Genomic DNA, 57,671 nt, shown 5'->3' on the forward strand with positions numbered 1-57,671 from the left:
CGCCGATGGCGGCACGCGCCGCCTGCGGGTCGGCGGCCAGGTCGTGGCCGCCGACGTGGATGTCGCCGGCGTCGGCGGAGACGAGAGTGGAGAGGATCTTGACGACAGTGGTCTTGCCGGCGCCGTTCGGTCCGAGCAGCGCGAACACCGTGCCCGTCGGGATGCTCAGGTCGATCCCGTCGAGGACGAGTTTGTCGCCGTAGGACTTGCGCAGGCCGACCGCGCGGACGGCTGCGGGCGGTTCCTGATCGTTTCCATTTCTGGACGTGGGCATGACAGGTGAAGGCATGAGGTTCTCCCGTTCGGCGGCTGAAGTGGCTGAGGTGGCGCACGAGTTGGCGGGGCCGGTGGTCAGCTCCGGGCGCGGAGTACGTCGATGTTGCCGTTGCGGGTCCGGGCGCGGACCTCGACGGTGTCCGTGGCCTTCTCCGGGGTCTCGGAGGCGGTGAGCGTGTTGCGCACCTGCCCGGAGCCGGAGCTGGCGTCGAGCCAGGCGGCGGTGCCCTCGCGGATGCCGACCTCGATGGCACCGTAGGAGGTCTCCAGCTGGACGGTGCCGCGAGCGACGTCGCCGACGCGCAGGGTGCCGTGGGCGGTGGTGGCGGCGACCGAACCCTCGGCGCGCGCGATGTCGATGTCGCCGTGGGCACCGCTCACCCGAAGGTCGCCGGTCGCGGTGCCGACGGTTGTGGTGCCGTGCGAGTTCTTCAGGACGGCGGGACCGTTGACGGTGCCGACGCGCATGCTGCCGGAGCTGGTGGTGATCTCGGCCGTGCCGTCGATCCGGTCGACGTTGATCGAGCCGTGGGAGGCGGTCAGCCGGAGCGGCCCGGTGGTGTCGAGGCGGACGTCACCGGACGAGGTCTTCACGTGCACCTCGCCGAGCCGCCCCTCGCCGAGCACCTGGACCCAGGCGCCGGTCAGCTCGACGCCCGAGCCCGTGGGCAGTTCGACCGTCACGTCGACGGTGCCGGTGCGCCCGACGAGATAGCGGCTCTTGGGTGTCCTGATGGTCAGGACGCCACTCGCGTACGTGACCTCGGTCTGGTCGGCCGACCGCACGTCCTGGTCCTTCCGCGGGTCGCGGGGCCGCACGTCGACGACCGTGTCGAGGCGGTCGCCCGCGGCGAACTGGATGGAACCGGCGGCCACCTGGGCGTGGACCGAGATCGGTTCGGAAGTGTCGAAAGAAGGCATGGCTGTCCCGTCCTCTTGGGTCCTCTTGGATGTTCGCGGCGTCCCCGCTGGTGGGACGTGGTGCGGTGAAGTCGTTGCGAGGGGCTGGTCAGTGCACCCAGCCCGTGAAGCTCTGGCTGATGGTCCTGGTCTTCCCGGGGGTGCGGGGGGCGGTGGCGCCGCCCGTGTCGACCGCGGCCGAAACGACGCGTACGAGCCACGCGTTGACCGACAGGCCCTCGCTGCCCGCCGCCTCTTCGGCGCGGGTCTTGAGGTGGGCCGGCAGTCGCAGGTTGACGCGGGCGGTGCCGCCCTCGTCCGTGTCGACGGGGGCCGGGGCCGGGGCGGGCGCCGGTGCGTCGAGCGGTTCGGTCCGGTCCTCGCGCTGCGGCAGCACCACCACGAAGTCGGGGTCGAGGCCACGCAGTCGTACGTCGACCGAGCCGGGGGCGAGTTCACGGGTGACCTCGTCCATGGCGGCGGACAGCGCATGGAGCAGAGTCAGGCGGGTGGCCGACTCCAGCGGGGCGGTCAGCCGCTCGGCGAGCTCGCGGGCTTCGTCACCCCCGGCTGCGGCGGCCACCGCCAGTTCCCGGTGGAGTGTTTCGACATACGGCGTGAGGTCCATGACTCCACTATGGCGCCATAGTGGCGCCATAGGCAAGCACCAAGGCGCACAATTTGGCGCGGGGTGGCGTTCGAATATGGCGCATGAGGCCATCGTCGCAGCTCAGAGCCCCTCTGGGTGTGGATGAAGTTGCGGTGCCAAGCTGACGCCGAGTGGTGTCGCGCGGGTCGGGGCCGGCCGTCGCCGCAGGCGGTACGGGAGCGGCGCCGGGCTCACTGTTCGTCACCCGCTTTGCTTTGCCGCACTGCCCTGCGGCTAGTTTGTGTGCAGGACAGGTACGCAGGCCCGTGGCGGCAGATGCGCACGGGGGACGGGAGGTCGGGAAGAGTGTCGCTGCGCGGAGGTGATCCAGCCGAGATCGGCGGCTATCCGCTTGAGGCGCGACTCGGCTCGGGCGGCATGGGCACGGTCTTTCTGGCCCGTACGAGTTCGGGGCGGCCTGTCGCGATCAAGCTGATCCACCAGCAGTTCGCGGGGGACGACGAGTTCCGCATCCGTTTCCGGCAGGAGGTGGCGGCGGCGAGGCGGGTGAGCGGTGCGTTCACCGCAGCCGTGGTCGACGCCGCCCCCGAGGCCGAGCGGCCGTGGATGGCGACGACCTATATCGAGGGGCACACGCTCGCCCAGCACATCGCCACGAAGGGCCCGCTGAACGGAGCGGAGCTGAGGAAGCTCGCCATCGGGCTGGCCGAGGCGCTGCGCGACATCCACCGGGTCGGGGTCGTCCACCGTGACCTGAAGCCCTCGAACGTCGTGCTCTCGCCCGAGGGTCCGCGCGTCATCGACTTCGGCATCTCGCGCGCCGTGGACCAGCAGACGCTGACGATGACGGGGCGGGTCATCGGTACGCCGCCCTTCATGTCGCCGGAGCAGTTGCAGGCGCCGCGCGGTGTGGGGCCGCGGTCCGATGTCTTCTCGTTGGGGACGCTCCTGGTGTACTCGTCGACGGGCCACGGGCCCTTCGACGCGGACAGCCCGTACATGACGGCGTATCAGGTCGTGCACGAGGAGCCGTCGCTGGATGCCGTGCCGCCGGCTCTGCGCGCGGTCGTCGAGTCGTGCCTGGACAAGGAGCCCGAGGGGCGCCCCTCGGCGGACGAACTCCTCGTGCTGCTGCGGGACCTGCCGGTCGACCTCGGCGGGACCGAAACCAACGGGGCCGGCGCGGGCCGCACCCGCGACATGATCACCCAGCATCACTTCGCGACGCGTGACACCCCGGCGCCGACTGCCCCGGCCACCGCCCCGGCCGGTCCCGGCACAGGGAGCACCGGCACCCCCATCGGCCGCCGTCTGCGCCGCCGATGGCGTCCCGTGCTCGCCGCCGCGGTCGCGGTGGCGGCGATCGGCGGGGGAGCCGCCGCGCTGAAGACGGGCGGCTTCGGCGGGAACAGCGCCGACGACAAGGGCAACAGCGTCGCGGCGCCGGGGGCCGCGCTTCCGGTCGGCTTCGAGCCGTGGCGCAGGACCGTGCCGGGCGGTCGCGAGGACGTCCCCGACGAGCTGCGTTGCGTCGCGCGCGGCGACGCGCTGTTCTGCGGGGGCGGCGGTGTCGTCGCGACCCGTATCAAGGCGCTCGACGGCTCGCGGGTGTGGACCGTGAAGAGCCCGGGCGTCCCTGTCCAGGGCATGCACCTGGTGGGCGCCACCGACGACACGGTGCTCGGCTACCGCTTCGCCGCCGAGGACGCCGCACAGGACCCTCCCGCCGAGGTGGTGGCCGTCGACGCGAAGAGCGGCCGGGAGCTGTGGTCCGTACCGTCCGGTGCCCAGTCGACGGCCGTCACGGGCCGGACTCAGGACGCCATGGTGGTCGGCTCCTCCGTCGTGACGGTCGACGCCTCCAACTCCCGCTTCGAGGCCCTGGACGCGCACAGCGGCGAGGTCGCCTGGACGACGTCGTTCCCCGCGGAATCGCAGTGCGCTCCCGTCGCGGCGGGCCCACAGCTCCTCGCGATGTGCGCGAAGAACGCCGAGGTTGATGCCTTGGAGGTGAGCCACCCCACCCTGCACACGGTCGACCGCGCCTCGGGGGCGCTGGGCAGGCCCATCGCGGTCAACGGCCCCGCCGTACCGATGGGCGTCGTCGACGGCAGGCTCGTACTCCTTGAGGAGCACAGGGAGGGAACGGCGCTGACCGGCTACGACGCGGTGGCACGGGTCGACCCGGCCTCGGGGAAGGTCACGTACTCCCGACTGGCCAAGACCTACGCGGGGACGCCCGGCATGACGGACGGCACCGTCTACGTGTGCGGGCAGACCGGTCTCATCACGGCCCTCGACCCCGCGACCGGCCGGGAGAAGTGGTCGCGGCAGACGGGCGTGGAGGGTGCGTCAGGTCCCGTTGCGGGAGCCGACGCGCTGTACTTCAGCTCGGCCACCGGCCGGGTGGTCGCGCTGTCGCCGCAGGATGGCAAACCCCTGTGGACAACCAACCCGCAGGCCGATGGTCTGACGGGCGAGCAGGGCGCGAGCCCGCGCGTGACCGTCGCGGGACGTGCCGTGATCGTGGCCGCGGCCAACAACACTCTCTCCGCCTTCGACGCGCAGAAGCCGCCGAAGGCGGGCTGACCCCGACGGCACCGGCCGCCTTCCTTGCTGTGCGGTTGATGCCGAGGAGCAGACCACACCGCCGCAGGGCCGACTTCCTTCCCGGGTGCGCTCGGGATACGACAGGAGTCGGCCCTCTGCCGTGCGGGCGACATGCGGTGCGCGGTGAACGGGGCCGACCAGGACGGCTCGGACGCCGTGATCACACGCACCACGCGGTGATCATCCCGTCGGACCGCCGATGCCGGGACGATCGCCGCGGTTACGCTTTCACCGGCACCGCCCAACTGAGCATGCCAGGGGGAGATCGTGAGCCGACCACTGCTGTTCCTCGACGTGGACGGGCCCCTCAATCCGTATGCGGCAAAGGCGCAGAGGCGCCCCGAGGGCTACACCACACTCAGGGTGCCCCGCAACAGCGGGATGCCGGAGGAACACGGTGAACCTGTGCTCCGTCGGCGACCCCTGCGGGTCTGGCTCAACCCGGAGCACGGACAGAACCTGCTGCGACTCGACTACGAGCTGTGCTGGGCCACCACATGGATGGCGGATGCCAACCGATGGATCGCCCCGGTACTCGGCCTTCCCGAACTGCCGTTCGTCGACTTCGGCGACGCCTTGTTCCGGGAGCGCCCCGACGGAGTCCACTGGAAGACCGCTCCTCTGGTGGACTACGCCGACGGCCGCCCCTTCGCCTGGGTGGACGACGAACAGAGCGATGCGGACCAGGCATACCTGACCGCCCACCACCACGCACGCGGACTGTTGCACCACGTCAACCCGCGGATCGGCCTGCGCGAGGAGGACTTCCGGGCCCTTGCCGACTTCGCCCGGTCCTTGGACGCCTCGCAAGCCGGCGGCTGAGCCTGTCCACAGCCCGCCGGACAGCTCTGTTCCGGAGTTCAGCGGTCACTGCGGGACAACTGTCAAGAGGGCGCCTCCGCGAAGTCCCCGAGGAGGTGTCAGTGCCCTGCGGCAGAGTGCCGTGCATGATCAACTATTTGGACGGCGTCAACTGGTCGTCGATGAGCCACGCCTACGGCCCGGCCGTCGACGTTCCCGCGTGGCTCCGGGCGATGACCTCAGCAGACCCCGCGGTCCGGGAGAGGGCGCTCGGCGACTTCTACGGTGCGGCCCATCACCAGGGTGACGTGTACCCGTGCACGGCGGCGAGCCTGCCGTTCCTGTTCGCGCTGGCCGACGACCCCGCCACCCCTGACCGTGCCTCAATCGTCCAGCTGCTGCTCAGCATCGGACGTGAATCCGTCGCACGCGACGACGGCGGCATCCGGTTCGCACCGGACGGAACCCTCTCGACGGCCTGCGCGGACAGTGCGGCGACGATGCGCGAGCGCGCCGACGCGTTCGTCGCCTACGCGGCCGACCCGGATCCAGGTGTGCGGCGTGCGGCGATCAAGGGCCTGGGTCTCTTCCTCGAGGACGCCGACCGCGCGGTCGGCGTCCTCCGCTCCCGCCTGCCGGCCGAGTCCGGGGTCGTCGAACGGCTGCTCGTCGTCGAGACGATGGCCGACCTGGCGCTGCGCCTGCCCGCAGCGCGGACCGCTGCCACCGCCTGGCTCCACGGCCTGGCCGACAACACCGCGGCCAACCCTGACATCCGGCTCGCCGCCCTCGTCCACCGCACCCGCTGCGTCCCAGAAGCCATCGGCGACAGCACCGTACCGACCACGATCGACCTGCTGCGCCGACTCACCCCCGCGCAGCGGCCCACGACTGACGAGAAGGTCTGCCGAGCGGATTCCGGCACGTGTGCGCGTACCCCTGCCGCCAAGTCGGCGACCCCGGGCACTCCGCCGCAGATCGCCGCCGCGTTCGCCGACATGGAACTTCACAACCGTGTCCACGCACCCACCACCGCCCTGCTGCGAACCCTGCACGGGGTGCTGAACGACCGCGTGCCCGAGCGCACGGCCCTGCTCGCCGAACAGCTCAGCAGCCCGGACCCCGCCGTTCGCCACGACGCGATCCGTATGGCCCAGGACGTGATCGGCACCTGGCGCGGCAACCACGCCCCCCTCGTCATGCTCATCGCGGACTGCCTGCTCCCCGAGGACCCGTACACCGCCGCCGCGGCCGCGGAGAGCCTCGGATCCCTGGGGCCCGCTGCCCAGGTCGCCCGCGAAGCACTCGCCGCCTTCGTCCGGGCGCAGCGCGCGGCGCACGGACCGGATGTGTGGGCGGCGGAGCACTCGCTGCGGCGCCGCGCCCACCAGGAGGCCGTCATGGCGCTGGCACGCCTCGACGACACGCGTGCCCTTCCCGGGCTGCTGAGCGCGCTGGACGCGGACACCGACGCCTGGCGCGCTGTTCAGGTCGCCGGCCATCTGCGCTCGGGTGCCGAGGAACTGGCGCCGCGGCTGCGCCGGCGACTTGCCGCCGTCGACTTCTCGCAGCCGGAGCCCGGCCTCGGCGCCGGGGCACTGGTCTCCGCGCTGGCCGCACTCGGCGACCTCGGCGCCGTCCCCGCGATCACGCAGGCGCTCACCGCCGCGCTCCGTCACCAGCAGTGGCGCACCGCCGCCGCCGTGCTGGAGGCTCTCGCGTCGTTCGGAACCGACGCGGCAACCGCCCTGTACGTGGTCCGCCCGCAGGCCGACGCGCAGGACGTGGACCTCCGGGCGGCCGCGACGGCCGCTCTGTGGGCGCTCGATCGTGATCCGGCGGACGTCGTGCCCCGACTGCGCGACCTGCTCGGCAGCCACTGCAATCGCGGAGCGGCCGACGTGCTGGGCCGTATCGGTCCGCCCGCAGCGACCGCACTGCCGCTCCTCAAGGAGATGCTGACCGTCGCTTACGAGTGGACCCGCCTCCACGCCGCCATCGCGGTGTGGGACATCGCCGGCGCGGCGGAGACCGACAACGTCATCCGCACGCTGCTGGAGATCTGGGAGGAGAACGAGGCGACCGCACACCACATCGCGCTGTTCCTGGACCGCATGGGCCCGGCCGCGGCACCGGCCCTGCCCCGCGTTCGGGCAGAACTCGCCCGCCCCCGCCGAAGCCGGGGCGTCGCGCACGACGAAGAACTGCAACGCACCTGCCGGGTCCTCCAACTGCGTCTTGCCACGCCGCAGGGCGGGGAGCGGAAGCACTGGGAACTGATTCCGGGTACCGGTGCGGGACCTCTGCGCCTGGGGATGTCCCCGGCCGAGGTCGCCCACGCGCTTCAGGAGCCCGCCACACCGGTCGGCGGCTCCTACGGACAGGAGGACTTCGCCACTGCCGGGGTGAGCGTCTACTACGACGACGCAGGGAACCTCGCGTGCATCGCTTTCGCCGCGGCCACCGGACCCCAGACCACCCTCGCGGACGTCCCCCTGGCCGGGCAGGACCCCGAGCAGATGGAGCAGTGGCTCCTGGACGACTACGCAGCCGAGCACGGGGGAACGATCCTGTTCACGACCGACGGATCGTTCGCCCTGACCGACCTCGGCCTCCTCATACGGACGCAACGGATCGGCGACACACGCCTGACGCGCCCGCTCCTCGTGATTGAGGACTGGCTCGAGACGACGTACTACCGCGATCACCTGCCGCTGGAAGGACCCCCACCGCAGGACGGGCACCGTTGGGGCCCCGGCGTGTGACCCCCGGTGCGCGCAGCCCGAGCCACTGCGTCGGCATCGAGGCCCGACTCCGGCCGGCCGTACAGCCCTGACCGGACGGCGACGGCGTCCGCCCGGTCGGGCGAGGAGGTGGGCGCCCGCCCGCCACGCGCGGGCGGCGCGGTCACCACCGCAGCGCCACGGCCGCCCGGTGGCCGGCCGGGACCGTCACGTCGGCCAGCAGCCAGCCGGCGGGAGCGGAGGGCACCGGGCCGGAGCCGACGTACTCGGCGGACGGGTCCGCGCCCAGGCCGACCCCGATGCCCTTCAAGTACGCCTCCTTCCTGGTCCATACGCGGGCGAAGGCGGCGGCGCCCGGATCGGGGGCGAGAGCGGTGAGCTCGGCCGACTCGGCCGGGTGGAGGACGTCGGCGGCCTCCATGACGGTCTCCGGCGCGGGCACCGGCTCGATGTCCACGCCGACCGGGGTGGCGGCGACCGCGATCAGGCTCAGCCCCTCGCAGTGGGAGAGCGAGAAGTGCAGCCGCCCGCCGGGAAGCACCGGTCGGCCGTGCGGCTCCCCGCAGCAGGGGCACGGGGCCCGGGCCACCAGCACGGCGCGGGGCGCGATGCCGAGGTGGGCGCCGAGCAGGCGGCGCAGCCCGACGTGGGCGCACATGTAGGTGGCCCGGTCGCCGGGCCGGCGGAACTCCTCGGCGCGGGCGAGTTCGGCCGGGTCGAGGACGAGGGGGGCGTAGCGCGTGACGGTCTCCTGGTGGGCGGCGGTCGCGACGAGCCACAGGCGTGGGCCGGCCGGGCCGGGCCAGGGCTGCCGGGGCAGCGCCGACGTCAGGGGCGGGAGAGGGTCGGGGAGCAGGGCGCCGTCCGGCGGGGAGCCGGGCCGGGATCGGGAAGCCAGAGGGGTCATGTCTGCCTCACACGGAAGTGGTGGTGGTGTCGGGAACGGTGCGGACCTCCGCCCGGGGCGCGGTCGTCGTCTTCGCCGGGACCCGCAGCGCCATGACCGCGGCGAGCGGGGACAGGAAGGCGAGCGCCGCGCAGAGCAGCCAGGTCCCGGTGACCCCGAGGTGCAGGGAGACGGCGCTGAACAGGGCGAGGGACAGCGGGGCCGCGCCGATGGTCGCGAGGCTGAGGATGGACATCGCCGCTCCCATCCGGCCCTCGGGGACGGCCTGTTGGTAGGCCGTGACGAGGGCGGGTCCGTTGAGGCCCGAGAAGAGACCCACGGCACCGGCCACGCCGGCGAGCGTGCCCGGTGAGGGCATGAGCGCCATCGCGGCCATGCCGGCGGCGAGCCCGGTGCCGGTCACCACCAGCTTGAGGAAGACCGGGATGCGGTGGGCGAGGGCCGCGCCGACCGCGGCGGACGCCAGGGCGCCCACGCTGAAGACGGCGAGCACCAGAGCCACCGTGCCGACGCCCCAGCCCTTGTCCGAGGCCTGGAGGGGCAGGGCGACCTCGGCCGGCCACGCGAACGTCAGGTCCAGGCAGAAGCAGGCGACGAACATCCACAGCAGCCGCGGGTGCGCGGCCAGCAGCCGGAAGCCGTCCCCGGACCGGCGCAGCACCGAGGGGCCGGACTGACGGCGTTCGGGGCGCGGCATGCCGTGGGTGACGTGGGCGGCGCATACCAGCCAGACGGCGCAGCCGACGGCGGCGAGGACCATGACGCTCGACAGGCCGCCGACGGTGACGAGCCACGCCCCCAGCGGCGACCCCGCGATCGGTGCCAGTCGCAGCACCATGGCGAAGAGGGAGTTGGCGCGGCCGAGGTGTTCGTCCGGGGCGAGGCGGTTCAGCAGGACGCCGGAGGCGGGTCCGGTGAGCCCGAGGAGCGATCCCTCGATGACGGCGATGAGGATCAGCGGCCACAGCGTCTCGGTGGCGGCGGTGACCAGGGCCCCCGCCGCCAGGACGGCGACACGGGTGGAGGTCGCGCGCAGCAGCAGGGCGCGGGGGCCCAGAGCATCGGTGAGTACGCCTCCGAACAGGAGCATCAGGGCGCGCGGAAGGGTGGAGGCGAGGATGACGAAGGTGACGGCGCTGTGCCCGCCGAGCTGGATGGCGGTCCAGTTCATGGCGATGAGGAGCGCGAAGCTGCCTGCCTGGACGGCGGCCTGGCCGACGACGAGGCTGTTGATGCGGGGCCAGTCGACGCCGGGAGCGGGGTCGGCCGGTGCACTGGTGGTGGAGTTCGGTTCCATGAGGTCGGCCTTCTGCGGAGTCGGTCGGGATGGGTGCGGCGGGTTGCGGTGAGGTGGGGCGGGGCCCGGTCAGCGCGGCGGGCGTACACGGATCCGTACGCCCGCCGCGTCGCCGCGCAGGTTCGCCGCGACGGCGAGGGCGACCGCGCGGTCGGCGGCCCGGCGTACGGAACGACAGCGGGCGGCCCCGCCGTACGTGCGGACCTCGACCCGGCCGCCGAGGTAGCCGCGCCCGGCCTCGGCCAGGGCCCGTACGGCGGCGGCACGGGCCACCGCCGCGGAGCCCTCGTCGGGGGCGGCCACGCTGATCCGGGGGATCTCCGAGAGGGAGAAGCGGGCGTGCACGGTGCAGGGCGCGAGGCGGTGGCAGGTGGCGGGCACGGCGGGTCTCCCGGGAGGTCGGCGACGGACGGACGCGGTGCGTCCCCGGCGGAGGCGGGCGGCCGCGCGGGAGGGTCCGCCCGTGCGGCGGGCGGCCATGGCGCCCGTCCCGTGCGGGCTTCGGCCGTCGGGCATGGCACGCGCCCGGTGAGGGCGGCGGCCGGCGCTCACCGCACCGCTCCCAGCGGGTCGGGCGCGTACCGGGGGACCGGCGCCGCCGGTGCGTCGGGCCACCAGAGGTCCTCGGGGCCCAGCGCGTCGACGGTGTACTTGCCCAACGCGCTGATGAGAAGGCGCAGTTCGAGGGCAAGGGCGTCGACGAGGCGTTCCAGGCCGTGTTCGGGGTCCTCGTCCACGGCGATCAGGGCGGCACGGCCCAGCCCGACGGCACCCGCACCCAGCGCGAGGGCGCGCAGCGCGCGTCCGCCCTCCCACATGCGGCCGCTGGCCAGGAGACAGCCGTCGGGGCGGCCGATGCGGCGCAGGCACTCGGCGAGCGGCAGGCCCACCTGGTCCAGGAAGACCCGGGGCGCGTAGCCGGTACCGCCCTCCGCGCCGTCCACGGTCACCGCCCCGGCCCCGGCGGCCCACGCGGTCCGCGCGGCGTCGCCGATGTCGCGGCCGGGGTGGAACTTCACCCAGGTGCCGGCTTTGGGGAAGTTGTTCCGCATGAAACGCAGTTGCTGGCGGAGGATCTCGTCCGTGAACGTGCCGGGGGTGGCGCAGCGCAGTTGGCGTTCGCCCCGCTCGTCGAAGACCTTGCGCACGGTGAAGCGCCGGGCGAGGGCTTCGGCCTCGGCGCCGCCGACGACCGTCATGCCGCCGAGTCCGGGCTTGGCGCCCTGACCCGTCTTCAGCTCGAAGGCGAGGCGGCCGGTCTCCAGGAGCGGGCGCAGGGACGGGTCGCTGTAGAGGAGGTTCCAGACCTCGGAGTCGGCGTCCTCGGTGGACTGCTGGACGACGATGCCGCCGACCCCGTCGGGCACGGCGTCGAGGTAGGCCTCGATACGGCCGAGGAGCGCGGAGCGGCCGGAATCCTCCGCGCGGCGGTAGCCGTGGACGGGGACCATGTTCTCCCCGATGACCATGGGGATGCCGAGCCGGGCCGCCTGCCGGGTGGCGTGGACGGCCAGGTCGCCGCTGCCGGCCCGGGTGGAGCCGAAGGCGGAGAGGTACAGCGGGAGCCGCGAGGCGAAGCCGCCGACCCGGGAGGTGAGGTCGACGTCCGTGAACTCCGGTTCGCGGGCGAGGTCGATGAGCTTTTCCAGGCGTTCGGGAGTGAAGACCGGCGGGACGATCCGGGCACGGTCGAGGCCGTCGCCGGGACCGTGGGCCGGGTCCGTGCCGTACGCGTCGGGACCGAAGAGCTCCGTGCCGTACACGTCGGGGCCGGGGAAGACCTCGGCGGTGCCGTTGCGGGCGCGGGCGCGGATCCGGGCCTCGGGGAAGCCCGCTGCGGCGAGGGCGCTCACGGGGCCATCACCCCCGGGAGCTTCGGGTAGGCGCTGACCTGCCACACGGCGTCGAGGCCGGTGAGGAAGCGGACGAGGCGCTGGAGGCCCATGCCGAAACCGGCACTGGCGGGAATGCCCTCCCGGGCCTCCTTCAGGTACCAGGCGTACTTCGCGGGGTTCTCGCCGCTCTCCCGCATGCGGGTGACGATCGTCGCGTAGTCGGACTCGCGCTCACTGCCGGAGACGAGCTCGCCGTAGCCGTGCGGGGCGATCAGGTCGAAGTTGCGCAGCACCCCGGGGTTCTCGGGGTCCTCCCGGTCGTAGAAGCCGCGCGAGCCCTTGGGGTAGTCGTTGATGAAGAACGGGCGGTCGCTCTCCAGGGACAGCAGCCGCTCGCCCGCCCAGTCGATCTCGCCGTCCGGGTTCTGCGGGTGGCCGCAGGCCTGGAGCCGGGTGACCGCTTCGTGGTGCGTGCACACGTCGTACTTGCCGCTGCGGACATCGGCGAATCCGGTCTCCTCGCGGCCGAGTTCGGCCAGCACACCGGGTATGCGCGACCACACCTGCTCGGTGACGTGGGTGAGAAGTCCGGCGGCGATCTCCTGGGCCTCCTCGCGGCTCGCATCGGCGATCTCCACGTCGATCTGGTGGAACTCGACCAGGTGCCGGCCCGTGGTGGCGGTCTCCTCGGGCTCGACCCGGACGTTGGGGGCGATGTAGAAGAGCTTGGGGAAGCCGCGCAGCGACGCCTGCTTGTACAGGATGGCGCTGGTCATCAACTTGTAGGGCTGACCGTAGTAGTCGACGTCCAGCGCCTTGGCGCCCCGGCCGCCGGGATCGGTGACCGGTCCGACGAGCGGTGGCAGCAGCTCCACGAAGTCCTGGGCGCGCAGATACTCCCTGGCTGCGTGCAGGGCCTCCTGCTGCACGAGCATGGCGGCGCGCAGCCGGGGCGAGCGGAGGTGTTCGCCGAGCGGGGGCGGGGCGGTGGCTGTGCCGGTTCGCGAGGTCTGATCCATGGCAGGTCTCCTGTTCGGTGCTCCCGAGGCATCCGGGACACGGGGGGAGTCGGCGGTGGGGGTGCCGGGTCGTCGGGGTCAGCCGACGGGCTGGGGCGCCGCCGTGCGGTCGTACCGCTCGGCGACGTGGTTGAGGGCGACGAGCAGGCCGGACGAGGTCAGCTCGGTGGTGTCGGCCGACGTGTCGGCGCGGATCGGCATCGACCCGGTACGGGACCAGCGCAGCCGGCCCGCGGGGTCGATGAAGCTGCGGGAGCGGCCCGCGTTGTCCGGGTGGAGGCAGAACGGGACGTCCAGCAGGCCGCGTTCGAACGCCGCGAGCAGTGCGCGGGACAGATCGGGGTGCAGGCCGAGGACGGCCTCGATCAGCGTGCGCGCCTCCTGGTACACCTCGCTGTCGGCGTCCGGGGCCGGGGACGGCGGACGCCCGGCGAGCGCGGCGGCCGCCGCGGCGGTCTCCAGCGCCCGGACGTTCTCCTCGACGGTGGGGATGCGGTGGGCCTCGGCGGTCGTCTTGACCAGCAGCCGCTGGGCTCCGGCACGCACCGCGAGCCGGGCCGACGACTCCAGCAGGCGGGTCGCCCCGTGCTCGGTGCGCGGGTAGACGCCCATGTAGGTGTAGAGCACGACGTGGTGGTCGATGCCCGCGGGGAGGAACTCGGCGGCCAGCCGCCGCAGCGCGCGCACCGCTTCCTCGTCCTGGTCCGGATCGGTCTGCTGGGCGTAGCTCAGGGACACGCTGCGCAGGCCGTGCCGGGCGAAGAACAGGCACTCCAGCACGCTCATCGCGACCAGCAGACCCGGGGGGCAGAGCTGGCCGAGGAGACAGCCGCCGAAGCTCTCCAGATGCGGGACGCCGCCGGGGCGCGCACTGCCGGCGAGCAGCTCGCAGCCCTGGGACCAGGCGCTGACGGACTCGCGCAACGGGGTGCGTCCGTAGGGCAGGCAGTAGGAGACGGGTCCGCCCTCGGTGGCGTCCAGGCCCGCGGTGGTGAGGGCGCGGATGATCGCTTCCGGCCGGGAGGAACCGTGGCGCACCTGTACGGGGAAGTCGGCGGCCAGTACCGAGTCGAGCAGGGACCGGGTGACGGCCCGCGGGTGCGTGGCGATCGGATAGCCGTTGAGCCGGGCGCCCTCGTCGACGGCCGCACGGGCTCCGGCCAGATCGCCGACCCGGGTGTAGCTGTCGATGGTCAGGGTCCCGACGGTGGTGGCGGTGGCGGCCCGCGTCCGGGCCAGGCCGGTCCGCATCGCACGGGGGTCGCTGAAGCCCATGCGGGGCTGCACGACGAGGCGGCCGACGGCGGCGCCCGCCGCGACGAAGGAGCCGAAGGGCGGCGGCGCGGCGCTCATGTCGCCACCTGTTCCAGGGCACGGGCGGACAGGAAGTCGCGCAGGGCGTCGAGGTCGCCCTCGCCGAGGACGGCGTCGCAGCCGGCCCGCAGCAGCCGGGCGACCTCGGCCTCCTGGCGGCAGCCGTCGACGCCGAGCTTGCCGCCGATCACCACGGGCAGCGACGCGGTCGCGGGCTCCGCGCGCATCCGCTGCACGGCGGCGAGGCCGTCGCGGTAGCCGTGGCCGTTGACACTGCTGAGCACCACCAGCTCGGGGGAGTGGAGACGGCAGGCGGCCACCAGCAGTTCCGGGCTCACACAGGGCCCCAGGTCGGTGACCTCGTGCCCCAGCTCCTCCAGGAAGAGCCCGAGGTACACGAGATTCCAGGTGTGTGAATCCGAAGCGGTTCCGCTCAGGAGTATCTTCATGCCTTTGAGAATAGGGTCCGTTGAATTGCTTGAGGGGAAGTCGGGCGGCAGGAGGGAGCGGCAGTTTCCGCCGCCGGTTTCCGCTGCCGAGGTGAAGGCGATGGAGCACGGAAAAGGGGCCGTGTCCCGCGCGTTGCGCGGGACACGGCCCCTTTCTCGATTCCCTGCCGGGTGGTTCAGGAGTACTGGGCCACCAGGCTCCGCGGGCGGATGTCGGTCCAGTTCTCGGTGATGTAGTCCAGGGCGTCGGCGCGGCTGCCGGCCCCCCAGACGCTGCTCCAGCCTGCGGGCATGTCCGCGAAGTCGGGCCACAGCGCGTGCTGGCCCTCGTCGTTCACGACGACGTGGAAGATGCCCTCAGTGTCATCGAAAGGATTGACGGCATTGCTCATGACTGGCTCCTCAGCTCGTTTTCCTGCAGGGCGGAGAGTTTCTCCGAAAGGATTCTTCCGATGTGCGCGACGGGCTCTTGCTCAGTCATCCGAAGATGACTGGATTCCACGGTGTGGTTGTCGATGATTCCTTCCAGATAAGGAATCCAGGTGGCGGCGAGGGCGCCCTCCGCCTCCCCGTTCCTACGGGCGGTGAAGAAGACGGCGCCGGTGTCGGCCACGCCCGGAACGTGCCGGGCCATGAGAGCGGCGTGCGTCTCGGAGGCACCGAGCACGCTCCGGATCTCGGCGGAGCTGAACCCGCCGAGGACGGGGTCCTCACGGCGGATGCGCTCCACCTCGGCCGCGATGTCGCGGGTGCCCGCCGGGGCGGCCTGCGGCGCCGGCAGTACGGACACGCTGCCGGGCCCCGTCTGGTGCACGTCCATCAGCGCGAGCAGCTCGACCCGCTCGCCGGCCGCACGGAGCCGTACGGCCATCGTGTGGGCGACGATGCCGCCGAAGGACCAGCCGAGCAGCCGGTAGGGGCCCCACGGCTGGATCTGCCGGATGCGCTCCAGATAGTCGTCGGCCATCTCCTCGACGCTGCGCGGCCGGTGGCCCGGTTCGCTCAGCGCCCGGGCCTGGAGGGCGTAGAGCGGCTGGTCGTCGCCCAGGTGTCCGGCCAGGCCCGCGTAGGCCCACCCGACGCCCGTGCCGGGGTGGACGCAGAACAGCGGGCGGCGGGCGCCGCGGGTGCTGAGCGGCAGCAGTACGGCCATGGCTCCGGCCGACCCGTCCTCCAGGGACCCGAGCAGCCCGGCGGGGGTGGGCGAGCGGAACAGATCGCGGACGGTGCGCTCGACGCCCAGGACCGATCGCACGCGGCTCACCAGGCGGATGCCGAGCAGCGAATGCCCGCCCAATGCGAAGAAGTTGTCGTCGACGCCCACCCGCGGTACACCGAGGATGTCGGCGAACAGCCCGCACAGCACCTCCTCACGGGCGTTGCGGGGGCGGCCTCCTCCCCCCGCCGCGGTCTCCCGGCGCGGGGCCGGCAGCGCGGCGCGGTCCGGTTTGCCGTTGACGGTCAGCGGCAGCGCGTCGAGGAGGACGATCGCGGCGGGCACCAGGTGCTCGGGCAGCGTGGCGCGGGCCGTGGCGAGTAGCTGCGCCTCGGTGACCGTCTCGCCGGCGCGCGGCACGACGTAACAGACGAGGCTCCGGTGGCCCGGTGTGTCCTCGCGGACCACGGCGAGGACCTGTCCGGCCGCCGGGTGCGCCGACAGCGCCTGTTCGACCTCGCCCGGCTCGATGCGCACCCCGCGCAGCTTGATCTGGCCGTCCGCGCGCCCCAGGAAGCGCAGCTCCCCGCCGGCGGTCCACACCACGCGGTCGCCCGTGCGGTACATGCGGCCGCCGTCCGCCCCGAACGGGTCGGGGAGGAACCGCTGCGCGGTGAGTCCGGGCCGGCCCGTGTAGCCGCGCGCCACATGGGAACCGGCGATGTACAGCTCCCCGGGCACCCCCGGCGGCACGGGACGCAGGGCTTCGTCCAGGACATGGCTGCGGGTGTGGTCCATCGGGCGGCCGAGGTGCACCCCGGCCGCACCGAGCGAGCGCCGACCGGCCGTGAACCACTGGTTGTGGGAGGCGAAGGTGGTCTCGGTCGGCCCGTACGAGTGGACCAGGACGGTGTCCGGACAGTGGTCCAGGACCCGCTGGAGGGCCTGCGGGGAGGCGACGTCCCCGCCGGTCCACACCTCGCGCAGCAGCGCCAGCGTGTCCAGGCCCTCGTCCGCCATGACGTGGAAGAGGCCCATGGTGAAGTAGGCGGCGGTGACACCGTGTTCGCGTACCGCCCGGCCCGTCTCGGCCAGGTCCGTACCGTCGCCGCGCATGATCACGAGGCTCCCGCCGTTCAGCAGCGGCACCCACATCTCGAACACCGAGGCGTCGAACCCGGTCGCCGAGTGGACCAGCATCCGCCGCGGGCCCCCGGCGGTGATGTCGCGGTCGGCCGCCAGCGCCGCCACGTTCCGGTGCGTGACGCCGACGCCCTTGGGGCGGCCGGTGGACCCGGACGTGAACATCACGTACATCAGATCGTCGCCGGTGGCTCCGGAGTCCTCGGGGACGGGCGGAGCCGCCGCGTCGGTCACGTCGGCGTCCACCGTCGGCACCGGCAGGTCCGCGCCCTCCGGCCGCGGCACGGACGCGGTGCGGGCGGTGTCGGCGACCACCAGCACGGCTTCCGCGTCCGCCAGCATCAGCCCGATCCGGGCCGACGGCAGCCGCGGGTCCAGCGGCAGGTAGGCGGCACCGCACTTGAGGGCGGCGAGCGCCGACACGACCAGCGTCACCCCGCGCTCCAGCAGGACGCCCACCGTGTCGCCGCGGCGCACTCCCGACGCCCGCAGCCGGGCGGCCAGCACCTCGGCACGGGCGTCGAGCTCCCCGTAGCCGACGGTCTCCTGATCCGTGATCAGCGCCGGGGCGGCCGGAACGGCGGCGGCCCGCCGGGCGATCAGCTCATGGACCGTGCCCGGGGCCGGCGGCGCGGCGTCGGTGTCGTTGTACTCGGCGACCAGCCGGAACCGGTCGGCCGGGGTGAGCAGTTCGACCTGCCCGATCCGTGTGCCCGGCTCCGCGGCGGCGGTCCGCAGCACCTGCTCGACATGGGCGGCGAGCAGTGCGGCCGTCGGGGCGTCGAAGAGGTCGGTGGCGTACTCCAGGCCGCCGACGAGACCCCCGCGTTCCCCGTCGCCGTCCTGCCGCTCCCACAGGGCGAAGGTCAGGTCGAACTTGGTCGAGAGCCCCTCGCCGGAGCCCGCTTCGACCGGCCGGAAGAAGGCGTCCGCACCAGGGGCGTCACGGGTGTAGTCGTGGTGGAGCTGGACGACCGTCTGGGTCAGCGGGTGGTAGGCCGTGCTGCGGGCCGGGTTGAGGTGTTCGACCAGACGGTCGAAGGGGAGCTCCTGGTGCGCGTAGGCGGCCAGATCGGTCTCCCGGACCCGCCCGAGGAGCTCCTCGAAGGTGGGGTCGCCGGAGGTGTCGGTGCGCAGCACCAGCGTGTTGACGAAGAAGCCCACCAGATCGCTCAGCGCCTCGTCGTCCCGCCCGGCGGTCATGGTGGCCAGCGGCAGGTCGGTGCCCGCCCCGTGCCGGGTGAGGACGGCCGCCAGCGCCGCCTGGAGGACCATGAACAGGGTGGCGCCCTTGCGCCGGGCCAGTCCCTCCAGGGCCTCGTGGGTCGCGGCGTCGACGGTGACCGGGGCGTGTCCGCCCCGGTGGGAGGCCTCGGCCGGGCGGGGCCGGGCGAGGGGCAGCTCCAGCACCGGGGGAGCGCCGGCGAGGGTCTTCTCCCAGAATTCCAGGTGCGCCCGGGCGGCCGGCCCGGTGCTCGACTCCCGCTGCCACAGGGCGTAGTCGGCGTACTGGACGGGCAGCGGCTGCCACTCGGGCGCGTGGCCCCGGGACCGGGCGGCACAGGCGTGGGCGAGGTCGGCGAGGAGCGGTCCGGTGGACCAGCCGTCCGCGGCGATGTGGTGCACCAGAAGGACGAGGACCTGCCCGCTGCCGTCGTCGGGTTCGATCAGGGTGGCCCGCACGGGGATCTCCGCGGCCAGGTCGAAGACGTGCCCGGCCGCCGCGGCGACGGTGGCGGCGAGCTGCCCGGCGGGGACGGTGCGGACGTCGAGGGCGGGCCGGACCGCCGGCAGGATGTCCTGGTGGGGTTCGCCGTCCACGGCCTGGAAGCGGGTGCGGAGCGCTTCGTGGCGGCCCGTGAGGTCGGCCAGCGCCTCGGCCAGGACGTCCGCGTCGAGCGGTTCGGCCGGGCGCAGGACCAGGGGGATGTTGTAGGTGGCGCTGGGGCCTTCGAAGGCGTCGACGAACCACAGCCGGCGCTGCGCGTAGGACAGCGGGACGCGCTCGGGCCGGTCCGTGTGCGGGACGAGCCGCGCGGCGGCGGGGGAGGGCTCGGCCCCGTCCGCCGGGGCAGCGGCGATACGGCGGGCCAGGGCCGACGGGGTGGGCGCCAGCAACAGGTCGCGGACCGTGATGTCGGCGCCGAGGCGGGCCCGTATCCGGTTGGCGAGGCGCACCCCGCTCATCGAGTGACCCCCGATGGTGAAGAAGCCCTCGTGCGGGCCGACCCGGTCCAGGCCCAGCATCTCGGCGAACATCGCGCACAGGGTGTCGACGTGTGCGGCGGGCGGCTCGGCGGCGGCGAGGACCGCGGCCCGCTCCGCGGTGGCGGCCGCCTCGACGGCGCGGGCGGCGGTCCGCTCGCGGCGTCCGTCCAGAGCCCGCCGGTCGGCGGGGGCGACCAGCGAGGTGTCCGTCACCGGAGCGGCGGGCCGGTCGGCGGCGGCGCGCAGGGCACGTTCCAGCGCGGCCAGCAGGATGCCCGCCGTGCCCGTGTCGAGGACGTCGTGCGCGTACTCCAGACCGAGCCGCAGCCCGGCCGGTGCGCCGGCCGCGTCCCGGTGCTCCACACACGAGGCCGTCAGGTCGAACTTGGTGGTGGCCGGGCCACCGGCGGCGAACCGGCCATCGACCGGGCCGAAGCGGAAGGCGTCGTCGTCGGGACCGGCCGTTGTCAGGGTCAGCATGACCTGGAACAGCGGATGGACTCCGGGCGAGCGCGGCGGGTTGAGCTGCTCGACGACCAGGTCGAAGGGGATCCGCTGGTGGGCGAAGGCGGCCAGGTCGGTGTCGCGGACCCGGTCCAGCAGATCGGCGAAGGCCGGATCGCCGGAGGTGTCGGTGGGCAGGACGAGCGTGTTGACGAAGAAGCCGACCAGCCCGTCGAGCGCTTCGTCGTCGCGCCCGGCCACGGGCGTGCCGAGGGCGACGCGCTCGCCGCCGCCCGCCGCGCGCAGGGCCAGCCCCAGAGCGGCCTGGAGGACCATCAGCAGGCTGGCGTCGTGGTCGGCGGCCAGGCGGACCAGCGTCGCGTGGACCTCGGCGTCGAGTTCGACGTCGACCAGACCGCCGCGGTGGCTCGGGACGGCGGGGCGCGGCCGGTCGAGGGGCAGATCGGTCACCGCGGGCAGTCCCGCCAGGGCCTCGCGCCAGTGGTCCAGGCCGCGGGAGACGGCGGAGTGCGGGTCGTCGGTCTCGCCGAGCAGGTCGTTCTGCCAGAGCGTGTAGTCGGCGTACTGGACCGGCAGCGGCTCCTGTTCCGGGGCGACGCCCTCGGTCCGGGCGCGGTAGGCGTGGGCCAGGTCGGTCATCAGCGGAGACAGCGACCACCCGTCGCCCGCGACGTGGTGGAGCAGCACGGCGAGCGTCGCGCCGGAGCCGTCCTCGGGGAGGAAGAGAGCGACCCGCAGCGGGAGTTCACGCGAGAGGTCGAAGGTCTCGGCGGTGAACAGGGCGACCTGGTCGGCGAGTTCACCGGCCGGGCACCGGACGGTGCGCGGCCGGATCGCGGACGGGGCCAGGACATGCTGGTACGGCTCGTCCTCGGGCGCGAGGAAGACGGTGCGCAGCACCTCGTGCCGGTCGGCCAGGTCGGCCACGGCGGCGGCCAGCGCGGTGGGGTCGGGAGCGGTGTCCAGGTGCAGCACGATCGGCAGGTTGTACGCGCAGGACGGGCCGTCGAGCTGGTTGACCAGCCACAGCCGGCGCTGGGCGTGGGAGAGCGGCACCCGGTCCTCGGCCGGCAGCGGCTCCTCGTCGACGACCGGCAGCCGGGGGTCGGCGGTGCGCAGCGCCTTGCGGTTGATCTTCCCGGAGCTGGTCCGGGGCAGTGCGACGACGACACCGACGGACGGGACCGCCGCGGCGGGCATCCGCTCGCGCACCCAGGTCCGCAGTTCCTCGGCCCCCGTGCCGCCCTCGGTGACCACGAAGGCGACCAGCCGCTTCACACCGTCGCCGTCCTGCTGGGCGACGACGGCGGCCTCCCGGACCTTGGGGTGTCCGGCGAGGACGGAGTCGACGGCGGCGGGATCGATGCGCTGACCGCCGATCTTCACCTCGTCGTCCGCACGGCCGTGATAGACGATCTGCCGGTCCGCTCCGATCGTGACCAGGTCGCCCGTGCGGTAGGCGCGTTCGCCGTCCAGCTCGGTGAAGCGGCGGGCGGTCAGCTCGGCGCGGCCGAGGTATCCGCGGGTCAGCCCGCCTCCCAGCAGCAGCAGTTCGCCGCCGACGACGGCCGCCCTGACTCCGGGCAGCGGGCGGCCGATCGGGATGGGGCCCTCCTCGTGCCGGCTCAGATCGGCGACGGTGGCCACCACGGTCGTCTCGGTCGGACCGTAGGCGTTGAGCAGCCGGACCCGCTCCCCTGCCAGGGCACGCCACTGGGCGACCCGCTCGGGCAGGGCGGCCTCACCGTAGATGATCACGGTGCGCAGGCAGTCGGGCAGCCGGGCCGAGCCGGTGGACAGGACGTAGACCAGCTCGTGCCAGTAGGCGGCGGGCAGGTCGAGCACCGTGATGCCGTGCCGGGCGCACCCCGCCAGGAGCTCCCCGACGTCGAGCATGTCCTCGGTGCGCAGCACGAGGGTGCCGCCCGCGCCGAGCGTGGCGAAGACCTCCTGGACGCTGGCGTCGAAGTGCAGCGGGCTGAACTGGAGGACCCGGTCGTCGGCGCTGATGCCGTAGACGGGGATGGCTCCGGCGATGAAGTGCGCGAGGGAGTCGTGGGCGACGACCACGCCGTTGGGGGTGCCGGTCGATCCGGAGGTGTAGATGACGTACGCGGCGTCCTCGTCGCTGCCCGGCCCCGCGAGGACGACCTCACCGCGCCGGGCGACGTCCTCGGGGGAGGGCGCCAGGTCCCCGCAACTGTCCATCAGGATGGCCGCGTTGCGGGCATCGGGGGCCTGGATGTCGAGCGGGAGGTAGGCGGCGCCGGTGGTGAGCACGGCGAGCAGGCCGACGATCGCGTCGATGCCGCGCGGCCGGTGGAGGGCGACGAGGCGGCCGGGGCCCGCTCCCGCCCCGGTGAGGTCCCGGGCGCGCTCGCGCACCGCGGCGGCCAGCTCGGCGTAGGTCAGCCGGGCGTCACCGTGGACGAGGGCGCAGGCGTCGGGGCGGGTGAGCACCTGGTGGGCGATGAGGTCGAGCACCGGCGGGGCGGGGGAGGGAGGGGGTCCGCCGTCGAGCAGGTCTTCCGTTCTGATGGGGGGCATGCTGCATTCCTCCGGTAAAGGGCCGAGAGACCGGGGCGAACGGGTCCTCTCGCCTCCGTGCCCTTCACGCTAGGGGCGCCCCGCTCCCGGACGGGGCAGTACGCCAGGCAGCTCCGGGCGGCAGTATGCCGCCCGGAGCTGCCGGTCCCGGTTCACCGCCCGGGGTGTCAGCCCCGGCGCCGGGTGCCCGCACGGGTGCGTCGCCGCAGCGCGGGGGACGCGCCGCGTCCGGGCGCGGCCGGAGCGGGGGCGGCGGCGTCGTCCGTGGCGAGCCGGCGGGCCAGGGACGTGACGGTCGGGTTGCGGAACACGTCCCGCAGGGTGAGGTCCTGGCCGAACTCGGAGCGGATCCGGTTGAGCAGCCGTACCGCCAGCAGGGAGTGGCCGCCCGACTTGAAGAAGTTGTCCCCGCGGCCGATGGCGCGGCCGTCGAGCACCTCGCGGAAGACGCCCAGCAGGCGTTCCTCCCAGTCGGCCGGCGCCTGTGCGGCCGGTGCGCTCTCCTCGGGCAGTTCGGCGGCGTCCTCGCCCGGCTCCGGAAGGCGCGTCACCCTGATCACGCGGGCCGGGGCCAGATACTCGGGCAGCCGCTCGGAGGCCCAGCCGCGCAGCTCGGCCTCACCGGCGCCGGGCGCGCCGAGGACGTACGCGATCAGCCGGTCGTCCCGGACGGCGACGGCGACGCCGGTCACGGCCGGGTGCCGGCCCAGCACCTCCTCGACCCGGCCGGGCTCCACCGGGTAGCCGCCCACCGTCTGTGTGGCGAGGGGGTGCAGCGAGCCGTCGGCGCCGGGGTAGGCACGCCGCCCGGTGGCGCGCGGGGCGCTGCCCGGGGCGATCGCGTGGACCTCGCCGGGCACGCGCGCCGGGACCGGCAGCCCCCGCTCGTCGAGGACGGCCTCCCGGCCGACGGGAGCCGCCGGACCGTAACCCGGTCCGGACAGCGGCGCGTCCGGGTCGTCCGCGAACGCGTCGAGGGTCTCGGCCAGGCGGCGCGCGAGGAGCCGGGCGGTGTCGTCGTCGTAGAGGGCGGTGGCGTATTCGAGGACGCCCTGCAGGCCGGCCGGGCCGCCGTCCGGTTCCGTCCGTTCGGTCAGTGCGAAGGTGAGGTCGGACTTGGCGCCGGTGCTGCGGAAGAGGAGCGGGTCGCCGTCCAGGGCCGAGGGGGCCGCCGGCGCGGTTCCGGCGGCGTGCACCTGCACCATCACCTGGACGAGCGGCGCGTGGGCGGCGGACCGGTGCGGACTGAGGTGCTCGACCAGCCGGTCGAAGGGCAGGTCCTGGTGGCTGTAGGCGGCCAGACCGGCGTCGCGCACCCGGCGCACCAGCTCGGCGAACGCGGGGTCCCCGGAGGTGTCGGTGCGCAGGACCAGGGTGTTGACGAAGAACCCGACGAGCGGGTGCAGGGCGTCGTCGGCGCGGCCCGCCACGGTGGTGCCGAGCGCCACGTCGGGGCCGGCCCCGTGCCGGGTGAGGAGCGAGGCGAGGGCGGCCTGCACCACCATGAACAGGGTCGCGCCGTTGCGGCGGGCGATGCGCAGCAGACCCCGGTGGGTGGCGGCGCTCACCTCGAAGCCGGTCAGCGCGCCGACCCCGTCGCTCGCGGCCGGCCGGGGCCGGTCGGTGGGCAGCGCCAGCAGCGGCCCCATGCCGTCCAACGCCTTTCGCCAGAAGGCGAGTTGCTCCCCGGCGATTCCGTGTTCGCCGTCGAGCAGGTCGTTCTGCCACAGGGTGTAGTCGATGTACTGGACGGGCAGCGGCTGCCACGCGGGCGCACGGCCCTGCGCGCGGGCCCGGTAGGCGGTGTCGAGGTCGGCCAGCAGGCAGCCGGTCGACCAGCCGTCCCCGGCGATGTGGTGCACCAGCAGCGCCATCACCTGGCCCCCGTCCGCCTCCTCCATCAACCAGGCGCGGAACGGTATCTCGGCGCCGATGTCGAAGACATGCCCGGCGGCGGCGTCCACGGCCGCCCGCAGCCCCTGCGGCCCGTCCGTCACGAGCCGCTCCAGCACCGGCCGGACGCCCTCCAGCACCTCCTGGTACGGCTCGCCGTCCGCCGGCCGGTACACCGTGCGCAGCACCTCGTGCCGTTCGGCGATGTCCGCCAGGGCGGCGGCAAACGCGTCCGGGTCGATCCGCCGCCGCAGCCGGGTCACCACCGGAATGTTGTACGTGGCGCTCGGACCCTCCAACTGTCCCACGAACCAGAGGCGTTGCTGGGCGGCGGACAACGGTGTCCGGCCGGGCCGCAGCTCCTTCGGCACCGGGCGCAGAGCAGGCCGTACGGAGTCGTCGCGGTCCTCGCCGAGGCGTCGCAGCAGTTGCCCGGGAGTGGGGGCGAGGAAGATGTCGCGGATGGCGGCCCGCAGGCCGAGGGTGGCACGGATGCGGTTGGCGAGCTTTCCGGCGAGCAGGGAATGCCCGCCCAGCTTGAAGAAGTTGTCCGAGGCCAGCACCTCGTCACGGCCCAGGATCTCCGCGAACAGGCTGCGCAGGACCTCCTCGCGCGGATCGGCGGACGGGCGGGGGCCCGGCCCCTCGCCGTCCCGCGACGCGCCCCGGGTGGTGGCGCGCCGCTGTTCGGCCCGGGTCAGGGCCTCGTGACGGCGGTCGAGCTCCTGGCGCTCACGATCGGTGAGCAGGTCGACCCGGTCGAGGGGGGTGTCGACGGGCTGCTCGGCGAAGGCCGTCAGCGCGCGCCGGAAAAGGGTCAGGAGCAGTTGTGCGGTGTCCTCGTCGTAGAGGTCGGTGGCGTACTGCAGTCCGAGCCGCACTCCGTCGGGTTCGCCGTCGGGCCGGTGCGTCTCGGCGCAGTGGAAGCTGAGGTCGAACTTGGCGGTCGCCAGGTCGGTCCCGTCGATGGTGGCCCGGATGGGGCCGAGGGGGACGGTGGTGCCCTGCGCGGTCTGCGCGGTCAGCATCACCTGGAAGAAGGGGTGGCGGCCCAGGGAGCGTTCCGGGTTGAGGTGCTCCACGAGCAGGTCGAACGGCAGGTCCTCGTGGGCGTAGGCGGCCAGGTCCGTGTCGCGGACCTGTTCCAGCAGCCCGCCGAGGCCGAGGCCGTCGGAGAGATCCGCGCGCAGCGCGAGGGAGTTCACGAAGAACCCGACGAGCTCGTGCAGGTCCTCCTCGGGACGTCCGGCCACCGGCGTGCCCACCACCACGTCCCGGCCGGCGCCCGCCACCCGCAGCGCGAGTGAGAGCGCGGACCGGGCGGCCATGAAGAACGTCGCCCGGTGGGCCCGGGTCAGACGGGTCAGCGCCCGGTGGGCCGTGGCGTCGAGGAGCTGGGTGACGGTGGCCCCCCGGTGGGAGGGCTCCGTCGGACGGGGCCGGTCGGCGGGCAGCCGGGTCACGGCCGGTATGCCGTCCAGGGCCTCGCGCCAGTGGGCGAGCTGCTCGTGGGCCGTGCTCTGCGGGTCCTCGGGATCACCGAGCATGTCCCGCTGCCACAGCGCGTAGTCCGCGTACTGGACCGGCAGCGGCTCCCGATCGGGCGCACGGCCCTCGACGCGGGCCCGGTAGGAGGCGTCGAGGTCGGCCAGCAGGCAGCCGACGGACCAGCCGTCGGTCGCGATGTGATGGATCAGCAGGACGAGGACGTCCTGTCCCGAACCCGGAACAGTGAACAACCGTGCCTGCAGCGGCAGTTCTTTGGTGATGTCGACCGGTGTACGCGCGAAGGCGGTGACGGCCGCGTCCACCTCGCCGGCCGTGCACTCCTGGACCTCGAACCGCACGTCGGGATCGACGGCGATGTGCTGGTACGGCTCGGCGTCCTTGGCCGGGTAGACCGTGCGGAGTACTTCGTGCCGCTCCACCACGTCCCGCACCGCTGCCGCGAGCGCGCCCCGGTCGGGGGCGCCGTCGAGGCGGAGCACGACGGGTGCGTTGTAGGCCGGGGACGAGCCCTCAAGCCGGTTCAGGAACCACAGCCGGCGCTGGGCGTAGGAGAGGGGGATCACGATTGCTGCTCCTCGTGGTGGACGGGGGCGGACGGAGTACGGGCGAACTGCGGAACCTGCTGGTACGCGGCCGGGGTTCAGGCATCCCGGGCGGCCATGAGCTCCTCGATGTGAGCGGCGAGGTCACGCAGTCTCGGGTGCGCGTACACGGCCTTCACGGGCAGCGCCAGGGAGAGTTCGGCCCGGACCCGGGAGACCAGCTTGATGGCGAGCAGCGAATGACCGCCGAGCTTGAAGAAGTTGTCGTCCGGCCCGATCGACGAAGCGCCGAGGACCTGGGCCCAGACACGGGCGATCAGCTCCTCCGCGAGGCCGTTCGGAGCAGCACCGTAGTGCGCCGCGCCCGCCCCCGGACCCGCCGGGGCGGCGGGCAGGGCGGTGGCCAGTGCGGAACGGTCCAGCTTGCCGCTGGGCGTCGTCGCGAAGCGGTCCACGGCGACGAACGCCGGGGGAACCATGTACGAGGGCATCGTGGCGCTCAGCGCGGCGCGCAGCGCCCCGGCGTCACCGCCCCGGTGGTAGGCGATCAGGCAGGCGGTGCCGCCGGCGTCCGTGCCGAGGATCACGGCGGCCTCCGCGACCCCGTCCTCCCGGGTCAGGGCGGCCTCGATCTCCGCCAACTCGATCCGGTGCCCGCGCAGTTTCACCTGACCGTCGGCACGGCCCAGGTAGGCGAACCGGCCGTCCGGCAGCAGCCGGCACCGGTCGCCGGTGCGGTACATCCGCTCGCCGGAGCCCCCGGACAGGTCGGCGACGAACCGCTCCGCGCTCAGCCCGGGGCGGCCTCGGTAGCCGCGTCCCACCCGCGGGCCCGCCAGGTACAGTTCGCCGGCCTCCCCCGGGGCGACGGGGACGAGCCTCTCGTCCAGCAGCAGCGACCGCAGCCCCGGCAGGGCCGTGCCGATGTGCGGGGCGCCCGGCCCGTCGATCCACCCGGCGGTGGCGTCGACGGTGCACTCGGTCGGCCCGTACACGTTGAGCGCGCGCAGCAGTCCGGAGCCGTGCGCGGCCGCCAGCCGGTCCCACAGGGCGGGGCCGATCGGCTCCCCGCCGACCAGCAGGGTCAGCGGGCGGGGGCCGCCGTCGCCGGTAAGCAGGTCGAGCAGCGGATCGGCGTGCGAAGGAGTGATGTCGAGGTCGGTGAGCGCCTGCGCGTCGATGAACGCGGCGAGCAGCGAGGGGTCCCGTCGGGTCTCCTCGTCGATCATCACGAGGGTGTCGCCGCGGCAGAGCCGTATCCACTGCTGCACCGACGCGTCGAACGACGGGGACGCGTTCCAGCCGACCCGGCGGCCCTGGCCGGTCGCCGCGCCCACCCCCTCCAGCTCCCTCAGCAGCAGGGAGGCGGCCCCGCGGCCGATCTCCACACCCTTGGGCCGCCCGGTGGAACCGGAGGTGTAGATGACGTACGCGAGAGTCCCGGCGGTGACCGGCTCGGGTGCGAAGCCGTCCTCGGCGCCCGCCCGCCGCGCGGTCAGAGCGGCCGGGGTGAGGGCCGGGGCGGCCCCGGAGACCTGGGACCCGGACGCGGATTCCGGTACGACCACGAGGTCGGCGGCGGAGTCCTCGACGAGGTAGCGGCGGCGCTCCTCGGGCAGGGCCGGGTCGACCGGCAGGTAGGCGGCGCCGGCGGTGAGCGCGCCGATGATCGCGACGGCCAGGTCCGCTCCGCGCGGCAGGCAGAGCGCCACGAGGCTCTCCCGGCCCAGGCCCCTGGCGGCCAGCCCGGCCGCGAACGCGGCTGCCTCGGTGCGCAGTTCGGCGAACGTGAGCTCCCGGTCCCCGCCCACGACGGCGGTGCGACCACCCGGAACGGCGGCGAGCCGGACCATCAGGTCGGCCGACCCGGTGCCGGTCGTGCAGGCGCCGCAGGAGCAGGAGTCCGGGTGGCCGGCCGGGACGGAGCAGATGGCGCAGCCCGCGCAGGTGGCGTGGGACGTGAGGAACAGGGCGGCGGGGCGCTCGGGCAGGACGGTGGTCATGGCGGGGCTCACTCTCCGAACGGGGTGGTGGAGGGCGCGGTGCTCGGGGAGCAGTCGGCCAGCGGAACGGGCTCGCCCATGGCGACGAGGATCTTGCGGGCCCCGGTGTAGGACTCGCGGCCGTGCGCGCAGAGGATGTTGTCGACGAGCATCAGGTCGCCGCGCTGCCAGGTCTCCCGCACGGTCACCGCCTGGTACACCTCGTTGATGGTGTCCACCTCGGCGTCGGTGAGGGAAGTGCCGTCGCCCAGGTACGTGTTGAACGGCAGCCCGTCCTCGCCGAAGGTGTCGACGAGGACCTCGCGGACGTCCTCGTCCAGGGTGCGGGCGTTCCAGAACGCGAAGTGGTTGAACCAGGAGCGCTCACCGGTCACCGGGTGGGTGATGATCGCGGAGCGGAGCTGGCGGGTGCGCAGGGTGTCCTCGTCGAGCCACTCGTAGCCGATGGCGTGGGCGTCGCAGTACTCCGCGGCCCCCTTCGGCTCATCGGACGAGAAGGCCTTGCGCCAGGGCATCCCCGCCAGGTCGGAGTAGTTGCGCTCCAGCAGCCAGCCGGCCTTCGCGAACCGGGCCGCCAGGTCCGGCGGCAGCAGGGCGAGCGCCTTGCGCATGTCGCCGACAGTGGTCGCGCCGCCGGTCTCGGGCGCGGTGACGCAGCCGAACAGGAGGACGCCGGGGAAGTCCAGGGTGTAGCTGTTCTCGTTGTGCAGCCGGATCGGCTGGACGGCCGGCAGGTCGGTGGAGGAGAACACGCCCTCGCCGAAGTCGGTGCGCGGGGTGGCCTTCTCCTTGTACCCGGCCCGCTCGGCGATGAGCGCGTCACGGGCCTCGGCGAACGTCGCCGCGTCCACGACCGGCAGTCCGCGCAGCAGGACCGCACCCGAGCGGTGCAACTCGGCCTGGACGGCCGGGCGGTGGGCGACGAGCCACGCGGCGGCCTCGGCCATGCCGGAGAATTCCGGCGTGTGGACGACCACCGGCTTTCCGACCTCCCTGATCGGGGTGATGCCGGTGGTGGTGGGCTGGGACAGTGTGGTCATGGCAGTTCCTCGTCCTTCGAAGACAGTCGTGGGGAGTCGGCGGAGCTCCGCGGAATGCACAGGGGCCCGACGGGACTCCGCGGAGGGGGCACGAGGGTCAGCCGGCCGTGGCCGGTGCGTCGTGCAGGGCGGCGAGGACCGGGTTGAGACGGGCGAAGAAGCCAGGCAGGTCCTGCTGGAAGTAGAAGTGGTCGCCCGGGAGCACCACGGGAGCGATGTCGCCGCCGGCCACCATGGACCAGCCGCCGAGCATCCCGACCGGCACGATCGGGTCGGCGTCGCCGCCGAACACGGTTACCGGGCAGTCGAGTTGCACGCCGGGGACGGTGCACCGATAGGCGTCGTCGATGGCGAAGTCGGCCCGGATGGACGGCAGGATGATCTCGCGGAGCTCCGGCTCGTCGAGGATGCCGTCGTCGGTACCGCCGCGCTCCTTGATGGCGGCGACCAGCTCGTCGTCGTCGAGCAGCTCAGGGTGGACCGGGCACTGGTTGGGCAGCACCGGAGCACGGCACGCGGAGGCGATCAGCCCCCGGGGGGACCGGCCGGCGGCCTGGAGGGCACGGGCCACCTCGAAGGCGACCAGGGAGCCCATGCTGTGGCCGAGGACCACCAGGTCACCGGCGTCCGCGGGCAGGGAGTCGATCACCGGCAGCGCGAGGTCGTCGACCGACTCCGGCAGGTCCTCGCTGTAGCGGGCACCCCGTCCGGGGTACTGGCCGATCAGCAGCCGCACATCGGCGGGCAGGAACTCGCGCCAGGCGCCGTACGCGTGGGCGTTGCCCCCGGCGTGCGGCAGCACGAGCAGCGACAGGCGGTGCGGGGCATCGCCCGGCAGGTCCCAGACGACGTCTTCTGCGGCGGGCGGAGGGGAGGCGGTCATGAGCTCATCCGTTCTGTCCGGGTCCGGCGGCGGAGTGCCGGCCGGGCCTTCGGGGCGGGTGCGGCCTGGAGGGAGGCGATGTGCTCGGCGAGCCGGGCGGGCGTGGGGCGCTGGAAGAGGTCGCGCACGGTCAGCCGGACACCGAGTGAACCGGCGATGTGGTTGGTGAGGCGGGCGCCCAGCAGCGAATGCCCGCCGTGGTGGAAGAAGTCGTCGTCGATCGTGAGGGCGGCGCTCACGCCGAGGGCGTCGGCGAAGAGAGCGACCAGCCGCTCTTCGAGCGGGGTGCGCGGCGGGCGTCCGTCGGCGCGGGCCGTGGCCTGCGGGATGGGCAGGGCCCGCTTGTCGATCTTTCCGTTGGGCGTGAGGGGCAGCCGGTCCAGGGGGGTCAGATAGGTGGGCACGAGGTGCTCGGGGAGCCGGTCGGCCAGGTGGCGGCGGACGTCGTCCACCGTGAGCTGTGCGGAGCCGGACGCGGATACGGATGCGGCATCTTCGACGAAGTAGGCGGCGAGGCGGTCGCGATGGACGGTGATGGTGGCTTGGGTGATGTGGGGGTGGGTGAGGAGGGTGGTTTCGATTTCGTTGGGTTCGATGCGGAAGCCGCGGATTTTGATTTGGTTGTCGGCGCGGCCGTCGTAGTGGAGGTTGCCGTGGTGGTCGTGGTGGGCGAGGTCGCCGGTGCGGTAGAGGTGGGTGCCGGGGGGTCCGTAGGGGTTGGGGATGAAGTGGGTGGCGGTGGTGTCGGGTCGTTTGTGGTAGCCGTGGGCGAGGCCGTGGCCGGCGAGGTAGAGGTGGCCGGTGGTGCCGGGTGGGGTGAGGTTGAGGTGGTTGTCGAGGATGTAGGTGGTTTTGTTGGTGAGGGGGGTGCCGATGGGGGTGGTGGTGTGTTGGTGGGTGGGGTTGGGGGTGTGGGTGGTGGTGAAGCCCATGGATTCGGCGGGGCCGTAGCCGTTGGTGATGGTGAGGTGGGGGTGGTGTTGGTGGAGTTTGTGGATGTGGGTGGGTGAGGCGGCTTCGCCTGCGGTGTAGGTGGTGGTGAGGGTGGTGAAGGCGTGGGGGTGTTCGTCGGTGAGGTAGTTGAAGAGGCTGGCGGAGAGTTGGAGCATGGTGACGTGGTGGTGGTTGGCGAGTTGGGTGATGAGGGTGGGTTCGGGTTTTTGTCCGGGTTGGAGGATGGTGGTGGCTCCGTGGAGGAGTGCGCCCCAGAATTCGAGGCTGAAGGCGTCCCAGGAGACGGGTGAGCATTGGAGGAAGACTTCGTTGGGTCCGAAGGTTCCGTAGTTCTGTGCGGTGAGGGTGGAGACGAGGTTGCGGTGGGAGGAGAGGATGCCTTTGGGGCGTCCGGTCGAGCCGGAGGTGAACATCAGGCATGCCACGTCGGTGCTGGTGAGGGGGGTGCCGAGGTTGTTTTCCGGGAGGGCGGTGAGCTGTTCGGGCTTGTCGGTCACCGTGGTCCAGGGCCCGTTCAGCCGTTGTGAAAGTTCGGTGTTCGTGACGAGGTGGGTGATGCCGGCGTCGTGGGCGGCGGTGCGTAGGCGCTCGTCGGGGAAGTCGGGGTCCAGGAGGGTGTATCCGGCTCCGGTCTTTGTCACGGCGATGACGGCTGTTGCGAAGTCCGTGCCGCGTTCGAGCAGGACGCCGGCCATGTCGCCGCGTTTGAGGCCGAGTTGTTGCAGGTGGTGGGCCCACTGGTTCGCGGTTGTGTTGAGTTCCGCGTAGGTCGTCTGACGGTCGCCGTCGATGAGTGCGGTCTTGTCGGGGCGGAGTGCTGCCTGTTCCTCGAACCGTTGGGTCAGTGTTGCGTCGTCGATGTCGGTGGTGGTGCCGGCCCAGGGGCCGGTGAGCAGTTCGCGTTCGGTCGCGGTGAGGACGTCCAGGTCGGCGAGGTGCAGTTCCGGGTCCGCCAGGGCCTGTTGCAGGACCGATCCCAGGACCGACACCATCCTGCGTACCGTCGCCTCGTCGAACACATCCCGGGCGAAGAGGACCGCACCGTGCAGACGCTTGCTGTCGTCGGAGCGGAGCAGGAACTCCAGGTCGAACTTGGCCGAGCCGCTGAGTACCCCGAACACCTCGGCTTTCTGAACACCGGACAGGCTCACCTCCGGCAGCCCGCCCGCCTCCAGACCGAGGCAGATCTGGAAGAGGGGGTGTCGGGCGAGGGTGCGGGTGGGGTTGACGGCGTCGAGGACGAGGTCGAAGGGGGCTTCCTGGTGGGCGAACGCGTCGAGGTCCGTCGCACGGACGTGCTTGAGGAGTTCACGGAACGTCGGGTCGCCGGTGGTGCTGGTGCGCAGGACCAGTGTGTTGACGAAGAACCCGACGAGGTCCTCCAGCCCCTCGTGGCCCCGGCCCGCGACCGGTGAGCCGATGGCCAGATCGGTGCCCGCGCCGAGGCGGGTCAGGGCCGCGACCAGGGCGGCGTGCACGACCATGAACGGCGTGCACCCCTCGGCCCGGGACAGTTCGGTCACCCGCTCGAAGAGATCCGGGCCCAGGTCCACAGTGACTTCCCCGCCGTGGTGGGTGGCGTGGGCGGGGCGGGGGCGGTCGAGGTTGAGGCTGTGTTCCTGGGGGAGGCCGGCCAGGGTCGTGCGCCAGAAGTCGAGCTCCTGGGTGACGAGGCTCCCCGGCTCGTCCTCGGAGCCGAGGACGCGCCGTTGCCACTGTGCGTAGTCGGTGTACTGGACCGGCAGCGGGTCCAGGATGGGTCCGCCGGTTCCGTCGGTTCCGGCCAGGCGGGCTTCGTACGCCCGGGAGAGGTCGCTGAAGAAGGGGATGTTGGAGCCGCCGTCGGTGGCGATGTGGTGGAGCAGGAGCAGCAGGACCTGGGATCCGCCACCGAGGTCGAACAGTGTGACACGCAGGGGCAGTTCGCTGCGGAGGTCGAAGACGTGGGCTGCCGCGGCGGCCAGTTCCGTATCGAGGTCTTCGGCGTCGACGTGGCGGTGCGTGACGGAGATGAGGGTGTCCGACGGGGGAAGGACCCGCTGGCGGGGTTCGCCGTCCACGGTCTCGAAGACGGTCCTGAGCGGTGCGTGGCGTTCGGCGACATCGTTGAGCGCCGCCGCCAACGCCTCCGTGTCGAGGGCGCCTTGGACGCGTACGGCGATGGGGACGTTGTACGCGGCGGTCCCACCGTCGAGGTCGGCCAGCAGCCACAGCCTTTGCTGGGCGTACGAGGCCGGCGGGGGCCCGTCCTGGTCCTCGACCGGGACGAGCGGGGGCAGCGCGGGTGTGCCGTTCCGCGCGGCGACGTGTTCGGCCAGGCGGGCCGGTGTCGGGTGCTGGAAGACGTCGCGGATGGTCAGCCGGACGCCCAGGGCATCGGCGACGTGATTGGTCAGGCGCGCGGCCAGCAGGGAATGCCCGCCCAGTGTGAAGAAGTCGTCGTCGACGCCGACCGGTTGCGTCGTCCGCAGGGTCTTGGCGAACAGCGCGACCAGGATCTCTTCGCCCTGACTACGCGGTGCGCGCCGCGTCACCGAGGCCATCTGCGGGGCGGGCAGGGCCCGCTTGTCGATCTTCCCGTTCGGCGTGAGGGGCAGTCGGTCCAGCACGATCACCTGTGACGGGACCATGTGCTCCGGCAGCCGTTCCGCGACATGGAGCCGCAGGTCCTCGTTGGCGGAGCCGATCTCTCCGTCCAGGTCCTGGACGACGTACGCGACCAGCTGCTCCTGGTGGACGGTGATGGTGGCTTGGGTGATGTGGGGGTGGGCGAGGAGGGTGGTTTCGATTTCGTTGGGTTCGATGCGGAAGCCGCGGATTTTGATTTGGTTGTCGGCGCGGCCGTCGTAGTGGAGGTTGCCGTGGTGGTCGTGGTGGGCGAGGTCGCCGGTGCGGTAGAGGTGGGTGCCGGGGGGTCCGTAGGGGTTGGGGATGAAGTGGGTGGCGGTGGTGTCGGGTCGTTTGTGGTAGCCGTGGGCGAGGCCGTGGCCGGCGAGGTAGAGGTGGCCGGTGGTGCCGGGTGGGGTGAGGTTGAGGTGGTTGTCGAGGATGTAGGTGGTTTTGTTGGTGAGGGGGGTGCCGATGGGGGTGGTGGTGTGTTGGTGGGTGGGGTTGGGGGTGTGGGTGGTGGTGAAGCCCATGGATTCGGCGGGGCCGTAGCCGTTGGTGATGGTGAGGTGGGGGTGGTGTTGGTGGAGTTTGTGGATGTGGGTGGGTGAGGCGGCTTCGCCTGCGGTGTAGGTGGTGGTGAGGGTGGTGAAGGCGTGGGGGTGTTCGTCGGTGAGGTAGTTGAAGAGGCTGGCGGAGAGTTGGAGCATGGTGACGTGGTGGTGGTTGGCGAGTTGGGTGATGAGGGTGGGTTCGGGTTTTTGTCCGGGTTGGAGGATGGTGGTGGCTCCGTGGAGGAGTGCGCCCCAGAATTCGAGGCTGAAGGCGTCCCAGGAGACGGGTGAGCATTGGAGGAAGACTTCGTTGGGTCCGAAGGTTCCGTAGTTCTGTGCGGTGAGGGTGGAGACGAGGTTGCGGTGGGAGGAGAGGATGCCTTTGGGGCGTCCGGTCGAGCCGGAGGTGAACATCAGGCATGCCACGTCGGTGCTGGTGAGGGGGGTGCCGAGGTTGTTTTCCGGGAGGGCGGTGAGCTGTTCGGGCTTGTCGGTCACCGTGGTCCAGGGCCCGTTCAGCCGTTGTGAAAGTTCGGTGTTCGTGACGAGGTGGGTGATGCCGGCGTCGTGGGCGGCGGTGCGTAGGCGCTCGTCGGGGAAGTCGGGGTCCAGGAGGGTGTATCCGGCTCCGGTCTTTGTCACGGCGATGACGGCTGTTGCGAAGTCCGTGCCGCGTTCGAGCAGGACGCCGGCCATGTCGCCGCGTTTGAGGCCGAGTTGTTGCAGGTGGTGGGCCCACTGGTTCGCGGTTGTGTTGAGTTCCGCGTAGGTCGTCTGACGGTCGCCGTCGATGAGTGCGGTCTTGTCGGGGCGGAGTGCTGCCTGTTCCTCGAACCGTTGGGTCAGTGTTGCGTCGTCGATGTCGGTGGTGGTGCCGGCCCAGGGGCCGGTGAGCAGTTCGCGTTCGGTCGTGGTGAGGACGTCCAGGTCGGCGAGGTGCAGTTCCGGGTCCGCCAGGGCCTGTTGCAGGACCGATCCCAGGACCGACACCATCCTGCGTACCGTCGCCTCGTCGAACACATCCCGGGCGAAGACAGCGGTGGTCCGGAGCTCCTTCTCGTCGTCCGAGCGCAGGAAGAACTCCAGGTCGAACTTGGCCGAGCCGTTGGCAAGCGTCTCGGCGCTGGCCGTCCTGACGCCCGGCAGGTCGAGGGCGGGCACACCGCCCGTCTCCAGCGCCAGGCAGATCTGGAAGAGGGGGTGTCGGGCGAGGGTGCGGGTGGGGTTGACGGCGTCGAGGACGAGGTCGAAGGGGGCTTCCTGGTGGGCGAACGCGTCGAGGTCCGTCGCACGGACGTGTTCGAGGAGTTCACGGAACGTCGGGTCGCCGGTGGTGCTGGTGCGCAGGACCAGTGTGTTGACGAAGAACCCCACCAGACCCTGGAGTTGCTCGTCGCCGCGCCCTGCGGCGGGCGAGCCGATGGCCAGATCGGCGCCCGCGCCGAGGCGGGTCAGGGCCGCGACCAGGGCGGCGTGCACGACCATGAACGGCGTGCACCCCTCGGCCCGGGACAGTTCGGTCACCCGCTCGAAGAGATCCGGGCCCAGGTCCACAGTGACTTCCCCGCCGTGGTGGGAGGCGTGGGCGGGGCGGGGGCGGTCGAGGTTGAGGCTGTGTTCCTGGGGGAGGCCGGCCAGGGTCGTGCGCCAGAAGTCGAGCTCCTGGGCGACGAGGCTCCCCGGCTCGTCCTCGGAGCCGAGGACGCGCCGTTGCCACTGTGCGTAGTCGGTGTACTGGACCGGCAGCGGGTCCAGGACGGGTCCGCCGGTTCCGTCGGTTCCGGCCAGGCGGGCTTCGTACGCCCGGGAGAGGTCGCTGAAGAAGGGGATGTTGGAGCCGCCGTCGGTGGCGATGTGGTGGAGCAGGAGCAGCAGGACCTGGGATCCGCCACCGAGGTCGAACAGTGTGACACGCAGGGGCAGTTCGCTGCGGAGGTCGAAGACGTGGGCTGCCGCGGCGGCCAGTTCCGTATCGAGGTCTTCGGCGTCGACGTGGCGGTGCGTGACGGAGATGAGCGTGTCCGACGGGGGAAGGACCCGCTGGCGGGGTTCGCCGTCCACGGTCTCGAAGACGGTCCTGAGCGGTGCGTGGCGTTCGGCGACATCGTTGAGCGCCGCCGCCAACGCCTCCGTGTCGAGGGCGCCTTGGACGCGTACGGCGATGGGGACGTTGTACGCGGCGGTCCCACCGTCGAGGTCGGCCAGCAGCCACAGCCGTCGCTGGGCGTACGAGGCCGGCGGAAGCCCGTCCTGGTCCTCCGCCGGAACGAGCGCGGGGAGCGCCGGTGCACCCTTCTTCCCGGCCACGTGTTCCGCGAGGCGGGCCGGTGTCGGGTGCTGGAAGACGTCGCGGATGGTCAGCCGGACGCCCAGGGCATCGGCGACGTGATTGGTCAGGCGCGCGGCCAGCAGGGAATGCCCGCCCAGTGTGAAGAAGCTGTCGTCGACGGTGGGGGTGTCGGGCAGGCCGAGGGTCCTCGCGAACAGCGCCACCAGGATCTCTTCCTCGGCCGTCCGGGCTGCGCGACCGCCTCCGGAGGTGACCGACGGGGCGGGCAGGGCTCGCTTGTCGATCTTCCCGTTCGCCGTGAAGGGCAGCCGGTCCAGGCGTGTCAGGTAGGCGGGTACGAGGTGTTCGGGGAGCCGGTCCGCCAGGTGGCGGCGGACCTCTTCGAGGTGCACGGGCTGATCGGAGACCACGTAGGCGGCGAGCCGCTGGTCGTGGAGGGTGACCACCGCCCGGGAGATACCGGGGTGGGTGAGGAGAGCGGCCTCGATCTCACCGGGCTCGATCCGGAAGCCGCGGACCTTGACCTGGTCGTCGGCCCGGCCCTCGTAGTGCAGGACGCCGTTCCGGTCGAAGTGGGCGAGGTCGCCGGTGCGGTAGAGACGGCTGCCCGGTCCGCCGAAGGGGTGCGGGACGAAGCGGACGGCGCTGATGTCGGGCCGCCCCTGGTAGCCGTGGGCGAGACCGTCGCCCGCGAGGTAGAGCTCGCCCGTGGTGCCCGGCGGGCACAGCCTCAGCCGGCTGTCCAGGATGTACGCGGGCTTGTTGACCAGCGGCGAACCGATGGGAATCACCGGATGAGGCTCGGCGCCCGGCTCGACGGTGTGCGTGGTCGCGAAGATCATCGCCTCGGCGGGTCCGTAGCCGTTGACGACGGCCATACCGGGCCGGAGCCGCTGCAGGGCGTGGACATGGGCGGGGGAGGCCGCCTCGCCGACGGTGAAGGCGGTGGTGACGGACGCGAACGCTTCGGGATGTTCGTCGACGAGATAGTTGAAGAGGGTGGCGGACAGCAGCAGGGTGGTGATGTGGTGCCGCCGCGCCAGTTCGTCGACGATCGCCGGTTCGGGTTTCTGCCCCGGCTGGAGCACGGCGGTCCCGCCGTGCAGCAGGGCCCCCCAGAGCTCCAGGCTGAACGCGTCCCACGAGACGGGGGAGCACTGGAGGATGACCTGGTCGGGGCCGAAGGGGAGATAGCTCTGCCGGGTGAGGGTCGAGACGAGATTGCGGTGGGAGGACAGGATGCCCTTGGGCCGGCCGGTCGAGCCCGAGGTGAACATCAGGCACGCCGCGTCCTCGGCGGTGAGCGGCAGGCCGAGATTTTCGGTCTCCCGGTCCGGGAGCTGGGCGGGGGCCTCGGTGTGGGTGGCCCACCCGCCGGTGATGCGGCCGGCCAGCTCCGGGCGGGTGACGAGGTGGCCGATGCCCGCGTCGTCGGCCGCCGAGCGGAGGCGTTCGTCCGGGAAGTCGGGGTCGAGCAGCACATGCGCGGCGCCGGTCTTCAGGACCGCGAGGAGAGCGGTGACGAAGAGGGTGCTCCGCTCGAAGAGGACGCCCGCCATGTCACCGCGGCCCAGGCCCCGGGAGCGCAGGTGCCGGGCCCACCGGTTGGCGTCGGCGTTGAGCGCGGCGTACGTGACCCGCCGGTCCCGGTCGATCAGCGCGGTGCTGTCCGGGAACCGTGCGGCCTGCTCCTCGAACCGCTCCACCAGTGTCGTGTCGTCGGGCTCCACCACCGGTCCGGCCCACCGGCCGGTCAGCAGCTCGCGCTCGGTGCCGGACAGCACCTCCAGGTCGGCGACCCTGCTCGCGGTCGGCTCCTCGATGGCGAGGGTCCCGGTGAGGAATTGGGCGAACCGGTCCTGGTGGGCGGCGACGGCGTCCACGTCGACGCCCTCGACCGGGGTGTCGAAGTCGATGCGCAGTCCGCTCGCCGCCCCCAGGTCGAAGACGGTGATGCTCAGGTCGTCGACGGGGCCGTTGCTGACGTTGTGGTTGACGCTCGGGTGACCGCACACGGTCAGCTCCGAGTTGAAGCCCATGATGTTGATGACGGGCGAGGCGAGTCTGCGCGAGCCGTCGAGGGCACCGGCGTCCCGGCACAGATCCTCGTACCGGGTCATCTGGTGGCGCAGACCGTACTTGACCTCGGCGGTCACCGACCGCACCAGTGAGCCGAGCGGCTCCTCGGGCCGGACGCGCAACCGCAGCGGGACGATGTTCGACAACATGCCGGGCGTGCTCCGCGCGGTCTTCGACTTCCGGCCCGGCACCGGCAGGGCGGCCACCAGCTCGTCCTGGCCCGTGACCCGGTGCAGGTACACCGTGAACAGCGCCACCAGGAGGACGGACCAGGAGACCCGCTCGGTACGGGCCACGGCCCGCAGCCGCTCGGCATCCGCCGGGGACACCCGGACGCTGCGCCGGGCGAAGGGCAGTCCGCCGTGCGCCGGGGCGGCCCGGCCGGTCCCCCGGACGATGCTGGGCGCGTCCGGAGCACCGGCCAAGTGCTCCCGCCAGCCCTCCCGTTCGGCGGCAGCCTCTTCGGAGAGCCGGTGGGCGCTGTCCTCGGCCAGGAGGTCGGTGAGCCGTCCGAAGGGGGAGGCGTCCCACGGCTCGCCCGCCACCGCCTGCTCGTACAGGGCGATCAGCCGCGCCAGGAGCATCCCCACGCCCAGGCCGTCGATGACCAGGTGGTGGAAGCCGTAGAAGTAGAAGTACCGCTCCTCGCCCAGCTTGAAGAGCGCGCAGCGCACGGGAGCCTGGCGGGTCAGGTCGTACGGGGCGCAGACCATCGCGTCGATCAGGCGCCAGGCCGCCGCCTCCGGGTCGTCCGCCGCGCTCACGTCGGTGAACGGCAGACTGCGGGAGCCGACTTCCGTGTCGAGCAGCTGCCACACCTGCTCCCCGTCGTCCTCGAAGCGCAGGACCCGCAGCGAGTCCGCCTCCTCGGCCAGCCGCCGCCAGGCGGCCGCCATCAGCTCCGGGTCGACCGGGCCGAAGATCTCCCTGCACTCGCCGACGCTGTACCGCAGGCCGGTGGGGTCGAGGGTGTGGGCCGTCCAGATGTCACGCTGAGCGACCGAGAGCGGCAACCGGACGGTGGCCGGGGCAGGTGCGACGGGCGCGTCGGACGGCATGGGAACTCCTGGGGGAAGTCGCTGCGGAGGTGGGCCGGCCGGGCGGCCGGGTGGCGGGCTGTGCCGGGCGGGGCAGTGCCATACAACCCGCGGACGGCTCCGGGAAGCGGCAGTCGGTCCGGCGGTGCGTCAGCAGTTGGGCGGCGCGGCGGCAGTCAGGCGGCAGCGTCGGCGGCAGCGGCCGGGGCGAGGGCCCGCACCACGCACAGCACCCGGAACGCGGAGCGGCCCGTGTCCGTACTGGCCCGAATGACCCCGCTGACCAGCAGCCGGCGCACCATGTGGCCGCATTCGGGCAGGGTGCGGCCGGTCAGCCGCACGACGTCGCCCAGGGTGAATTCGTCGGCGTCCGCCTCGTGCAGGGCGGAGATCAGCCTCTGGTGGTCGGCGGGCAGCCGGCCGATGGTGCGGCCGGTCCGCTCCGGCAGCCGGGAGACGGCGGGGTCACCGGACAGGCGGTCGAGCAGGGCGGCGGGATCGAACTCTACGATGCGGCAGAGCGTCGGCAGGTCGCACACGGTCAGCCAGGAGGCGGCCGCGACGAGCGCCATGGGATGGCCGTCGAGGCGGTGGCAGATCCGTGCGATGTCCGCCAGCGACCGTTCGTCGGCCGTGATGTCCGGGCGGTCGCGGCGCAGCCGGGCGAGGAAGAAACGGGTGGCGGGGGAGTCGGAGCCGGCGGGCGGAGCGGGCGCGTCGAGCGGGGAGAGGAGGAAGAGGCGTTCGCAGGGAACGTCCCAGGGCTCCTCCGCGGTGACGAGCAGGCGGATGCCGGGGACGTCACGCAGCAGCCGGTTCAGCCGGTGGCCGTCGAGCAGGCTCGGCTCGACGCCGTCGAGCACCAGCAGGAGGCCGCGGCTGCCCGCGAGGTCCGCGAGCCGTGCCGGGAGCTCGCCGTCCTGCCCACCGCCGTGCAGGAATTCGGCGCAGTCCGCGGTCAGGGCGGTGACGGAGTCGTCGTCGGCCGGCAGGAAGTCGGGGACGGGGCCGGGAGCGGTGTGCCACAGCACGGAGAAGCCGGCTTCGTGCATCCGGGCCGCGGCCTCCAGCGCCACCCGGGTCTTGCCCACCCCGCTCAAACCCACCACCGTGATCAGGCGCTCGGTGCCCGACCGCAGCTCCTCCACGACGACGGCGGTCTCCGCGTCCCGCCCGATGATCGGGTGCAGGGGGACGGGCGGCGACGGGCGTTCGGCGAGCAGACGTCTGCCGTCCCCCTCGAAGCGGTGTCCGCGCCGGGCCGCCTCCTCCAGGACGGTACGGGCCCGGGGGCCCAGCCGCAGGCCGTCGGCGATCAGCCGGACCGTGTCGGTTCTGGGCCGCTGGGCCTTCCCCTTCTCCAGGTCGCGGATGGCGCGCACGCTGATGGTGGAGAGGTCCGCCAACTGGCGTTGCGTCAGGCCGATACGGATCCGGTGCCCCCGGATCAGGGAACCGAGGACCTCGGAGTGCTCGGTGGTGCTCTGCGCGGGAAGGCCGGTCGTCATGGGAAGCTCCTGCTGGTCGGTTCGGGGCCTGGCGAGAGTTCTTCCGCCATCCTTCGAACGCGGCCTATCCGCCGGGCATCCCGCCCCTAACCCCGCATGGACTTCCGCTATCCCGGCCCCTGCCCCGGGACAGCGGCCCGGCGATAGGGGACTCCCGGGCCGTGATAGCGGTCCCGCGCCGTGATAGCGCGGAGATAGGACCAGGGGCGGCCCCGTGAATCCGGTCTTTCCTAACTTGGTGGTCAGAAGGAAACGCCACCACCGAGAGGGAATCCGATGACGAACAACACCGCCGCCAGCACCGCTCTCCGCACCGCCGTCGCCGCCGCCCTGATCGTGATCGTGACCGGCCTGGGCGTTCAGACGGGCTGGGCCGCGGAGGCAGGTGACACCACCGCCCCGACCGCCGCCACCGCCACCACCGACGGCCCGGCCACGACGGACGCCCCCGCCGACGACACGACGCCGACGAACCCGGGCGGCGCCGGCACGCTGAACAACCCCTGGGACTGACCACAGTCCGGACCGCTTGGCCCACTTGGCCACCCGGCCACATGGACCGCTTGGCCCACCCGGCGCGCGACCGGCCCGTCCGCCCGCGCCGCCCGCACTCGGAGCGCACGCGACTACTGCGCCCGCTCCCGGAACGCCCGCCACCGGCGAGGGCGTCCGACCCCCGGCCAGAAGACCGTGACGGTCTCAGCCCACGCCGAGCAACCGCTTCGCCTCGGTCAGCTCCCGCGCCATCCCACGGTCCCGGAACACGTCGACCGCGGGGATCAGAAGCTCCCGGGACCGCCCCGTGTCCCCCTCCAGCAGCCGCGCCAGATCCAGGCGCGCCAGCGCGCCACCACTAAAATCCATGATGCGCTCCCGGGCCGCGATGGCCCGGTCGTAGAAGTCCCTGGCCCGCTCGGGCCGTCCCATCAGGGTGAAGGCGTGACCCAGATCGCGCAGCAGGTGCCCCTCACCGATGACATCGCCGGAGACGCGGCACAGCTCCAGTACCTCCGTGAAGGTCAGCACCGCCTGATCGTGGTCGCCCCGTTCCAGCAGCAGTTGACCGACCCGGCGCAGCGTTCTCGCCCGGCCCCCCGTGTATCCGACACACTCGTAGACGGCCAGCGCCTCGTCCAACTGGGTCTGCGCCGCGTCGCTGTTCCCCTGGCGCATCCGGATCTGGGCGCTCTGCGTCAGGACGATCGCGCGCCCCACCACGTCACCGGCCCGGTCGAAGTCGGCCAGGGACTGCCCGTACAGGTCCAGGGCGCCGGCGTCATCGCCGTCGGTCCTCGCGATGAGGGCCAGATCGCGCCGGCACAGCGCCCTGCCCTCCGGTTCGTCGAGCGCCTGGAAGACGTCCAGCGCCGAGCCGAGCGTCTGCCGCGCCCGGTCGAACTGGTTACGGCTCATGTAAAGCGACCCGAGCGACGCCTGCACGACCGCCGTGCCCCGCAGATTGCCCGCCTTGCGGACGGCCTCCAGCGCCTTCAGATGGGTCTGCTCCCACAGGTCGTAGTGGCCGCGCACCTCGAAGAGGGTGACCAGGGTCGTGGCCAGGTCCCAGCTGACCTCGTGCAGCCCCTCGTCCGCCGCCTGCTCCACCATCGCGCACAGCGCGGCCTGTTCGGCGTCCAGCCAGGCCATCGGGTCGGCCAGCAGCTGGTCGGTGCCACCGACGGGCGGCACCCAGCGGGGAGCGGTTCCGTGCAGCACCGTGTAGTCGCCGCCGTACACCTTGCGGTGCGCCTGCTCGGCCAGGTGCATCCAGCCGCCCGCCATGCGCACGAGCGCCGCCTCGCGGTCCTCCGGTCTTTCCTGAGAGGCCAGTTGTTCACGCGCGTAGACACGGATGATCTCGTGGAAGCGGTACCGGTAGCCCCCGGTGCTCTCCACCCCGACGACGTCCAGCATCTGTACGTCGACCAGGGGCTCCATCAGGTCCGACGGGAAGGGGCGGTCGTCGTCGAGGAGCGAACCGGCCAGCCAGCTGGGCAGGGTCGGCGTCCGGGCCATGCTCAGCAGCCGCAGCAGCCGGGCGTCCGCGGCGGCCAGACCGTCGTACGTGAGGGAGAGGCTGGCCCGCATGGTCATCTCGCCGTGGGTCAGCTCGTCCAGCCGGTGACGCTCGTTGGCGAGCCGGTGCACCATCGAGGCGAGCGTCCAGTGCGGACGCGCGGCGAGGCGGGCGGCCACGATGCGCAGCGCGAGCGGCAGCCGCCCGACCGTGCGGACGAGCGCCTCGGCCGCCACGGCCTCGTCGCGCACCCGGTCCTCCCCGATGATCCGGGACAGCAGCTCCAGCGCCCGGTCCTCCTCCAGCACGTCCAGCTCGACGCGGTGCGCACCGGGCAGGGCGGTCAGCCGCGCCCGGCTCGTGACGAGGACGGCGCAGTCGCGGCTGCCGGGCAGGAGCGACCGCACCTGGCCCTCGCTGACCGCGTCGTCCAGGACGACGATGACCCGGCGGGAGGCGAGCCGTGTCCGGTACATCTCCGCGCGCTCGTCCAGCGACTCCGGGATGAGCTGGCCGGGAATGCCGAGCGCCCGCAGGAACCGGCCAAGGACCTCCGAGGAGGTCGCGGGCGCCCCGGTCGTCCCGCGCAGGTCGCAGTAGAGCTGACCGTCGGGGAAACCGCTTTCGGCCAGCATGTGGGCCATGTGGACCGCGAGGGTCGACTTTCCGGTGCCGGGTCTGCCCGTGATCGCGACCAGACCGGCCGTGTGCCCGCCCGGACCTCCGGTCAGGGCCCGCTCAAGGTCCGCGAGCCGGCCGGGGTCGGCGACGAAGTCCGCGGTCGTGGCGGGCATCTGGTGCGGGACCTCGTCCTGCCGCTCGGGCACCGGCGGGGCGGCGGCCGCGGGCTCCGCGGCGTTCTCCGGCTCCGACGGCGCACGGGCCGGGCCGGGGCCCGCGGGAGGGGCCAGTTCACCCGCGAGGATCGCCGACTGCAGGTCCTTGAGCTCCCGGCCGGGCTCCAGCCCGAGTTCCTCGTCGAGCAGCACCCGCCCGACCTGGAAGACGTCCAGCGCCTCCGCCTGCCGCCCCGACCAGTACAGGGCCTCCATGAGCTGACCGCGCAGTCTCTCCCTGAGGGGGTGCTCGTGCGTCAGCATCTGCAGCTCGCCGACCAGCCGGTCGTGCCGCCCGAGTTCCAGCTCCATCCGCAGCCGCAGTTCCAGGGCGGCGAGCCGTTCCTCGTTGAGCTGGCGGGCCCGGTTGCCCAGCGGGCCGCTGTCCATGCCGGTCAGGCAGTCCCCCTGCCAGAGCGTCATCGCGGACTTCAGCCGCTCCACGGCCTGCTCCGGGGAGCCCTGCTCCTTCAGCTGACGCGCACGTGTGACCAGGGTGGTGAAGAGCGCGGAGTCCACATTGCCGGCGTCGGTGTGCAGCATGTACCCCGGGGGCCGCGTGGTGATCGAGACCTCGGCGTCCGCGCCCGCCAGCAGCTTCCGCAGCCGCGACACGCAGATCTGGACCTGGGTACGTGCGGTCTCCGGCGGGTCGTCCTGCCAGATGAGGTCGACCAGGTAGTGGGTGCTGACGACGCGGTTGGTCTCCAGGAGCAGGGCGGCGAGGATGACTTCCTGGCGGCCGGGGGGAACCCTCAGCGGCCCCTTCGTGCCCCGTACCTGTAGCGGTCCCAGGACCTGGAAGGGCGGCGGGGACATGCCCGGGAGACCCAGCATCTCTTCCGTCATACCGTCAGTCACCAAATCCCCTGCCAACTTTTTGAGTTGACGCAGCCGGGTCAACTTTCGGACAGTCTCCACATTCATGTGCCCCCTGTCTATGGCGTGTGGTTCTCCCGTGTGCGATAGCGCGGTGATAGGGAGAAGTTGTGGGCGGTCCGCAGGATGGGGTGTGGATGCGAAAGGGACACTGATGAACAGCAACTACGACGCGGGCGCCGGACTATTGGGCCCCCCGGACGATCTGGTCACCGCTGCCGGGGTCGACCATGTGCGACTGGTCTACGACTACCTCAACGCGGGGGATCTCGACGCCTACGCCTCCCTCCTGCATGACGAGGTCGAGTTCGAACTGCCCGGTCGGCCGCTCGCACGCGGCCGTACGGAGGTGCTCCACGCCCACCGCGCGGACGTCGAACGCACCACCCGCCACGAGATCGACCGCGTCGTCGCCCACGACCACTGGGTGGTCGCCGCGGGCCGCCGTATCGTCCCGGGCGTCGACGAGAGTTGTCTGCGGTTTGTCGACTTCTTCGGTATCGCCGACGACTCGATGGTGCGCACATGTACGCGCTACTACCACACGACTCCGTGAAGGCGCGGACGGCGGAATGGGCTTTCTGCCGTCCGCTTCGGCCGGCTGCTGAGGGATGTCGGAAAATCCCGCACCGGCTACGGTCGGAATCGAAGTTGGGGAAGTCCGTTCGTCTATTCAAGGACACAATCCAGCCATACGACGTCACGGCCGGACGGCCGGCCGGCCCGTCCCCGGTCACCACATCAGGACGGAATCCGAGCGCGACCGGACGGGCTCGCGCGCACTGATCAGGTCACGATGATCAGCTGGTGTCGCCCGGAGCGGCGGTCGGCGAGCAGCGGGATCACCACCGAACCGATCGAACTGCCGGTCACACCGACGCTCTGCCCGACCAGGTAGGTCCGGAGATCGCGATGCCTCAACGGTGACGTCCCGACACGTGTCGAGGAGTCGGCACAGGAAGTCACGCGGCACCTCCTCCGCCTCGTCCATGCGCGGCCGGAGTCTCCTGAAGTGGTTCCGGCGCCCCTCATGCGCGGGTCCCGTACTTCCCGCCGTCCGCCCCGGAGGTGACCTGGTAGGACAGCAACTGCGCGAACAGGCCACCCTCCTGCTCGGCGAGTTCCGTGTACGTGCCCTCTTGCACGACTCTGCCCCCGTCGAGGACCACGATCCGGTCGGCGACGGCCACATTGGTGATCCGGTGTGTCACCAGCAGCACAACGCGGTCCTGAGCCAGGTCCCGCAGCCGCTGGAAGATCCTGTACTCGGCGCGCGGATCAAGGTTCGCGGTCGGCTCGTCGAGGACCAGGAGCCCGGCCTCGCGGAAGAACGCCCTGGCGAGGGCGATGCGCTGCCACTGGCCGCCGCTCAGCTCCTCCCCGTTCAGCCACTCGCGGGCGAGCAGTGTGTCCAGGCCGGCGCCGAGCTTGTCGACGACCTCGTCCGCGTCGGCGGCCTCGCACGCTTCACGGACCGCCGCGTCACCGCGGGCCGTGGGCTGCCCCTGGGTCACGTTCTCGCGGACCGTCAGCGGCCAGTGCGCATAGTCCTGCGGTACCAGGGCCACCTGCTTCCACAACGCCTGCGGATCGGCGTCGCCGGTGGGGACGCCGTCCCACAGCACCTGACCGCCCGTGGGCACGTACAGGCCGCTGACCAGCTTCGAAAGCGTGGACTTCCCCGATCCGTTGAAGCCCACCAGCGCGGTCACCTCGCCGCGGCGCAGGGTGAGTGAGACGTCGGACAGTGCGTCCTGGTCCTTTCCCGCGTAGCGGAGCGAAACCGACTTGATCTCGATCTTGCGCGGAGGCTCCGGCCGGTGTTCGCCGCGGCGCATGGTGTATCCGCCGGCCAGGTCGAGGAATCTGCTCCAGTCGTCCATGTACAGGCCCGTGCGTACGGCCCTGGCCCCGACGGCGACCAGCCCGCGCACCGACTGGCCCACCATCTGCAGAGCGAAGACGGCCGTCCCGGCGTGCCCGACGCTGATGCGGCCGGTGGCCAGCAGCCACACGACCGCCGCCCACACGACGGCCGATCCGAGGCCGCCGCACAGTGCGCCGACCAGTGACATGCGGGCGCCCTTGTCGGCCGCGGTGCGGTCCTGGCGGTTGATCCGGGCGACCGTCTGCCGGTACCGGCCGGACAGGAAACCGGCCATGGTGCCGGCGCGGATCTGGTCGGCTGCCTCGCGGGTGAAGATGTGCCAGCGCAGTACCGACAGCATGCGGTTGTCGCCGTTGCTGCGGAGGTTCGCCAGGTAGCGGACCCGGGCGGCGCTGATCTGGGCGAGGGCCTGCGGCAGACTGGCCGCGACCAGGAGGGGAAGGAGCACCCAGCTCACCCCGGCGAGCACGACGGCACCGGCGAGGAAGGACGCCGCCGAGGCGATCAGGTCCTGGCCCTCGTTGATCAGGTCTCCGGTGACCTGCGCTCCGCGGTCGGCGGCCTCCCGGTCACGGTTGAATTCGGGGTCGTCGTAGGCGGACAGCTCCACCGTGGCGCAGCCGGTGAGCAGCATCTGCTCGGCCTCGCGCGACATGAGGGGGCTCAGCCGGGAGGAGAGCCAGCTGACGGTGATGCCCAGCAGCGCCCGCACTCCGGACGCGGTGGCCAGCAGGGCAACGGACGGCCATGCCTGCAGGAGCCGGTGGTAGACGTCTCCGCCGGTCAGCAGTGCGGTGAGGGTGCCACTGATCGCGATCAGGCCCAGGGCCTGCATCACGCCGGCGACCGTCTGGCACAGCAGGAGACCGATGGTGGCCCGTCGGTCGACGCGCCAGGCGAGGGCCAGCGACCGCCGCACCAACTGGGGCAGGCGCCGTGCCATGTCACGCATCCGGATGGAGCGCCCGGCCGCTTCACGGCTGCCGGTCAGGTCCACGTACCGCATCTCCGGCGCGGCAGGGGACGGGGAGGCCGTCGCCGAGGTGGTGCCCGGCTCGGCTTCCGCGCCGGTGCCCGCAGGGTTGCGCGGTTCGGCGGACGTGGGTGGCAGGGGGGTGGTGCGCGGCCCCGGGACACGGTCGGCTGACGCATCGGTGGACTCGCTCATGCCGCCCGCCTCGTATCCGGTCGTGCCGAGCGGCGGGCGGAGGCGTCAATGGTCACTGCGTCGAGGGCGGGAAGGCCCGCGGCGGGCCGCCGCCGCTCGAATCCAAGAGGCTGATGCGCGCGGGTGAGCACGGGATTCATGGCGTCCTCCAGATGGGTGCGTGAGGGGTACTGGTGTCCCGCGACTGCCCCGCAGGGGTCCGTGACGGGCTCTTCGCGTTCGATCGGGTCAGGGCGCCGGCTCGGCGTCGTCCCCTTCGGTGGTCGCGGCGCGGTCGAAGGGACTAACGACGCAGCCAGAATTTCGAACACACGTCTTTCGGCCGGGCCGGGTTCGCGGCATTGAGCGGTTCTCGACACGTGCGCCCTGCATGGACCCTTGGCGGGCAAGAGCGCTGTGGTGGCGGCCTGTTGGCCGAAACGCCGGTGTTCCGCAGGAGCCGGGCTGCCGTGACCCGTGCCGTCCCAGTTGTGGTCCGCGTGCGTTCAGCGGGCCGCCGAGAACAGACCATCAAGCGGATGAGGGGCGCCATTCGGCACGGGGACGTCGAGGCGATGGTGATCGTCGGGGTGGATCCCCCGCAACGTGTTGTGCACCGCGCCCGCCCTCAGCCCGCGGCCGCGGTGCACGCGGGACTGCGTGCTGTTCGTGTGTGTACACCCCGCCTGTGATCGGTTGTGCCGCTCGTGCTGTGCCAGCCCGCATGCCCGCTTCCGATAGTCCTCGCACCTTGGAGGGTGGCGGCTGGTGCAGTTTCCAAGGGGTGGGGAACTCAGGACTTCGCTGTCAGCCTCCACAGAAAATCTGTCATGACGGAGGTAGACATGTGGGCGTTGCTGGGGTTAGTGTCTTGTCCGTAGCCAAGAGATCGACCGAGCTCGGCAGGGATGAACTGCCGGGAAGCAGTACACGTAAGCGCAGGTCGGTGCGGTGGTGGAGTTTCGAAGCCAGGGTTCTGCAGGACGGCGACGGGACTGGCGACCGGACCGGGCGGCCCGCAGTTTTCAGGGGCCCCGTGAGCGGAACCGCAGTACGCAGGTGCAGTCCTCAGTACCAGTAGTCCCTCGGTAAACGGCGTCAGGCTGCGGCGCGCGTGCCGGGATGTTCGGCAGTGGGGTTCCAAGCCAGAGCACATGCATGACGGGCGACGGGGCTGGCTGTCGAAGTGGCGCCGTGAGAGGCCACCAGAAGTACGGAAGCAGTTGATCCAGAGGGAAAGAACGGAGGAGTTGAGCGCCATCAGGATCGCCCGGGCGAACGTTTTGGGCCCGGGTACCGCAGGACATCGATAGTGAGGTGGTCTCCGGTCAAGCAACCGCGATCCCCGTACCTGCTCTCATTCCCCCGCGAGCTGGTGCGGAACAAGAAGGCCGGCGTAGCCGATGAAGGCCGGCTGGTGGTGTAGCAGTTCCTTCGGGGCCCTGGTGCCAATGGCACCAGGGCCCCTCCGACGCGTGTTCCACCGGAAGGTACGGATGACAGCAGACGCCTCGTTCGACCGCCTCGACGACGACGACTACCCCGCCTACACCATGGGCCGGGCCGCCGAGATGCTCAACACCACACAAGGGTCGGGGCGGCGTCTACGCGACTTCCGGGTTGACTTCAAACGTGGTGAGGGGCTTCGGCTGCAGCGCCAAGGGCAGCTTTTCGCGACATGTCCTGCGCAGTTCTTGATGTGCCCTCCGGACTGCCGTGAACTCCAGCCGGGCCGGGCCGTGGTGTGTGACGACACCCGGCCGGACAGTCGCAGTCCACGAGCATCGGCCTCGCCCCGGGGCTGCCCGGCGACAGGTCTGCTCCTGGCCCAGCCTGCGTATTGGCGTACGGGCTGGTGAGGTGACCTTCGTTCGAGGGGTCGGCATCCTCGCCCTGTGAATATCTATGGCCACGGTATGAGAGTTCAACGCGCCGTGCCGGGAGTGTTTTTACCTCAGCAAAGAGAGTCGAATTATTCGCCGTACGCGGACCGTAACGGCGTGCTACTGTCGATCTCAGTTGCAGTTGTGGTTCCCAAAATTTCAAGCTTCTGCGTGGCAATTTCGAACAGCGGAAGCTTCATTGCATTTCCGGTTTCCCTCCGGGCGGGGCATCATTGCGGCGACGCGGAATCCGTGCATTACGGATCCCGGCGTACCGGCCCCCTGAAGGAGATATGACATGGCGTCAGGAACTGTGAAGTGGTTCAACGCGGCCAAAGGTTTCGGCTTCATCGAGCAGGACGGCGGCGGCGCTGACGTGTTCGCCCACTTCTCGAACATTGCCGCCCAGGGCTTCCGCGAGCTGCTCGAAGGCCAGAAGGTCACCTTCGACATCGTGCCGGGCCAGAAGGGCCCGATGGCCGAGAACATCGTTCCCGCCTGACGCTGACGCGCACTTCGTAGCTGGGGCCCGCATCCTTCGGGGTGCCGGCCCCAGCTCCGGGCATACTCCCGGTGTGGTGCCACCTGCGGCAGAATCGTCGCCTGCGGGTTTTCGCTGCCCACTTCCTGGGAGTTCCACCCGCTGGTGGAACCGGATTCGTCGCCCATATGGCGTTACTCATTCCATGGCTTGCATTCCGCTCGGGGATTAGCCGCAGGTCTCATTTGTCTTCGCATTCCGCTCGGCCCGTTCTTGTGATTCCCCGCGCTGTTCTTCCGCTGCGGGAATTCCTTGATACGTGCCGTATCAAGGAAGGTTCTGAATGAACCCCACACGTACGAACAACCGCGCTTCCCGTGCCCGCAGCCTTACCGCCGACTCCGGCCGGGGCAGTAGCCGCTTCAACTCGACCGCCCCGGCCCGTTCCGGCGGGTCGGGCCGCTCGAGTGGCCAGGGGCGGCGGCCCGCCGCAGTCCAGGGCGAGTTCGCTCTACCGGTCACGGTCACTCCCGCGCTGCCCGCCGTCGAGGCGTTCGCCGACCTCGACATGCCGGGCCAGCTGCTGGCCGCGCTGACCGCGCAGGGCGTGAGCGTGCCGTTCCCGATCCAGGGGGCGACCCTGCCCAACACCCTCGTGGGCCGCGACGCCCTGGGACGTGGGCGCACCGGCTCCGGCAAGACGCTCGCCTTCGGCCTGGCCCTGCTGGCCCGCACCGCCGGCCAGCGTGCCGAGCCCCGCCAGCCGCTGGCCCTTGTCCTCGTGCCGACACGCGAGCTGGCCCAGCAGGTGACCGACGCTCTTGCCCCCTACGCCCGCTCGGTGAGGCTGCGCATGGCCACCGTCGTCGGCGGAATGTCTATCGGGAGGCAGGCCAACGCGCTGCGCGGTGGCGCGGAGGTCGTCGTGGCGACGCCGGGCCGGCTGAAGGACCTCATCGACCGCGGTGACTGCCGACTTGACCAGGTCGCGATCACCGTGCTGGACGAGGCCGATCAGATGGCCGACATGGGCTTCATGCCCCAGGTCACCGCTCTCCTGGACCAGGTTCGCCCCGAAGGGCAGCGGATGCTGTTCTCCGCCACCCTGGACCGGAATGTCGACCGCCTGGTCCGCCGTTACCTCAGCGACCCGGTCGTCCACTCCGTCGATCCGTCCGCCGGCGCGGTCACGACGATGCAGCACCACGTCCTGCACGTCCACGGCGCCGATAAGCACCGGGCGACCACCGAAATCGCCGCCCGCGAAGGCCGGGTGATCATGTTCTTGGACACCAAGCGGGCGGTTGACAAGCTCACCGACCACCTGCTGGCCAGCGGCGTGAGGGCAGCCGCTCTGCACGGCGGGAAGGCGCAGTCGCAGCGCACCCGGACCCTGACCCAGTTCAAGACCGGGCACGTCACCGTGCTCGTGGCCACGAACGTCGCCGCCCGCGGCATCCACGTCGACAACCTCGACCTCGTCGTCAACGTCGACCCGCCGACCGACCACAAGGACTACCTCCACCGCGGGGGCCGTACCGCACGGGCGGGGGAGTCCGGCAGCGTCGTCACCCTGGTCACCCCCAACCAGCGCCGCGACATGACCCGCCTCATGACCGCTGCCGGCATCGTGCCCCAGACCACCCAGGTCCGCTCCGGCGAGGAGGCACTCGGCCGGATCACCGGTGCCCAGGCCCCTTCCGGTATTCCGGTGACGATCACAGCGCCGGTGGTCGAGCGGCGTCCGCGCAGCGCGTCCTCGCGAGGCCGGCGCAGCCCCGCCTCGGCGGCGCGGCGTGTGACCGCGCATCAGTCCTCCTACGACGCGGCGGCCTGAGCACTTCGTGATCCGGAAGCTGACCCATCTGTGCAGGAGGCACCTTTTGACGCTGGTTCATATGCAGCCCTGCCCGGCAGATGCCACAGCTGTAAGCAGGACAGTGGCCGACGCCATGGACACTGCCGGACCGCAGGTCTGTGACGACATGACCGTCGAGGTGGCCCTGTCCGTCCTGGCCAGTGCCCGCACCGGGCATCTGCTTGTCTGCGACGACAGCGGCCGGTGTACTGGACTGGTCGGCCAGTCTCAGCTCGCAGCAGTTCGTGACGGCTCCGCGTACTCGGACAGGATCCAGCTGCGGGACATCTTCGGCGACCGAGGGCCGTTCACCTCGCCCGTGACCACCACGGCCGAAGCCGCGCACATGATGCGCTACAGCAACGTCGACGCCCTGCCTGTGGTCGACGAACACGGCAGTGCCCTGGGCGTCTTCGCCCTCGCCCGCTGAGCCGTCCCATCCGCGGCGGAGCCGCCCCCTCTTCGCCCCTCTTCCTGTGAGGCATCATGCGCTGTGTCATCGCCCGCTTCCCGTTCGACCTCACCAGGAGCGGCGTCCTGGAATCGATGAAGGGCATCAAGCCCGAGCACCTGTCCGGCGAGTCCGTGATCATCGGCCGACGTACCTACCCCGTCAAACAGGTCGGCCAGGTCATCACACGCCAGGACCGCCGCGACTTCAGCGCAGGAGAAGTCCTGCGGGCCATGACCCAGCTCGGCTTCACCTGCCGCGACCTGGCTCCGGCCTCCGCACCCACTCGGGTTCTCAACCCGTTGCAGCAGGCTTCCGCGATGCTGGGCGCCCCTGTGGCCGCTTGAGCGACGGCCAGGCGTGAGCCGCCGGAAAGCAGGGGTGAGGGTCCGACCGGAGCATCCGGTCGGACCCTCACCGTGTGCTGGAGCCGTCCGGCTCGGCAGTGTTTCAGTGGTCCGAGTAGCTGAAATCGCCCATCGTCCAGGCGCTGACGTCCTCGATCGCCACCCGGTACATCCCGCCTGTCTCCGGGATCCCCACCGTGCCCTGCAGAATCCGCGCCACATGGAAGTGCAGATGAGTGGGCGGCCCTTCCTCGGCTGCCGCACCGGTGAACATGGCGGAAAAGCCACCCAGGCGGGCCGAGTCCGCCAGGACCTCCGACACCCGCTGCCTCCAGACGGCTTCGGGAGCCAGCCGGCCCGTGATGACAGCACCACCGGCGACCACGGTCAGAGGCATCTGATTGCTGCGCCCGGATTCCACCAGGGCGGCAACGTCAACAAGCAACGCGTCAGGCTTCGACATGAGGCCGATTATATTCGTCGGCCATCGGCCTGCTTTCCTGCGGTGCCAGTCCGGGCAGGATGGCGCTGAAGCCCTGTGGTCGAAGGCGTGGAACCGCCTGTGAGCAGTACAGCGGCCAAGAGTCTCCCGCCTGTTGCCGCCTCGTCCGAGGGGGAGACGAGCCAACCTACATCCGTGTCCGGTCGGTCCTCGCGCTCGGCGCATGATCCGTTACGGGGATGAGTCCGGCCGGGCAACTTCAGGTTCGAGACTCTGCGGGTCCTGGGGGAGACGTGTGCTGCAGTCCGACCATCGGCGACGCATCGGAGACGTCGGCGCCGTGCTCGGCGTCGCGGCGGGTGGATCCGGTGCCGTACCAGTCCAGACACATCACGGTGGCATCGTCGTGCAGGAGCCCGTCATGGGCACGGACGACGTGCTCGATAAGGACACGGGCGGCCTCCCGCGGGTGCAGGTCCTGGGTGCTCTCGATGAGGGCCGGCAGATCGAGGTCTGCTGCGCTGCGCTCCAGCATTCCGTCGGTGAGCATGACCAGCCGATCCCCGGCCTGCAGGTCCAGTTCCTGGACTGTGTAGGTGTGCGGTGCTGTGAAGCCGAAGGGCATGTCGACGGCCGGTGCGATCTCCTCGACCTTCCCGCCGCGCAGGCGCAGGGGCCAGGGGTGGCCGGCGTTGATGAACTCGGTTCGACCGTCGTGCAGGCTGATCCGCAGCAGCTGTCCGGTGACGTAGCGGCCGCCGCTGTGCTCGGCCACGGCCTGGTCGGCGCTCCGCGCTTGTTCGGCGAGATCAGCCCCCTGCCTGCGGGCGCGGCGCAGTGCTCCGACGAGGAGGGTGGCCAGGAGCGCGGCGTCCACGTCGTGTCCCATGGCGTCGGTGACGGACAGCTGAACGTGGTCGCGGTCTATGACGTAGTCGAAGGTGTCACCGCCGACATGCTGGGCCGGCTCCAAGGCCCCGGCGACCGCGAACTGGGCTGCCTCGCACGCCAGCGACGTGGGCAGCAGCCGGTGCTGGATCTCGGCGGCCAGGCTCAGCGGGGAGGTACGCCGGCCCCACTGGTACAGGTCGGTGAAGGGCCGGTTCGCGATGACGATGTATGACAGGGCATGGGCGCTCCGGCGGATTCTCAGCAAGGTCTCCGGGCTGGGGCGGTGGGGCAGATGGAGCTCCAGCAACCCGAGCGCATCCCCGCGATTGGTGACCGGTGCGATCACCCGCGTCCACGCACCGCCCTCTACGGTCTCCACATGCGGCCGTTGGGTGCGGATCACCGCGTCGTAGACCGTGCCTGAGACAGCGATCGGATCTGCTGAACGCTCCAGGTCGATGTCGTCCGCGGTACCCAGGCGGACGACGGAGGCGCCGGTGAAGTCGGTGATCAGGAACGACACCGACCGGGCCCCGAGCTGTCTTCGCAAAGAAGCAGCTACGACGTCGACGGACTCCACCGGCGGCGCAGCCTCCGCCGCGGCCAGTGCCTCACCCAGCCCGTCCACTCCGCGGTCGTCCATGGGAGCGCCCTTCCCGCCAGGTGCCCGCCCCCGTACGTGCCCGGTGACACAACTCTTCGGGCGAACACGAAGAGGCAAGCTACCCCACCGCAGGCACGTGCTCCCCATGCGGTCGAGTGATGTGCCGTCGCACGTTGATGTTGACCTTCGAGTGGGTTGAAGCTCAATGATGGGGAGGTGCCGATTCTGAGCTGACGCCGATCGGGGACTTCGCCCAACGCAGTGGTCTGAGCTACAGCGCGTTGCGGTTCTAGGCCGACCCCGGGCTGCTGTCCCCTTGCCGAAGTCGACCCGGTCTCGGGATACCGCTACTACGGCGCCGGGGTCGCGCTTGCCGCGTTCGAGTACGACGGCTTCCGCTTCGACACCATCGGCTGGGAGTTCGCCGAGTACCGGAGCTTCTCTGTTGGAGCAGCGTGTTGAAGTGGGGGAGCGGGGCGGGGGCTGTCCGGGCTGGTGTTGCGGTGAACCGGGTGGGGGTCAGGGGGGAGTGAGGTGGTCGAGTTGGGTGGCGAGGTCGGGGTGGGTGGCGGTCAGGTGGGGGTGGGTGGCGGTCAGGGGGGCGATGAGGTCGGCGGGGTCGTTGTGGGCGAGGGCGGCGTGGAGTTCGCTGAGCGGGCGGTGGGCGGCTGTGGGCAGGTCGGTGAGGGCGGTGATCTGGCGGGCGAGGCGGCGCAGGTCGGCGGCGTGGGTGCGGGCCCAGGCGGTGGTGGTGCGTTCGGCGGCACGGGCTTGGCGGGTGGCGGTGACGCGCTGTTCGCCGGTGGTGCCGGTGGTGCCGGGGCGGCCCCGTAGGTAGCGGCGTTCGGCGGCCTGGCGGCTGGCGACGCCGAGGGGGTGGGCGAGGTCGGCCCAGCTGGCGCCCGCGTCGCGGGCGGTCTCGATCAGGCCGGTCTCCCATCCGGCGAGCTGCTCGCGGACCTGCCGCAACAGCATCAGGGAGGCCAGGGCCTGGTCCGGGGCGGGCCCGGTGCCGGGGCTGTCAGGGCTCTGGTGCCCGGCTGTGTGCAGGGCCTCGTTGATGGTGCTCAGGGCCGCCGCGGTGGCGAGGAACGACGCCGGGCTGTGGGCGTCGGCGCTGGTGGCGGGCGGCTGGTCTGCTGCGGTCACGGGCACCTTCCTCATCGTGTCATCTCGTTGACGACATCGTGTTTGTCATCCATTGGATGACATGCTACAACGGTGTCAGTGCAGCGCATTGGCAGTAACTGCCCGAACCTGCTGGAGGTGTTTCACGATGTTGATGCGCACTGACCCCTTCCGTGAGCTGGACCGGCTGGCGCAGCAGCTGGTCGGCCCGGGCACCTGGTCGAAGCCGTCGGTGATGCCGATGGACGCCTACCGTGAGGGCGACGAGTTCGTGGTGGCCTTCGACCTCCCCGGCGTGAGCCCGGAGGCGATCGATATCGACGTCGAGCGGAACATGCTGACCGTCAGGGCCGAGCGCCGCCCCGCGGCGAAGGCCGACGACGTCGCGATGGAACTGTCCGAGCGGCCGCTGGGTGTCTTCTCCCGCCAGATCGTGCTCGCCGACTCCCTGGACACCGAGCGCATCCAGGCCGGCTACGACGCGGGCGTGCTCACCCTGCGCATCCCGATCGCCGAGCGCGCCAAGCCCCGCAAGATCTCCGTCGGTGTCGGCTCCGGCCATCAGGAGATCTCCGGCTGACACCGGCCGGGATCGGTGCGGAGGGCGGACACCTGATCTCCCCCTCACCCCGCTCTCCGCACCCCCTGGGCAGTCCGAAGACGAAACGGGACGGCGGTTGAGATGACTCTGCGACACGAAGCGTTCCTCGCCCACGTGAGGGAACGCGGCGAGTACGAATCCCTGGACGAGGCGGAGCGGGTGGCCCGCGTGGTTCTCGCCCTGCTCGGCGCGCACCTGGTAGGTGAGGTCCGTGCCCGGCTGGCGGCACGCCTGCCGGAGGAGTTCGCGCTGATCCTGCTCAACCCGCTGCAGAGTGCCGAGCCGTTGTCCCCGGAGCGGTTCGTCCGCGCGGCCGCCGCGTGGATCGAGGGCGCCACCGAGCGCACCGCGGCCTGGGACGTCAGTGCTGTGCTGTCCACGGTCGCCGACACCGCCGGTGACGACCTGATGGGCGAGATCCTGATCCAGCTCCCCACGGGCTACGACCTGCTCTTCGGCCGCCCCCAACTCACCTGACCAAGACCCGGGGGGGTGTCACGTCCCCGGGCGCCATCCCATCCCGGCTCCGATGAAAGGCATCCACCGCAGTGATCACCGACGTGCGCGCACCGCTTGAGCACCAGCAGTCGTACGGGACGGCGTACGAGCAGATGCTGGAGAAGGTCCGCTACGAGGGCGCCTACCCCACCCGGGAGCGGGCCGACGAAGCCGTCCGCCTCGTCCTGGGAGGGCTCGGACGGCAGCTGACCGGTGACGAACGCGTCGACCTCGCCGCCTGCCTGCCCCTGGAGGCCGCACGTGTGCTCACCGCACAGATCCCCGACCTCCAGCCGCTGACCGGCTGGGCCTTCGTCAAGAGCCTCGCCGTCCGCTCCGACGCCTCCCTGGCCACCACCCGCTGGGACACCGGCTCCGTCCTCGCCGCCGTCACCGCCCACGCCGGCCCCGGCCTGATCACCCGTATCCTGCACCAGCTCCCCACCGGCTGGGCCCTGCTCTTCGGCCGCGCCGAACTCGCCCCGGCCGCGTAAACAGCCACACGGCCCTCGGGGACGCAACAGCGGTCCGCCCCGATCC

At 71.9% G+C, this 57,671-nt stretch carries 36 protein-coding genes and 1 pseudogene (1 of these 37 running past the window's edge); 13 read left to right on the forward strand and 24 right to left on the reverse strand.

The features are described 5' to 3' along the window. The 3 genes from FHX80_RS25995 to FHX80_RS26005 form a co-directional block, all read right to left on the reverse strand. Positions 1-289 carry the 5' portion of an ATP-binding cassette domain-containing protein gene (locus tag FHX80_RS25995; RefSeq protein WP_145766404.1) on the reverse strand. It extends 713 nt beyond the left edge of the window, so 289 of the gene's 1,002 nt are visible here — the first part of the coding sequence; the start codon lies at positions 287-289; its stop codon lies beyond the left edge, outside the window. Between the two features lie 62 nt (positions 290-351). After that, positions 352-1,197: a DUF4097 family beta strand repeat-containing protein gene (locus FHX80_RS26000; RefSeq protein WP_145766405.1), complete on the reverse strand. Its 846-nt coding sequence runs from the start codon at positions 1,195-1,197 to the stop codon at positions 352-354. Positions 1,198-1,285: 88 nt separating this feature from the next. Continuing rightward, a complete protein-coding gene (locus tag FHX80_RS26005; protein WP_145766406.1) occupies positions 1,286-1,804 on the reverse strand; it encodes a hypothetical protein in 519 nt (172 codons plus the stop codon). Between the two features lie 327 nt (positions 1,805-2,131). On the opposite strand from FHX80_RS26005, the gene FHX80_RS26010 reads away from it, so the two are divergent. From FHX80_RS26010 to FHX80_RS35960, 3 genes are all read left to right on the forward strand, one after another. Then, complete coding sequence (locus tag FHX80_RS26010; RefSeq protein ID WP_145766407.1) at positions 2,132-4,375, forward strand: serine/threonine-protein kinase; 2,244 nt, start codon at positions 2,132-2,134, stop codon at positions 4,373-4,375. A 288-nt stretch (positions 4,376-4,663) separates the two neighbouring features. Then, a complete protein-coding gene (locus FHX80_RS26015; protein WP_145766408.1) occupies positions 4,664-5,218 on the forward strand; it encodes an HAD domain-containing protein in 555 nt (184 codons plus the stop codon). 125 nt (positions 5,219-5,343) lie between these two features. Next, positions 5,344-7,962 (forward strand): HEAT repeat domain-containing protein, encoded by a 2,619-nt coding sequence (locus tag FHX80_RS35960; protein WP_244318443.1) that lies wholly within the window; start codon positions 5,344-5,346, stop codon positions 7,960-7,962. A 142-nt stretch (positions 7,963-8,104) separates the two neighbouring features. Here the strand turns inward: FHX80_RS35960 and FHX80_RS26030 are convergent, their stop codons facing one another. From FHX80_RS26030 to FHX80_RS26095, 15 genes are all read right to left on the reverse strand, one after another. Then, positions 8,105-8,848 (reverse strand): 4'-phosphopantetheinyl transferase family protein, encoded by a 744-nt coding sequence (locus FHX80_RS26030; protein WP_145766409.1) that lies wholly within the window; start codon positions 8,846-8,848, stop codon positions 8,105-8,107. Positions 8,849-8,855: 7 nt separating this feature from the next. Continuing rightward, complete coding sequence (locus tag FHX80_RS26035; protein WP_145766410.1) at positions 8,856-10,145, reverse strand: MFS transporter; 1,290 nt, start codon at positions 10,143-10,145, stop codon at positions 8,856-8,858. 69 nt (positions 10,146-10,214) lie between these two features. Further along, complete coding sequence (locus FHX80_RS26040; protein WP_145766411.1) at positions 10,215-10,526, reverse strand: hypothetical protein; 312 nt, start codon at positions 10,524-10,526, stop codon at positions 10,215-10,217. Between the two features lie 167 nt (positions 10,527-10,693). After that, positions 10,694-11,998 carry a glutamate synthase-related protein gene (locus FHX80_RS26045; RefSeq protein WP_145766412.1) on the reverse strand — a complete coding sequence of 435 codons (1,305 nt, stop codon included), beginning with the start codon at positions 11,996-11,998 and terminating at the stop codon, positions 10,694-10,696. Then, positions 11,995-12,999: an asparagine synthetase A gene (locus FHX80_RS35965; protein ID WP_244318444.1), complete on the reverse strand. Its 1,005-nt coding sequence runs from the start codon at positions 12,997-12,999 to the stop codon at positions 11,995-11,997. The genes FHX80_RS26045 and FHX80_RS35965 overlap by 4 nt, the downstream gene beginning before the upstream one ends. 78 nt (positions 13,000-13,077) lie before the next feature. Next, on the reverse strand, positions 13,078-14,352 hold the full coding sequence (locus FHX80_RS35970) for a methylaspartate mutase (RefSeq protein ID WP_244318445.1): 1,275 nt from the start codon (positions 14,350-14,352) through the stop codon (positions 13,078-13,080). Further along, positions 14,349-14,762, reverse strand: coding sequence for a cobalamin B12-binding domain-containing protein (locus FHX80_RS26055; RefSeq protein WP_145766413.1), 414 nt, complete (start codon positions 14,760-14,762; stop codon positions 14,349-14,351). The genes FHX80_RS35970 and FHX80_RS26055 overlap by 4 nt, the downstream gene beginning before the upstream one ends. Positions 14,763-14,938: 176 nt before the next feature. Beyond that, positions 14,939-15,154: an MbtH family protein gene (locus FHX80_RS26060; protein ID WP_145766414.1), complete on the reverse strand. Its 216-nt coding sequence runs from the start codon at positions 15,152-15,154 to the stop codon at positions 14,939-14,941. Beyond that, positions 15,151-22,281: a non-ribosomal peptide synthetase gene (locus FHX80_RS26065; RefSeq protein WP_145766415.1), complete on the reverse strand. Its 7,131-nt coding sequence runs from the start codon at positions 22,279-22,281 to the stop codon at positions 15,151-15,153. Before FHX80_RS26065 ends, FHX80_RS26060 begins: the two co-directional genes overlap by 4 nt. A 167-nt stretch (positions 22,282-22,448) precedes the next feature. Next, a complete protein-coding gene (locus tag FHX80_RS36445) occupies positions 22,449-26,246 on the reverse strand; it encodes a condensation domain-containing protein (protein ID WP_145766416.1) in 3,798 nt (1,265 codons plus the stop codon). A 77-nt stretch (positions 26,247-26,323) separates the two neighbouring features. Next, positions 26,324-28,228 carry a non-ribosomal peptide synthetase gene (locus FHX80_RS26075; RefSeq protein ID WP_145766417.1) on the reverse strand — a complete coding sequence of 635 codons (1,905 nt, stop codon included), beginning with the start codon at positions 28,226-28,228 and terminating at the stop codon, positions 26,324-26,326. An 8-nt stretch (positions 28,229-28,236) separates the two neighbouring features. Continuing rightward, positions 28,237-29,268 carry a TauD/TfdA family dioxygenase gene (locus FHX80_RS26080; protein WP_145766418.1) on the reverse strand — a complete coding sequence of 344 codons (1,032 nt, stop codon included), beginning with the start codon at positions 29,266-29,268 and terminating at the stop codon, positions 28,237-28,239. A gap of 97 nt (positions 29,269-29,365) precedes the next feature. Further along, positions 29,366-30,151, reverse strand: a complete 786-nt coding sequence (locus tag FHX80_RS26085) for a thioesterase II family protein (protein ID WP_145766419.1) — start codon at positions 30,149-30,151, stop codon at positions 29,366-29,368. Beyond that, positions 30,148-39,693 (reverse strand): non-ribosomal peptide synthetase, encoded by a 9,546-nt coding sequence (locus tag FHX80_RS26090; protein WP_145766420.1) that lies wholly within the window; start codon positions 39,691-39,693, stop codon positions 30,148-30,150. The genes FHX80_RS26085 and FHX80_RS26090 overlap by 4 nt, the downstream gene beginning before the upstream one ends. Positions 39,694-39,848: 155 nt before the next feature. Further along, the gene (locus FHX80_RS26095; RefSeq protein WP_145766421.1) at positions 39,849-41,180 is read right to left on the reverse strand and encodes a helix-turn-helix domain-containing protein; all 1,332 of its coding nucleotides are present in this window, start codon (positions 41,178-41,180) and stop codon (positions 39,849-39,851) included. Between the two features lie 276 nt (positions 41,181-41,456). Here FHX80_RS26095 and FHX80_RS26100 point away from each other — a divergent pair, with 276 nt between their 5' ends. Further along, entirely contained in the window at positions 41,457-41,693 is a 237-nt protein-coding gene (locus FHX80_RS26100; RefSeq protein WP_145766422.1) for a hypothetical protein, read from the forward strand. Between the two features lie 186 nt (positions 41,694-41,879). Here FHX80_RS26100 and FHX80_RS26105 read toward each other — a convergent pair whose 3' ends face one another. Then, positions 41,880-44,882, reverse strand: a complete 3,003-nt coding sequence (locus FHX80_RS26105) for an AfsR/SARP family transcriptional regulator (protein WP_244318446.1) — start codon at positions 44,880-44,882, stop codon at positions 41,880-41,882. Positions 44,883-45,066: 184 nt separating this feature from the next. Here FHX80_RS26105 and FHX80_RS26110 point away from each other — a divergent pair, with 184 nt between their 5' ends. Beyond that, positions 45,067-45,468 carry a nuclear transport factor 2 family protein gene (locus tag FHX80_RS26110; RefSeq protein ID WP_145766423.1) on the forward strand — a complete coding sequence of 134 codons (402 nt, stop codon included), beginning with the start codon at positions 45,067-45,069 and terminating at the stop codon, positions 45,466-45,468. A 230-nt stretch (positions 45,469-45,698) separates the two neighbouring features. Here FHX80_RS26110 and FHX80_RS26115 read toward each other — a convergent pair whose 3' ends face one another. Together FHX80_RS26115 and FHX80_RS26120 are read right to left on the reverse strand one after the other, a co-directional pair. After that, positions 45,699-45,878 (reverse strand): hypothetical protein, encoded by a 180-nt coding sequence (locus tag FHX80_RS26115; protein ID WP_145766424.1) that lies wholly within the window; start codon positions 45,876-45,878, stop codon positions 45,699-45,701. A gap of 62 nt (positions 45,879-45,940) precedes the next feature. After that, positions 45,941-47,806, reverse strand: coding sequence for an ABC transporter ATP-binding protein (locus tag FHX80_RS26120; RefSeq protein WP_145767507.1), 1,866 nt, complete (start codon positions 47,804-47,806; stop codon positions 45,941-45,943). 1,637 nt (positions 47,807-49,443) lie between these two features. Here FHX80_RS26120 and FHX80_RS35985 point away from each other — a divergent pair. The 5 genes and pseudogenes from FHX80_RS35985 to FHX80_RS26145 form a co-directional block, all read left to right on the forward strand. Continuing rightward, positions 49,444-49,569 (forward strand): annotated as a pseudogene (locus FHX80_RS35985) (MerR family transcriptional regulator); the annotation flags it as partial. Between the two features lie 559 nt (positions 49,570-50,128). Then, the gene (locus FHX80_RS26130) at positions 50,129-50,332 is read left to right on the forward strand and encodes a cold-shock protein (RefSeq protein WP_145766425.1); all 204 of its coding nucleotides are present in this window, start codon (positions 50,129-50,131) and stop codon (positions 50,330-50,332) included. 322 nt (positions 50,333-50,654) lie between these two features. Then, complete coding sequence (locus FHX80_RS26135; protein ID WP_145766426.1) at positions 50,655-52,148, forward strand: DEAD/DEAH box helicase; 1,494 nt, start codon at positions 50,655-50,657, stop codon at positions 52,146-52,148. Positions 52,149-52,194: 46 nt separating this feature from the next. Next, a complete protein-coding gene (locus FHX80_RS26140; RefSeq protein ID WP_145766427.1) occupies positions 52,195-52,599 on the forward strand; it encodes a CBS domain-containing protein in 405 nt (134 codons plus the stop codon). 56 nt (positions 52,600-52,655) lie between these two features. Further along, positions 52,656-52,967 (forward strand): SCO5918 family protein, encoded by a 312-nt coding sequence (locus tag FHX80_RS26145; protein WP_145766428.1) that lies wholly within the window; start codon positions 52,656-52,658, stop codon positions 52,965-52,967. A gap of 103 nt (positions 52,968-53,070) precedes the next feature. Here the strand turns inward: FHX80_RS26145 and FHX80_RS26150 are convergent, their stop codons facing one another. The 3 genes from FHX80_RS26150 to FHX80_RS26160 all read right to left on the reverse strand — a co-directional run bounded on the left by FHX80_RS26150 (position 53,071) and on the right by FHX80_RS26160 (position 56,053). Then, complete coding sequence (locus tag FHX80_RS26150) at positions 53,071-53,430, reverse strand: hypothetical protein (protein WP_145766429.1); 360 nt, start codon at positions 53,428-53,430, stop codon at positions 53,071-53,073. A gap of 238 nt (positions 53,431-53,668) precedes the next feature. Continuing rightward, positions 53,669-54,943: a PP2C family protein-serine/threonine phosphatase gene (locus FHX80_RS26155; protein ID WP_145766430.1), complete on the reverse strand. Its 1,275-nt coding sequence runs from the start codon at positions 54,941-54,943 to the stop codon at positions 53,669-53,671. A gap of 480 nt (positions 54,944-55,423) precedes the next feature. Beyond that, on the reverse strand, positions 55,424-56,053 hold the full coding sequence (locus tag FHX80_RS26160; RefSeq protein ID WP_145766431.1) for a type III effector protein: 630 nt from the start codon (positions 56,051-56,053) through the stop codon (positions 55,424-55,426). Between the two features lie 127 nt (positions 56,054-56,180). On the opposite strand from FHX80_RS26160, the gene FHX80_RS26165 reads away from it, so the two are divergent. The 3 genes from FHX80_RS26165 (at position 56,181) to FHX80_RS26175 (ending at position 57,625) form a co-directional block, all read left to right on the forward strand. Further along, positions 56,181-56,612, forward strand: coding sequence for an Hsp20/alpha crystallin family protein (locus FHX80_RS26165; protein ID WP_145766432.1), 432 nt, complete (start codon positions 56,181-56,183; stop codon positions 56,610-56,612). 102 nt (positions 56,613-56,714) lie between these two features. Then, on the forward strand, positions 56,715-57,110 hold the full coding sequence (locus tag FHX80_RS26170; protein WP_145766433.1) for a DUF2267 domain-containing protein: 396 nt from the start codon (positions 56,715-56,717) through the stop codon (positions 57,108-57,110). 71 nt (positions 57,111-57,181) lie between these two features. Beyond that, a complete protein-coding gene (locus FHX80_RS26175; protein ID WP_145766434.1) occupies positions 57,182-57,625 on the forward strand; it encodes a DUF2267 domain-containing protein in 444 nt (147 codons plus the stop codon). Positions 57,626-57,671 lie beyond the last annotated feature (46 nt).

This window comes from Streptomyces brevispora, assembly GCF_007829885.1.
Classification (GTDB): Bacteria; Actinomycetota; Actinomycetes; order Streptomycetales; family Streptomycetaceae; genus Streptomyces; species Streptomyces brevispora.

What these genes read in the sequence shown, in the direction of transcription:
- FHX80_RS26000 (WP_145766405.1), bottom strand. Translation starts at nt 1,197, where the DNA reads ATGCCTTCTTTCGACACTTCCGAACCGATCTCGGTCCACGCCCAGGTG.
- FHX80_RS26135 (WP_145766426.1), top strand. Translation starts at nt 50,655, where the DNA reads ATGAACCCCACACGTACGAACAACCGCGCTTCCCGTGCCCGCAGCCTT.
- FHX80_RS26090 (WP_145766420.1), bottom strand. Translation starts at nt 39,693, where the DNA reads ATGCCGTCCGACGCGCCCGTCGCACCTGCCCCGGCCACCGTCCGGTTG.
- FHX80_RS26035 (WP_145766410.1), bottom strand. Translation starts at nt 10,145, where the DNA reads ATGGAACCGAACTCCACCACCAGTGCACCGGCCGACCCCGCTCCCGGC.
- FHX80_RS26030 (WP_145766409.1), bottom strand. Translation starts at nt 8,848, where the DNA reads ATGACCCCTCTGGCTTCCCGATCCCGGCCCGGCTCCCCGCCGGACGGC.
- FHX80_RS35970 (WP_244318445.1), bottom strand. Translation starts at nt 14,352, where the DNA reads ATGAGCGCCGCGCCGCCGCCCTTCGGCTCCTTCGTCGCGGCGGGCGCC.
- FHX80_RS26110 (WP_145766423.1), top strand. Translation starts at nt 45,067, where the DNA reads ATGAACAGCAACTACGACGCGGGCGCCGGACTATTGGGCCCCCCGGAC.
- FHX80_RS26105 (WP_244318446.1), bottom strand. Translation starts at nt 44,882, where the DNA reads ATGACGGAAGAGATGCTGGGTCTCCCGGGCATGTCCCCGCCGCCCTTC.
- FHX80_RS26100 (WP_145766422.1), top strand. Translation starts at nt 41,457, where the DNA reads ATGACGAACAACACCGCCGCCAGCACCGCTCTCCGCACCGCCGTCGCC.
- FHX80_RS26055 (WP_145766413.1), bottom strand. Translation starts at nt 14,762, where the DNA reads ATGAAGATACTCCTGAGCGGAACCGCTTCGGATTCACACACCTGGAAT.
- FHX80_RS26095 (WP_145766421.1), bottom strand. Translation starts at nt 41,180, where the DNA reads ATGACGACCGGCCTTCCCGCGCAGAGCACCACCGAGCACTCCGAGGTC.
- FHX80_RS26080 (WP_145766418.1), bottom strand. Translation starts at nt 29,268, where the DNA reads ATGACCACACTGTCCCAGCCCACCACCACCGGCATCACCCCGATCAGG.
- FHX80_RS26075 (WP_145766417.1), bottom strand. Translation starts at nt 28,228, where the DNA reads ATGACCACCGTCCTGCCCGAGCGCCCCGCCGCCCTGTTCCTCACGTCC.
- FHX80_RS35960 (WP_244318443.1), top strand. Translation starts at nt 5,344, where the DNA reads ATGATCAACTATTTGGACGGCGTCAACTGGTCGTCGATGAGCCACGCC.
- FHX80_RS26145 (WP_145766428.1), top strand. Translation starts at nt 52,656, where the DNA reads ATGCGCTGTGTCATCGCCCGCTTCCCGTTCGACCTCACCAGGAGCGGC.
- FHX80_RS26150 (WP_145766429.1), bottom strand. Translation starts at nt 53,430, where the DNA reads ATGTCGAAGCCTGACGCGTTGCTTGTTGACGTTGCCGCCCTGGTGGAA.
- FHX80_RS26155 (WP_145766430.1), bottom strand. Translation starts at nt 54,943, where the DNA reads ATGGACGACCGCGGAGTGGACGGGCTGGGTGAGGCACTGGCCGCGGCG.
- FHX80_RS26120 (WP_145767507.1), bottom strand. Translation starts at nt 47,806, where the DNA reads ATGCGGTACGTGGACCTGACCGGCAGCCGTGAAGCGGCCGGGCGCTCC.
- FHX80_RS26065 (WP_145766415.1), bottom strand. Translation starts at nt 22,281, where the DNA reads ATGCCCCCCATCAGAACGGAAGACCTGCTCGACGGCGGACCCCCTCCC.
- FHX80_RS26165 (WP_145766432.1), top strand. Translation starts at nt 56,181, where the DNA reads ATGTTGATGCGCACTGACCCCTTCCGTGAGCTGGACCGGCTGGCGCAG.
- FHX80_RS26005 (WP_145766406.1), bottom strand. Translation starts at nt 1,804, where the DNA reads ATGGACCTCACGCCGTATGTCGAAACACTCCACCGGGAACTGGCGGTG.
- FHX80_RS26060 (WP_145766414.1), bottom strand. Translation starts at nt 15,154, where the DNA reads ATGAGCAATGCCGTCAATCCTTTCGATGACACTGAGGGCATCTTCCAC.
- FHX80_RS26085 (WP_145766419.1), bottom strand. Translation starts at nt 30,151, where the DNA reads ATGACCGCCTCCCCTCCGCCCGCCGCAGAAGACGTCGTCTGGGACCTG.
- FHX80_RS26130 (WP_145766425.1), top strand. Translation starts at nt 50,129, where the DNA reads ATGGCGTCAGGAACTGTGAAGTGGTTCAACGCGGCCAAAGGTTTCGGC.
- FHX80_RS35965 (WP_244318444.1), bottom strand. Translation starts at nt 12,999, where the DNA reads ATGGATCAGACCTCGCGAACCGGCACAGCCACCGCCCCGCCCCCGCTC.
- FHX80_RS26170 (WP_145766433.1), top strand. Translation starts at nt 56,715, where the DNA reads ATGACTCTGCGACACGAAGCGTTCCTCGCCCACGTGAGGGAACGCGGC.